This window comes from Inquilinus sp. CA228, assembly GCF_052078665.1.
GTDB lineage: Bacteria > Pseudomonadota > Alphaproteobacteria > DSM-16000 > Inquilinaceae > Inquilinus.
On the sequence record NZ_JBQJIK010000037.1, the window covers coordinates 1 to 54,772 of the forward strand.

General features: G+C 70.1%; 54 protein-coding genes and 1 tRNA gene (1 of these 55 cut by a window edge). 35 read left to right on the top strand and 20 right to left on the bottom strand.

All coding sequences use genetic code 11. The features are described 5' to 3' along the window. Together ACTOWL_RS19120 and ACTOWL_RS19125 are read right to left on the bottom strand one after the other, a co-directional pair. Positions 1–1,256: hypothetical protein (locus ACTOWL_RS19120; protein ID WP_441322856.1), on the bottom strand; the 1,256-nt coding region annotated here is incomplete at its 3' end. A gap of 480 nt (positions 1,257–1,736) precedes the next feature. Next, positions 1,737–2,369: a LysE family translocator gene (locus ACTOWL_RS19125; RefSeq protein ID WP_441322857.1), complete on the bottom strand. Its 633-nt coding sequence runs from the start codon at positions 2,367–2,369 to the stop codon at positions 1,737–1,739. A 121-nt stretch (positions 2,370–2,490) separates the two neighbouring features. On the opposite strand from ACTOWL_RS19125, the gene ACTOWL_RS19130 reads away from it, so the two are divergent. The 6 genes from ACTOWL_RS19130 (at position 2,491) to ACTOWL_RS19155 (ending at position 6,463) form a co-directional block, all read left to right on the top strand. After that, positions 2,491–2,949, top strand: a complete 459-nt coding sequence (locus ACTOWL_RS19130; protein WP_441322858.1) for an Lrp/AsnC family transcriptional regulator — start codon at positions 2,491–2,493, stop codon at positions 2,947–2,949. Between the two features lie 81 nt (positions 2,950–3,030). Next, positions 3,031–4,995 carry an acetyl-CoA carboxylase biotin carboxylase subunit gene (locus ACTOWL_RS19135; RefSeq protein ID WP_441322859.1) on the top strand — a complete coding sequence of 655 codons (1,965 nt, stop codon included), beginning with the start codon at positions 3,031–3,033 and terminating at the stop codon, positions 4,993–4,995. 16 nt (positions 4,996–5,011) lie between these two features. After that, on the top strand, positions 5,012–5,314 hold the full coding sequence (locus ACTOWL_RS19140; protein ID WP_441322860.1) for a hypothetical protein: 303 nt from the start codon (positions 5,012–5,014) through the stop codon (positions 5,312–5,314). Continuing rightward, positions 5,311–5,781: a hypothetical protein gene (locus ACTOWL_RS19145; protein ID WP_441322861.1), complete on the top strand. Its 471-nt coding sequence runs from the start codon at positions 5,311–5,313 to the stop codon at positions 5,779–5,781. Before ACTOWL_RS19140 ends, ACTOWL_RS19145 begins: the two co-directional genes overlap by 4 nt. Next, positions 5,778–6,065, top strand: a complete 288-nt coding sequence (locus tag ACTOWL_RS19150) for an acylphosphatase (protein ID WP_441322862.1) — start codon at positions 5,778–5,780, stop codon at positions 6,063–6,065. The genes ACTOWL_RS19145 and ACTOWL_RS19150 overlap by 4 nt, the downstream gene beginning before the upstream one ends. Then, positions 6,062–6,463, top strand: a complete 402-nt coding sequence (locus ACTOWL_RS19155) for an NUDIX domain-containing protein (protein ID WP_441322863.1) — start codon at positions 6,062–6,064, stop codon at positions 6,461–6,463. Before ACTOWL_RS19150 ends, ACTOWL_RS19155 begins: the two co-directional genes overlap by 4 nt. On the opposite strand, the gene ACTOWL_RS19160 is transcribed toward ACTOWL_RS19155, so the two are convergent. Further along, the gene (locus tag ACTOWL_RS19160; RefSeq protein WP_441322864.1) at positions 6,460–7,998 is read right to left on the bottom strand and encodes an ABC-F family ATP-binding cassette domain-containing protein; all 1,539 of its coding nucleotides are present in this window, start codon (positions 7,996–7,998) and stop codon (positions 6,460–6,462) included. The two genes, ACTOWL_RS19155 and ACTOWL_RS19160, sit on opposite strands and share 4 nt — an antisense overlap. Before the next feature lie 44 nt (positions 7,999–8,042). Between ACTOWL_RS19160 and ACTOWL_RS19165 the strand changes: the two genes are divergently transcribed. The 3 genes from ACTOWL_RS19165 (at position 8,043) to ACTOWL_RS19175 (ending at position 8,839) form a co-directional block, all read left to right on the top strand. Further along, the gene (locus ACTOWL_RS19165) at positions 8,043–8,210 is read left to right on the top strand and encodes a type II toxin-antitoxin system CcdA family antitoxin (protein WP_441322865.1); all 168 of its coding nucleotides are present in this window, start codon (positions 8,043–8,045) and stop codon (positions 8,208–8,210) included. 69 nt (positions 8,211–8,279) lie between these two features. Beyond that, positions 8,280–8,537: a type II toxin-antitoxin system CcdA family antitoxin gene (locus ACTOWL_RS19170; protein ID WP_441322866.1), complete on the top strand. Its 258-nt coding sequence runs from the start codon at positions 8,280–8,282 to the stop codon at positions 8,535–8,537. Continuing rightward, positions 8,537–8,839, top strand: a complete 303-nt coding sequence (locus ACTOWL_RS19175; protein ID WP_441322867.1) for a CcdB family protein — start codon at positions 8,537–8,539, stop codon at positions 8,837–8,839. The genes ACTOWL_RS19170 and ACTOWL_RS19175 overlap by 1 nt, the downstream gene beginning before the upstream one ends. Before the next feature lie 3 nt (positions 8,840–8,842). On the opposite strand, the gene lipB is transcribed toward ACTOWL_RS19175, so the two are convergent. Then, positions 8,843–9,556: a lipoyl(octanoyl) transferase LipB gene (gene lipB, locus ACTOWL_RS19180; protein WP_441322868.1), complete on the bottom strand. Its 714-nt coding sequence runs from the start codon at positions 9,554–9,556 to the stop codon at positions 8,843–8,845. 60 nt (positions 9,557–9,616) lie between these two features. Between lipB and ACTOWL_RS19185 the strand changes: the two genes are divergently transcribed. From ACTOWL_RS19185 to mgtE, 3 genes are all read left to right on the top strand, one after another. Next, positions 9,617–9,703: transfer RNA gene (locus tag ACTOWL_RS19185), tRNA-Leu, on the top strand. A 129-nt stretch (positions 9,704–9,832) separates the two neighbouring features. Then, positions 9,833–12,169: an NADP-dependent malic enzyme gene (locus ACTOWL_RS19190; RefSeq protein ID WP_441322869.1), complete on the top strand. Its 2,337-nt coding sequence runs from the start codon at positions 9,833–9,835 to the stop codon at positions 12,167–12,169. Position 12,170: 1 nt separating this feature from the next. After that, positions 12,171–13,565, top strand: coding sequence for a magnesium transporter (gene mgtE / locus ACTOWL_RS19195; protein ID WP_441322870.1), 1,395 nt, complete (start codon positions 12,171–12,173; stop codon positions 13,563–13,565). 70 nt (positions 13,566–13,635) lie between these two features. Here mgtE and ACTOWL_RS19200 read toward each other — a convergent pair whose 3' ends face one another. Then, positions 13,636–13,911, bottom strand: coding sequence for a hypothetical protein (locus tag ACTOWL_RS19200; protein ID WP_441322871.1), 276 nt, complete (start codon positions 13,909–13,911; stop codon positions 13,636–13,638). Between the two features lie 740 nt (positions 13,912–14,651). Here ACTOWL_RS19200 and ACTOWL_RS19205 point away from each other — a divergent pair. From ACTOWL_RS19205 to ACTOWL_RS19240, 8 genes are all read left to right on the top strand, one after another. Continuing rightward, positions 14,652–16,187 carry a calcium-binding protein gene (locus ACTOWL_RS19205; RefSeq protein ID WP_441322872.1) on the top strand — a complete coding sequence of 512 codons (1,536 nt, stop codon included), beginning with the start codon at positions 14,652–14,654 and terminating at the stop codon, positions 16,185–16,187. A 171-nt stretch (positions 16,188–16,358) separates the two neighbouring features. Then, positions 16,359–17,531: an isovaleryl-CoA dehydrogenase gene (locus tag ACTOWL_RS19210; RefSeq protein WP_441322873.1), complete on the top strand. Its 1,173-nt coding sequence runs from the start codon at positions 16,359–16,361 to the stop codon at positions 17,529–17,531. A 79-nt stretch (positions 17,532–17,610) separates the two neighbouring features. Beyond that, positions 17,611–18,174, top strand: a complete 564-nt coding sequence (locus ACTOWL_RS19215) for a hypothetical protein (RefSeq protein ID WP_441322874.1) — start codon at positions 17,611–17,613, stop codon at positions 18,172–18,174. A 308-nt stretch (positions 18,175–18,482) separates the two neighbouring features. Next, complete coding sequence (locus tag ACTOWL_RS19220; RefSeq protein WP_441322875.1) at positions 18,483–19,475, top strand: BMP family protein; 993 nt, start codon at positions 18,483–18,485, stop codon at positions 19,473–19,475. Next, positions 19,472–21,052: an ABC transporter ATP-binding protein gene (locus tag ACTOWL_RS19225; protein WP_441322876.1), complete on the top strand. Its 1,581-nt coding sequence runs from the start codon at positions 19,472–19,474 to the stop codon at positions 21,050–21,052. The genes ACTOWL_RS19220 and ACTOWL_RS19225 overlap by 4 nt, the downstream gene beginning before the upstream one ends. Further along, complete coding sequence (locus tag ACTOWL_RS19230; RefSeq protein ID WP_441322877.1) at positions 21,042–22,091, top strand: ABC transporter permease; 1,050 nt, start codon at positions 21,042–21,044, stop codon at positions 22,089–22,091. Before ACTOWL_RS19225 ends, ACTOWL_RS19230 begins: the two co-directional genes overlap by 11 nt. Continuing rightward, entirely contained in the window at positions 22,088–23,032 is a 945-nt protein-coding gene (locus tag ACTOWL_RS19235; protein ID WP_441322878.1) for an ABC transporter permease, read from the top strand. Before ACTOWL_RS19230 ends, ACTOWL_RS19235 begins: the two co-directional genes overlap by 4 nt. 65 nt (positions 23,033–23,097) lie before the next feature. Further along, a complete protein-coding gene (locus ACTOWL_RS19240; RefSeq protein WP_441322879.1) occupies positions 23,098–23,799 on the top strand; it encodes a hypothetical protein in 702 nt (233 codons plus the stop codon). Between the two features lie 248 nt (positions 23,800–24,047). Here ACTOWL_RS19240 and ACTOWL_RS19245 read toward each other — a convergent pair whose 3' ends face one another. Continuing rightward, complete coding sequence (locus ACTOWL_RS19245; protein WP_441322880.1) at positions 24,048–25,802, bottom strand: acyl-CoA dehydrogenase; 1,755 nt, start codon at positions 25,800–25,802, stop codon at positions 24,048–24,050. After that, positions 25,799–26,719: a dienelactone hydrolase family protein gene (locus ACTOWL_RS19250; RefSeq protein ID WP_441322927.1), complete on the bottom strand. Its 921-nt coding sequence runs from the start codon at positions 26,717–26,719 to the stop codon at positions 25,799–25,801. Before ACTOWL_RS19250 ends, ACTOWL_RS19245 begins: the two co-directional genes overlap by 4 nt. A gap of 120 nt (positions 26,720–26,839) precedes the next feature. On the opposite strand from ACTOWL_RS19250, the gene ACTOWL_RS19255 reads away from it, so the two are divergent. Together ACTOWL_RS19255 and ACTOWL_RS19260 are read left to right on the top strand one after the other, a co-directional pair. Further along, a complete protein-coding gene (locus ACTOWL_RS19255) occupies positions 26,840–28,057 on the top strand; it encodes an OpgC family protein (protein WP_441322881.1) in 1,218 nt (405 codons plus the stop codon). A gap of 302 nt (positions 28,058–28,359) precedes the next feature. Further along, the gene (locus ACTOWL_RS19260; RefSeq protein ID WP_441322882.1) at positions 28,360–28,593 is read left to right on the top strand and encodes a hypothetical protein; all 234 of its coding nucleotides are present in this window, start codon (positions 28,360–28,362) and stop codon (positions 28,591–28,593) included. 39 nt (positions 28,594–28,632) lie between these two features. Here ACTOWL_RS19260 and ACTOWL_RS19265 read toward each other — a convergent pair whose 3' ends face one another. The 3 genes from ACTOWL_RS19265 to ACTOWL_RS19275 all read right to left on the bottom strand — a co-directional run bounded on the left by ACTOWL_RS19265 (position 28,633) and on the right by ACTOWL_RS19275 (position 31,948). Continuing rightward, positions 28,633–29,337, bottom strand: coding sequence for a DUF899 family protein (locus ACTOWL_RS19265; protein ID WP_441322883.1), 705 nt, complete (start codon positions 29,335–29,337; stop codon positions 28,633–28,635). 213 nt (positions 29,338–29,550) lie between these two features. Further along, positions 29,551–30,963 (bottom strand): FAD-binding oxidoreductase, encoded by a 1,413-nt coding sequence (locus ACTOWL_RS19270; RefSeq protein ID WP_441322884.1) that lies wholly within the window; start codon positions 30,961–30,963, stop codon positions 29,551–29,553. Positions 30,964–30,973: 10 nt separating this feature from the next. Then, positions 30,974–31,948, bottom strand: coding sequence for an L-threonylcarbamoyladenylate synthase (locus tag ACTOWL_RS19275; protein WP_441322885.1), 975 nt, complete (start codon positions 31,946–31,948; stop codon positions 30,974–30,976). 141 nt (positions 31,949–32,089) lie between these two features. Between ACTOWL_RS19275 and parA the strand changes: the two genes are divergently transcribed. From parA to ACTOWL_RS19300, 5 genes are all read left to right on the top strand, one after another. Continuing rightward, positions 32,090–32,704 (top strand): ParA family partition ATPase, encoded by a 615-nt coding sequence (gene parA / locus ACTOWL_RS19280; RefSeq protein ID WP_441322886.1) that lies wholly within the window; start codon positions 32,090–32,092, stop codon positions 32,702–32,704. A 63-nt stretch (positions 32,705–32,767) separates the two neighbouring features. Further along, positions 32,768–33,535: a histidinol-phosphatase gene (gene hisN / locus ACTOWL_RS19285; RefSeq protein ID WP_441322887.1), complete on the top strand. Its 768-nt coding sequence runs from the start codon at positions 32,768–32,770 to the stop codon at positions 33,533–33,535. After that, positions 33,535–33,984: a nucleoside 2-deoxyribosyltransferase gene (locus ACTOWL_RS19290; RefSeq protein ID WP_441322888.1), complete on the top strand. Its 450-nt coding sequence runs from the start codon at positions 33,535–33,537 to the stop codon at positions 33,982–33,984. Before hisN ends, ACTOWL_RS19290 begins: the two co-directional genes overlap by 1 nt. Positions 33,985–34,272: 288 nt before the next feature. Beyond that, positions 34,273–35,478, top strand: coding sequence for an NAD-dependent formate dehydrogenase (locus ACTOWL_RS19295; RefSeq protein WP_441322889.1), 1,206 nt, complete (start codon positions 34,273–34,275; stop codon positions 35,476–35,478). A gap of 117 nt (positions 35,479–35,595) precedes the next feature. After that, positions 35,596–36,699 (top strand): cis-3-hydroxy-L-proline dehydratase, encoded by a 1,104-nt coding sequence (locus ACTOWL_RS19300; protein ID WP_441322890.1) that lies wholly within the window; start codon positions 35,596–35,598, stop codon positions 36,697–36,699. 3 nt (positions 36,700–36,702) lie between these two features. Here the strand turns inward: ACTOWL_RS19300 and ACTOWL_RS19305 are convergent, their stop codons facing one another. Beyond that, a complete protein-coding gene (locus ACTOWL_RS19305) occupies positions 36,703–36,849 on the bottom strand; it encodes a hypothetical protein (RefSeq protein WP_441322891.1) in 147 nt (48 codons plus the stop codon). 257 nt (positions 36,850–37,106) lie between these two features. Continuing rightward, a complete protein-coding gene (locus tag ACTOWL_RS19310; protein ID WP_441322892.1) occupies positions 37,107–37,622 on the bottom strand; it encodes a SixA phosphatase family protein in 516 nt (171 codons plus the stop codon). Between the two features lie 110 nt (positions 37,623–37,732). On the opposite strand from ACTOWL_RS19310, the gene ACTOWL_RS19315 reads away from it, so the two are divergent. The 7 genes from ACTOWL_RS19315 to ACTOWL_RS19345 all read left to right on the top strand — a co-directional run bounded on the left by ACTOWL_RS19315 (position 37,733) and on the right by ACTOWL_RS19345 (position 46,545). After that, positions 37,733–39,259 carry a helicase HerA-like domain-containing protein gene (locus tag ACTOWL_RS19315; RefSeq protein ID WP_441322893.1) on the top strand — a complete coding sequence of 509 codons (1,527 nt, stop codon included), beginning with the start codon at positions 37,733–37,735 and terminating at the stop codon, positions 39,257–39,259. A gap of 82 nt (positions 39,260–39,341) precedes the next feature. Next, positions 39,342–40,754, top strand: a complete 1,413-nt coding sequence (locus tag ACTOWL_RS19320; protein ID WP_441322894.1) for an adenylate/guanylate cyclase domain-containing protein — start codon at positions 39,342–39,344, stop codon at positions 40,752–40,754. Positions 40,755–40,872: 118 nt separating this feature from the next. Beyond that, positions 40,873–41,790: a polyphosphate kinase 2 gene (ppk2, locus tag ACTOWL_RS19325; RefSeq protein WP_441322895.1), complete on the top strand. Its 918-nt coding sequence runs from the start codon at positions 40,873–40,875 to the stop codon at positions 41,788–41,790. Between the two features lie 196 nt (positions 41,791–41,986). Then, on the top strand, positions 41,987–44,179 hold the full coding sequence (locus ACTOWL_RS19330; RefSeq protein ID WP_441322928.1) for an RNA degradosome polyphosphate kinase: 2,193 nt from the start codon (positions 41,987–41,989) through the stop codon (positions 44,177–44,179). A gap of 13 nt (positions 44,180–44,192) precedes the next feature. Beyond that, positions 44,193–45,701, top strand: coding sequence for a Ppx/GppA phosphatase family protein (locus ACTOWL_RS19335; protein ID WP_441322896.1), 1,509 nt, complete (start codon positions 44,193–44,195; stop codon positions 45,699–45,701). 65 nt (positions 45,702–45,766) lie between these two features. Then, the gene (locus tag ACTOWL_RS19340; protein WP_441322897.1) at positions 45,767–46,057 is read left to right on the top strand and encodes a type II toxin-antitoxin system TacA family antitoxin; all 291 of its coding nucleotides are present in this window, start codon (positions 45,767–45,769) and stop codon (positions 46,055–46,057) included. After that, positions 46,054–46,545: a GNAT family N-acetyltransferase gene (locus ACTOWL_RS19345; protein ID WP_441322898.1), complete on the top strand. Its 492-nt coding sequence runs from the start codon at positions 46,054–46,056 to the stop codon at positions 46,543–46,545. Before ACTOWL_RS19340 ends, ACTOWL_RS19345 begins: the two co-directional genes overlap by 4 nt. Here the strand turns inward: ACTOWL_RS19345 and ACTOWL_RS19350 are convergent, their stop codons facing one another. Together ACTOWL_RS19350 and ACTOWL_RS19355 are read right to left on the bottom strand one after the other, a co-directional pair. Next, complete coding sequence (locus ACTOWL_RS19350; RefSeq protein WP_441322899.1) at positions 46,546–48,078, bottom strand: ABC transporter substrate-binding protein; 1,533 nt, start codon at positions 48,076–48,078, stop codon at positions 46,546–46,548. A gap of 34 nt (positions 48,079–48,112) precedes the next feature. Further along, complete coding sequence (locus tag ACTOWL_RS19355; protein ID WP_441322900.1) at positions 48,113–49,012, bottom strand: hypothetical protein; 900 nt, start codon at positions 49,010–49,012, stop codon at positions 48,113–48,115. 128 nt (positions 49,013–49,140) lie between these two features. On the opposite strand from ACTOWL_RS19355, the gene ACTOWL_RS19360 reads away from it, so the two are divergent. Next, positions 49,141–49,764, top strand: a complete 624-nt coding sequence (locus ACTOWL_RS19360) for a GntR family transcriptional regulator (protein ID WP_441322901.1) — start codon at positions 49,141–49,143, stop codon at positions 49,762–49,764. 130 nt (positions 49,765–49,894) lie between these two features. Here ACTOWL_RS19360 and pldH read toward each other — a convergent pair whose 3' ends face one another. The 6 genes in view from pldH to ACTOWL_RS19390 are tightly spaced (at most 29 nt apart) and all read right to left on the bottom strand, a layout consistent with a single transcriptional unit that may run on beyond the window. Next, the gene (gene pldH / locus ACTOWL_RS19365; RefSeq protein ID WP_441322902.1) at positions 49,895–50,641 is read right to left on the bottom strand and encodes a pyridoxal 4-dehydrogenase, SDR-type; all 747 of its coding nucleotides are present in this window, start codon (positions 50,639–50,641) and stop codon (positions 49,895–49,897) included. 29 nt (positions 50,642–50,670) lie between these two features. Further along, positions 50,671–51,846 carry a pyridoxamine--pyruvate transaminase gene (gene ppaT, locus ACTOWL_RS19370; RefSeq protein ID WP_441322903.1) on the bottom strand — a complete coding sequence of 392 codons (1,176 nt, stop codon included), beginning with the start codon at positions 51,844–51,846 and terminating at the stop codon, positions 50,671–50,673. 11 nt (positions 51,847–51,857) lie between these two features. After that, a complete protein-coding gene (gene pldA, locus ACTOWL_RS19375; RefSeq protein ID WP_441322904.1) occupies positions 51,858–52,664 on the bottom strand; it encodes a 4-pyridoxolactonase in 807 nt (268 codons plus the stop codon). A 19-nt stretch (positions 52,665–52,683) separates the two neighbouring features. Next, positions 52,684–53,619 (bottom strand): putative B6 ABC transporter permease subunit 1, encoded by a 936-nt coding sequence (locus tag ACTOWL_RS19380; RefSeq protein ID WP_441322905.1) that lies wholly within the window; start codon positions 53,617–53,619, stop codon positions 52,684–52,686. 2 nt (positions 53,620–53,621) lie between these two features. After that, positions 53,622–54,716 (bottom strand): putative B6 ABC transporter permease subunit 2, encoded by a 1,095-nt coding sequence (locus ACTOWL_RS19385; RefSeq protein WP_441322906.1) that lies wholly within the window; start codon positions 54,714–54,716, stop codon positions 53,622–53,624. Then, positions 54,713–54,772, bottom strand: partial view of a putative B6 ABC transporter ATP-binding protein gene (locus tag ACTOWL_RS19390; RefSeq protein ID WP_441322907.1) — the 3' end only. The gene runs 1,497 nt beyond the window's last position; only the last 60 of its 1,557 coding nucleotides appear in the window; the start codon falls outside the window, past its right edge — the gene reads right to left on this strand; it ends in the stop codon at positions 54,713–54,715. The genes ACTOWL_RS19385 and ACTOWL_RS19390 overlap by 4 nt, the downstream gene beginning before the upstream one ends.

Consider the following 54,772-nt stretch of genomic DNA (forward strand, 5'->3'; position numbering starts at 1 on the left):
GGGGCATCCGGTGCCGCCGGCGCCGCGCCCTGCGGGGCGGCCTCGCCGCTCTGCTGCTTCTGCCTCTCCGCCTCGACCGCCGCCATCTGCGTCTGGATGAAGGTGGCCAGCTTGCCCGAGGCGTCGTCCGCCAGCGCCTTTTCGGTCTGCAGCGCCTGGTGGAAGAAGGCGCTGTAGTAGTTGTCGTCGAGGGTGAAGACCAGCGCGGCGGAGATCTTCTGCTGGTTCATCGTGCAGCTCAGCTCGGCCCGCTTGACGGCGTAGGGCCCCTCGACGAAGGCCGGCTGGTCGCTGCTCTGCCAGTCGGTGCCGCAGACCGACTTCATGATCTCGAGATAGCGCTTGGCGAACTGGTCGATCTCGACCGCGTCGCCGCGCGGCTCCTGGTGCAGGCCGCCGACGACCTTGCCGTCGGTGCCGACCTGCCAGGCCTGGTTGATCTGCAGCGGGTCGCGCGGCAGCTTGCGCGGGTCGGCGATGCCGACATTCTGGATCCCGGCGCTGTTCAGGATGTCCTGCAGCGCGCCGACCGGCATGCCGAAGCCCTGGGCGCCGATCAGGGTGCGCGGGTCGCCCTGCGGCTGGCCGCCGGCACCGGCGTTGCCGGCGTTGCCCTGGGCCTGGGCGATCAGCTTGCGCGCGGTCTCGATGCAGTCCCGCAGCCCGCCGAGGGCGGCCCCGGTGCCGGTGAGCGCGAAGGTGAACTCGCCCTTCGGGGTGGTGACGATCGCCTTGCTGCCCTTGGCCAGCAGCTGGAACAGCTCGCCGTCCTGCCCGACCGGCAGGACATAGGCGACCGGGGAGACCGGAACGATGTCGAACTGCTTGTCGTAGGCGGCATCGACCCGGATGCGGCCCTTGCCCTTGTCGGCTTCCTTCAGGCCCCAGTTCTGCTTCACGACGGCGACGTTGAACAGGTAGTTCGGGTTCAGCGTGAACGCCAGCGTCATCCCGCCGTCATAGGGCTTCGACACGTCGCAATGGCTGAACTGCTGGTTGGTCGGGTTGGGAACGGCGCCGCCCTTCCAGCCGCCGGCATCGATCCTGAATTCCTTCGGCGTCGGAGCCTGCCGGCCCTGCGGTGCCGCCTGGGCCGGAGCCGGCTGAGCTTGGGCCGGAGCCGGCTGGGCGGGGGCCGCGGGCGCCTCGGCCGGTGCCACGGGCTGCGCCGGGGGCGTGGCCTGCTGCGCGATCGCCGGAACGGCGAGCAGGAGCGGGAGCAGCGCCGCGCCGGCGCGGAGGGTCGAAAGGTTCATTCCAGGACGCGTCCGTATGATGTATCCGGGCGGGTCAGTCTCGAGCCTTTCCCGCAGGGCGGGCCACACTCGTCCAAGGCAGAGCGGCTTGTCAATCCGCCAGAACGCAGCGCCAGGGCGGCGAACTCATGTTACAGGCGACATATATGTGCTTCTACGTGGGAGTGGCGTGAAAGAAAATTGTCATCCTCGGGCTTGACCCGAGGATCCAGGGGCCGCCAGAGCGGCTCTCGGTGGCCCCTGGATTGCCCGGTCAAGCCGGGCAATGACAGAAAAGGGAAGGAACGTTCCGGTCTCTGAAACTTGGATTCGGAGCCCTGAACGCAGCGCAGCGGCTAGAGCCTGGTCTGAAATTCGTTCCGGTGAGTCGGCTGGTGTGGTTTTCGAGAACCGGAGCGCAGCGTACATGGAGGTCCGTGAGCACCGGAAGCGCAGAAAACCGCATCAGACGGCCGCCGGGGCGAAGTTCGGGCCTGGCTCTTACCAGCGCAGATACAGCGCCAGGAACATGTAGGCGGCGAAGGCCAGCAGCAGCACCCCGGCGACCCGGTCGATCCACAGCAGCGTCCGCGGCGTCAGCCGGCCGCCGGTGGCCGAGACGATGAAGCTCAGCGCCGTGAACCAGGAGGCGGAGCCGACCAGCACCCCGGCCACGAGGATCAGCCCGGAGGCGATGGACAGCGTCTCCGCCAGCCCGACCGCGGTGAAGGCGGTGGCGAAGGTCAGGATCGTCATCGGGTTGCTGAGGGTCAGCAGGAAGGCGGTGACGACCGCCGTGACCTCGCTGCCCTCGGTCCGCCCGGTCTCCGGGTCGCGCTCGATATGGCCGGCATGCAGCAGGGTGCGGACGGCCAGCACGGCCAGCACGGTGCCGCCGATCAGGTGCAGCGCGTCCTTCACCGTGATCAGCCAGGCGCTCAGCGCCACCATGCCGAAGGCGGCGATCAGCCCGAACAACCCGTCCGCGAAGGCCGCGCCGATGCCGGTCAGGATGCCGAAGCGGGTGCCGTGGATCAGCGTCCGGCGGATGCACAGGACGCCGATCGGGCCGACCGGCGCGGCAATGGCGATACCGAGCGCGACGCCTTTGGCGAACAGGAAGGGATCGGTCATCACGTGTGGGGTGCCGCCGGCCTCGTGTTACGTCGTGTCACAAATAGAACGATCGCGAATGGTGGTTCGCCGGCCCTTCGATTAAACCAATGCGAGAGCGAAACCAACGGGGGCGATTCGGATGGAAGCGAAACTCCGCCTCGATGCCATCGGTCGCACCCTGGTGCTGGCGTTGCAGGAGAACGCCCGCGCCAGCTATGCCGAGCTCGGCCGGCTGGTCGGCCTGTCGCCGCCGGCGGTGGCCGAGCGGGTGAAGCGGCTGGAGGATCAGGGCGTGATCAAGGGCTTCCGGGCCGAGGTCGACCGCGCCCGGCTCGGCTACGGCCTGTCCGCCTTCGTCCGGCTGCGCTGCCGGGCGGAGACGTTCCCGGCGGTCGAGAGCTTCGCCCGCACCGTGCCCGAGGTGGTGGAGTGCCACGAGGTCGCGGGCGAGGACGCCTATGTGTTCAAGGTGGTGGCCCGCTCGATCCAGCATCTCGACGAGATCCTGCTGCGCCTCGCCGCCTTCGGCGCCACCACATCCTCGCTGATCCTGTCCTCGCCGGTCGCCGGCCGGGTGCTGCCGCCGGCGGGCGAGTGACCCCTCGACCGCTTTCCTGTTGCGGCGCGGCACGCCCGCGCCGCAATCTCCCCCCAATGGCCGACCGCCTCTGAAGGGACGATGTTCGACAAGATCCTGATCGCCAATCGCGGCGAGATCGCCTGCCGCGTCATCCGCACCGCGCGGCGCATGGGCATCAAGACCGTGGCCGTCTACTCCGAGGCCGATGCCGACGCGATGCATGTCCGCATGGCCGACGAGGCGGTGCCGATCGGCCCGGCGCCCTCGGCCCAATCCTATCTGGTGATCGACCGGATCGTCGAGGCGTGTCGCGCCACCGGCGCCCAGGCGGTGCATCCCGGCTACGGCTTCCTGTCGGAGAATCCGCGCTTCTGCGCGGCGCTGGAGGCGGCGGGCATCGCCTTCATCGGCCCGGGCGTCGGCGCCATCGAGGCGATGGGCGACAAGATCGAATCGAAGAAGCTGGCCCAGGCCGCCGGCGTCTCGACCGTGCCCGGCCACCTCGCACCCATCCTCGACGAAGAGGAGGCGGTCGCCGTCTCTCGCCGCATCGGCTATCCGGTGATGATCAAGGCGTCAGCCGGCGGCGGCGGCAAGGGCATGCGCCTCGCCGGCAACGACGACGAGGCGCGTGAGGGCTTCCGCTCCGCCCGCAACGAGGCGCGCTCCGCCTTCGGCGACGACCGGGTCTTCGCCGAGAAGTTCATCGAGGAGCCGCGGCACATCGAGATCCAGGTGCTGGCCGACGCCCACGGCAACACCGTCTATCTCGGCGAGCGCGAATGCTCGATCCAGCGCCGCCACCAGAAGGTGATCGAGGAGGCGCCGTCGCCCTTCGTGAACGAGGCGATGCGCCGCGCCATGGGGGCGGAGGCCTGCGCCCTGGCCCGGGCGGTCGGCTACCGCTCCGCCGGCACGGTCGAGTTCATCGTCGGCGCCGACCGCTCCTTCTACTTCCTGGAGATGAACACCCGGCTGCAGGTCGAGCATCCGGTGACCGAGGCGGTGACCGGCCTCGACCTGGTCGAGCTGATGATCCGCATCGCCGCCGGCGAGGAGCTGCCGTTCCGGCAGGAGGATGTGCGGCTGGAGGGCTGGGCGGTCGAGGCCCGGGTCTATGCCGAGGACCCGCTGCGCGGCTTCCTGCCCTCGATCGGGCGCCTGACCCGATATCGCGCGCCGGAGGAGGGGCCGCAGGTCCGGGTCGACACCGGCGTCGACGAGGGCGGCGAGATCTCGATGCATTACGACCCGATGATCGCCAAGCTGATCGGCATCGGGGCGAACCGGAACGCGGCCATCGCCGCGATCCGCAGCGCCCTGGACGGCTTCGTGATCCGCGGCGTCAGCCACAACATCCCGTTCCTGGCGGCGCTGATGCACCATCCGCGCTTCGTCGAGGGCCGGCTGACCACCCGCTTCATCGCCGAGGAGTTCCCGGACGGCTTCCACGGCACCACCCCGGCGGGCGAGGCCGCCGACCGGGTCGCCGCGCTCGGCGCCGCCCTGCTGCACCGCCAGGCCATCCTGCGCGGCGGCGGGGCGGGGACGCGGGACTGGGTGCTGCGCGGCGCCCGGCAGAATCGGCCGGTGACGGTGCAGGAGGATGCCGATGGCTGGCGTGTGACGCTCGACGGCCGGTCCTTCGTCATCCAGGGGCATTGGCGGCCGGGCGAGACGCTGTTCGACGGCACGGTGGACGGCGCCCGCATGGTGGCGCAGGTCGACCGCCGCCCGGTCGGGCTGCGCCTGACCCATGCCGGCGGCGAGGCCGACCTGGTGCTGCTGACGCCGCGCGCCGCCGCCCTGGCCGAGCTGATGCCGGTCAAGGCGCCGCCCGACATGTCGCGCTTCCTGCTGTCGCCGATGCCCGGGCTCCTGGTCTCGGTCGCGGTCGCCGCGGGCGACCCGGTGCGCGCCGGGCAGGAGCTGGCGGTGGTCGAGGCGATGAAGATGGAGAACATCCTGCGGGCCGAGCGCGACGGCGTGGTCGAGACCCTGCACGCCAAGCCGGGCGACAGCCTGGCGGTCGACCAGAAGATCCTGGAATTCGCAGCGGCCTGAGGGCCGGGAGAGCGCCATGAACCGAACCCTCCGTATCGTCCTGCCGGTGCTGCTCCTGGCGGGCTGCGGCGACGGCCTGATCCCGCCGGACAATCCGGGGCCGCCGCCGCCGATCGCCTCGATCAAGGGCGACGACCTGCAGCCGCCGCCGGGCCCGACCGATCCCTTCATGATCCGGGTCGACGACCGGGCGATGGGCGCCTGGGCCGATTACTGCACCCGGATCAAGGACATGGCCGGCCCGAATCGCCCGCCGAGCGCGGAGAAGACCCGGATCGAGGGCGACCTGAAGAAATGCGAGGAGATCTTCGCCCAGTGAAAGCGACCGGCGACGAGGGCGAGGCCCGCACCCGCTGGTTCGCCGACGTCATGGCCGGCCGCGGCACCGGGGAGCGGCGGGATGCCGCCGTGGTGGTCGGCGACCACACCCAGGCGCTGCTGGTCGAGCTCGAGACCGTGTTCGGCGCCGGCGCCTGGGTCGCCACCGTGATCCTGGCCGTCGCCGTGATCGAGGCGCATCTGCGCGAGCAGGCGATCGCCTCCGGCCGGACGATCGACCCCTATCTCAACGCCGGCACGCTGTTCGCCGAGGCCGGGCTGGACGAACGCTTCGACGTGCTGCGCCGGGCCCGCAACCGGGCGCTGCATGTCTCCGACCCGCCGACGCTGACGGTCGACATGCACTGGTTCGAGGCCGAGCGGCTGGAGGCCGAGGCGCGCTTCGCCATCCGCCTGGTCGCCGCCGCGCTCTATGGCGGCGCGCTGCCGGACGAGGACGAGGCATGAGCGGGGAGCGCAAGGCGCTGTCGCTGCGCATCACCGGCCGGGTCCAGGGTGTCGGCTACCGCGCCTGGCTGGCCGGCCAGGCCACCGCGGCCGGCCTCGACGGCTGGGTGCGCAACCGCCGCGACGGCTCGGTCGAGGCGCTGCTGTCCGGCCCGGCCGAGGCGGTCGACCGCGTGGTGGCCGCCTGCCGGCGCGGGCCGAGCGTGGCGCTGGTCGACCGGGTGCGGATGACCGAGGCGGAACCGCCCGATCATCCCGGCTTTTCCCAAGGGCCGACGCTGTGATCGCAGCCCCGCGGCTCGGCGTCGGCGCCTTCATCCGGGACGAGTCCGGCCGGCTGCTGCTGGTGCAGCGGCGGCGGGAGCCGGAGGCCGGTCATTGGGGCCTGCCCGGCGGCAAGGTCGATTTCGGCGAGACGGTCGAGGCGGCGGTGCGGCGCGAGATCGAGGAGGAGCTCGGCGTCGTGCTGCGGCTCGACGGGCTGCTCTGCCTGGTCGACCAGATCGACCGAGACGCCGGCACCCATTGGGTGGCGCCGGTGTATCGCGCTGCCATCACCAAGGGCGATCCGGCCAACCGCGAGCCGGCGGCGCTGGCCGCGATCGGCTGGTTCGCCCTCGACGCCCTGCCGCAGCCCCTGACCCTCGCCACCCGAGCGGCGATCGAGGCGGCGCCGGCTTAGGCCGCGGCCGCCGCCCGCTCCAGGAACTCGTCCGGCCCGTCGACCTCGACCAGGCGGCGGTTGCGGATCTCCAGATAGCGCGTGCCGATGCCGCGCAGCATGCGCCGGTCATGGGTGACGAAGACGCAGGTCGTGTCGTCGCGCGACAGCAGGTCCTCCAGCCGCTCGCGCCCGGCGATGTCCAGGTGGTTGGTCGGCTCATCCAGCAGGTAGATGTTGGGCTGGCGCAGGCGCAGCAGCAGGAAGGTGACGCGCAGCTGCTCGCCATAGCTGAGATTGGCGATCGGCGTCGCCTGCTTCTCGATCGGGATGCCGATGTTGTGCAGCTCCCGCACCAGCTCGGCATCGCGCAGGGTCGAGGCCGCCTGCAGCGCGCGGTTCACCGGCATCTGCCGCGGCAGGTCGGCCAGGTGCTGGTCGAGATAGCCCGGCCGCAGCTGCGGGTTGGCGGTGATCGACTGGCCGAGCGGCGCGTCGCCGGCCGCCGCCCGGGTGATCGCCGCCATCAGGTCGCGGATCAGATGCGACTTGCCGGTGCCGTTCAGGCCCAAGAGCGCGATGCGGTCGCCGCGGCGGATGAATTCCTGCTCGATGCGCAGCAGCTCGCGCCCGGTCTCGGTGCGCACGACATGGTCCTTCAGCCGCACCAGCGTGGCGCGCTGCACCTCGCTGCTGTCGAGGTTGATGTCCCGCCGGGCCGCGCGATGCGCCACCGTGGCCTCCGCCCGGCGTTGCTCGGCGCGGGACGCCACCGCCTTGGCGCGCTGGGCCATGCCGGGGTTGTGGCCCTTCAGATTGGCCCACAGCATCAGCCGCTTGGCCGCCTGCTCCAGCCGCTCGACCTCCTTCTCGTCGCGCTCGGCCTGCTGCAGCGCCGCCAGGTCCTCGCGGATCAGCTCCTGCCGCGCCTGCGAGAACGAGGTGCCGTAGGTCCGCACCCGGTCGCCGCGCAGGATGATGGTGCGGTCGGTCACCCGGTCCAGGAACTCGCGGTCATGCGACACCAGGATGAAGGGCAGGCGCAGATGCTCGGTCAGCCAGCGCTCCAGCCGCATCACCTTGCCGACGTCGAGATGGTTGGTCGGCTCGTCCAGGATCAGCAGGTCCGGGTCCGCCAGCGTCGCCCGCGCCACCAGCAGCAGGCGCTGCCAGCCGCCGGACAGCGCGGCGACCTTCTGCGCATGCCACAGCTCGGGATCGATCCCCAACTCGTCCAGCACCATGTCGGCGCGCCAGGCCTGGTCGTCCCGCGCCGCCTCGGGCAGGGCCGTCACCAGCGCCTCGTGCAAGGTCAGGGGCAGCAGCTCGGCCGGCACCGCCTGCGGCACATGGCCGATCAGCAGCCCGCGCCGGCGCGCGATGCGGCCGCGGTCCAGCTCGATCTCGCCGAGCAGCGCCTGGATCAGCGTCGACTTGCCGCTGCCGTTGTCGCCGACCAGGCCGATCCGGTCGTCGGGATGGACGGCGAAGCTGGCATCCTGGAACAGAGCCCGGCCGCCGATCTTGAGGGTGATGGCTTCGGCCTGGAGGAGCATGATGGGACCCGGGACTGCGGCGAACGGACCGGGGAGGGTATCAGATGCCCGATCGGAAGACGAAAGATCGTGACCCGAAGGATGCGGCTGATGCCGAGAAGCGCCGGGACGAGGCGGCGGCATGGAAGGAGCGGAACGCCGAGGCGATCCGGACCCACAACGAATGGGTGGAACGGGAAGGCCTGACTCTGGAGAGGTGTCGGTTGTTTTGATCTCTTGGGGTCGCGGGCCAGCGCCGAGCGGCGCTTGTCATGCGCAGAAAAATGCGCATAGACTTATCCATGTCCAAGCTCGATAGCCGCAAGAACCTGGATCGGACGTTGCGCCGTCCGACCAATCTCAACCTCTCGGTCGAGGCGACCCGCCGGGCCAAGGAGCATGGGCTGAACGTGTCCCGGATTGCCGAGGACGCGATCGTTGAAGCGGTGCGCCGGCATGAAGGCGAGCTCTGGAAAGAGCAGAACGCCGAGGCGATCAAAAGCTACAACGAGCGAGTGGCGCGCGAGGGACTCCTCCTGGCGAAGTATCGGCGTTTCTGATGCGTTTTGATGTCCATCGGCCGCAAGGAGCCGATGACGTCCTGGCGCTGAACGTGCAGTCGGAATTTCACGACCATTTGCCGGCGCGAATCATCATCCCGATGGTTCCGGCCCACTCATATTCTGCGAAGCCTATGAAACGGCTGCAGCCGATCTTATCCGTCGATGGACAAGACTATGTCCTCGTCACGAGTGAGATGGCTGCCATTCCGGTTGGCGATTTGGGAGATCGCATCGCCTCGCTGGCCGGCCAGCACTCGGCCATCGTCGACGCCCTGGACTTCCTGCTCCAGGGCTTCTGAAGCCTACCCCTCGAACACCTCGTCCCAGGCCTCGCGCAGGGCCAGGTCGACGTCCTCCATGGTCACCGGCAGGCCGAGATCGACCAGCGAGGTGACGCCGTACTGGGCCAGGCCGCAGGGCACGATGCCGGCGAAATGCGACAGGTCGGGGTCGACGTTCAGCGCCACGCCGTGGAAGGTCACCCAGTGCCGGATCCGCACACCGATCGCGGCGATCTTCTGCTCGACGCCGTCGCGCTCGACCCAGATGCCGACCCTTCCCTCGCGCCGCTCGCCCTTCACCTGGAACCGCGACAGGGCGCGGATCAGCCACTCCTCCAGCGAGTGGACATAGACGCGCACATCCGGGTTGCGCCGCTTCAGGTCGACCATGACGTAGCCGACCCGCTGCCCCGGCCCGTGATAGGTGTACTGGCCGCCGCGGCCGGTGCGGTAGACCGGGAAGCGGTCGGGCGTCAGCAGGTCGGTGTCATGGGCACTGGTGCCGGCGGTGTAGAGCGGTGGGTGCTCCAAGAGCCACACCAGCTCCGGCGCGGTGCCGTCGCGAATCGCGGCCACCCGGGTCTCCATCGCCGCCAGCGCCTCGGGATAGGGCACGGCGCCGTCGTCGATACGCCAGTCGGGGATGCGCCAGTCGGGGCCACCCGGAACGGCGGTTTCGGAGGGGGTGGAGGACGGAATCGCGATCATCTCATCGGGCTGCTTGATCGGGCGCATGCGATCTGCTAATCCCCCCGCACCTCGGAAGGCAAGGCCCCTCGTGGGCGTGCCTGCCGTGCGGTCGTGGCGGAATTGGTAGACGCGCAGCGTTGAGGTCGCTGTGGGCTAACCCCCGTGGAAGTTCGAGTCTTCTCGACCGCACCATTCTTCGAAAGGCCCGCCCTTACCGGCGGGCCTTTCGCGTTTCGCGGCTCAGCCTTCCGACGCGGCCCTTCCGCCCGGGCGGAACGCTCCCTATAACGGGTCGACCTGTAACGCTGTCCGGATCCCCTGATGTCCAGCGATCTGCGCGAAGCTGCCCTCGACTACCATCGCCTCCCGACGCCCGGAAAGATCGCGGTCACGCCGACCAAGCCGCTGGCGACGCAGCGCGACCTGGCGCTGGCCTATTCGCCCGGCGTCGCCGCGGCGTGCGAGGCGATCGTCGCCGATCCGGCGGAAGCGTCGCAGATGACCAGCCGCGCCAACCTCGTCGCCGTCATCACCAACGGCACCGCCGTGCTCGGCCTCGGCAACATCGGCCCGCTCGCCGCCAAGCCGGTGATGGAGGGCAAGGGCGTCCTGTTCAAGAAGTTCGCCGGCATCGACGTCTTCGACATCGAGGTCAACGAGACCGACCCGGACAAGCTGGTCGACATCATCGTGGCGCTGGAGCCGACCTTCGGCGGCATCAACCTCGAGGACATCAAGGCGCCGGAGTGCTTCGAGGTCGAATCGAAGGCTCGCGCCAGGATGAAGATCCCGGTCTTCCACGACGACCAGCACGGCACCGCCATCATCGTCGCCGCCGCCATCACCAACGGGCTGCGCGTCGTCGGCAAGGACCTGAAATCGGTCAAGCTGGTCACCTCCGGCGCCGGCGCCGCGGCGCTGGCCTGCCTCGACCTGCTGGTCGACATGGGGCTGCCGATCGAGAACATCTGGGTCACCGACATCGCCGGCGTGGTCTGGGACGGCCGCAACGAGCTGATGGACCCGCGCAAGCAGCGCTACGCCCGCAAGACCGAGGCGCGGACCCTGGCCGAGGTGATCGGCGAGGCCGACATCTTCCTCGGCCTGTCGGCGCCGCGGGTGCTGACCGGCGAGATGGTGCAGCGCATGGCCGACCGGCCGATCATCATGGCGCTGGCCAACCCGACGCCGGAGATCATGCCGGAGGAGGTCAAGGCGATCCGCCCCGACGCGGTGATGGCGACCGGTCGGTCGGACTATCCGAACCAGGTCAACAATGTCCTCTGCTTCCCCTTCATCTTCCGCGGCGCGCTCGACGTCGGCGCCACCGCGATCAACGAGGCGATGAAGATCGCCGCGGTCCAGGCCATCGCCGACCTGGCGATGCAGGAGGGGTCGGACATCGTCGCCACCGCCTATGGCGATCAGCAGCTCAGCTTCGGCCCGGAATACCTGATCCCGAAGCCCTTCGACCCGCGGCTGATCATCAAGATCGCGCCGGCGGTGGCCAAGGCGGCGATGGATTCGGGCGTCGCCACCCGGCCGATCACCGATTTCGGCGCCTATGTCGGCAAGCTGGAGGAGTTCGTGTTCCGCTCCGGCCTGGTGATGCGGCCGGTGTTCACCCTGGCGAAGGCCGAGCCCAAGCGCGTCGTCTATGCCGAGGGCGAGGACGAGCGGGTGCTGCGCGCGGTCCAGATCGTGCTCGACGACCAGCTGGCCAAGCCGATCCTGATCGGCCGCCGCGGCGTGGTCGAGCGCCGGATCGAGAAGCTGGGCCTGCGGCTGAAGCTCGACCGCGACGTCGAGCTGGTCGATCCCGAGAGCGATCCCCGCTACACCGAATACTGGCGCCTGTATCACCAGCTGCTGGCCCGGCGCGGCGTCTCGCCCGACGTCGCCCGCACGGTGGTGCGCACCAACTCGACCGTGATCGCGGCGCTGATGGTGCAGAAGCAGGAAGCCGACGCCATGGTCTGCGGCAGCTACGGCCCGTACCGGCCGCATCTGCGCGACGTGCTCAGCGTCATCGGCCTGGCGCCGGGGGTCACCACCCCGGCCGCGCTCAGCGCCCTGGTGCTGCCGCGCGGCACCTTCTTCCTGGCCGACACCTACATCACCCCGGACCCGACGCCGGAGCAGATCGCCGAGACCACGCTGCTGGCGGCGGAGGAGATCCGGCGCCTCGGCATCGTGCCGAAGGTGGCGCTGCTGTCGCATTCCAACTTCGGCACCATGGACGGGCCGTCGCCGGTGAAGATGCGCCACGCCCTGTCCCTGATCCGCGAGCAGGCGCCGGCCCTCGAGGTCGAGGGCGAGATGCATGCCGACGCCGCGCTGTCGGAGGAGGTCCGCCAGCGCATCTTCCCGGACAGCAAGCTGACCGGCAGCGCCAACCTGCTGGTGCTGCCCTCGCTCGACGCCGCCAACATCGCCTTCAACATGCTGAAGGTGCTGGGCGAGGCGATCTCGATCGGCCCGATGCTGCTCGGCGTTGCCCGGCCGGCGCATATCGTCACCCCCTCGGTGACGGTGCGCGGCCTGGTCAACATCACCGCGATCGCCACGGTCGACGCGCAGCTGGCGGGGGCGGTCTGCCCGATCGACACCCATGCCCGGCAGGCGTCGCACGTGGCGCTCGAAGCCCTGTCGGTGTGAGGTGACGGCGGCGCCCGAAGGGGACAAGGCGCCGGCCGAGGCCCAGGAATACGGCCTGCCGCCCGGCTTCGTGCAGGGGATCGAGGAGGCGCTGGACGACCACCGCCTCGCCGAGGTGGAGGAGCGGCTGGCGCCGCTCCACTCCGCCGACCTGGCGGCGCTCTTGGAGGCGCTGCACCCGGACGACCGGCGCGTCGTCGTCGGCCTGATCCGGGTGCAGCTGACCACGGACGCCGAGGCGCTGGCCTGGCTGAACGAGGACGTCCGCCAGGAGGTCCTGGATCTGCTCGGGCCGCGGGATGTCGCGGCGGCGCTGCAGGAGCTCGATTCCGACGACGCGCTGGCCCTGATCGAGACCCTCGACCAGGGCGAGCGCGACGCGGTCCTGGCCAATGTCCCGGCCGAGGAGCGGCGCGTCCTGCTCGAAGGGCTGGACTTCCCGGAATACTCCGCCGGCCGCCTGATGCAGCGCGAGCTGGTGTCGGTGCCGGACTACTGGACCGTCGGCAAGACCATCGACTGGCTGCGCACCGCCGAGGACCTGCCGGACGAGTTCTACAGCCTGTTCCTGGTCGACGTGCACGGCAGCCCGAGCGGCCAACTGCCGCTGTCGCGCTTCCTGCGCGGCCGGCGGCCGGCCAAGCTGGCCGAGCTGGGGCTGGAGGACATCCACCCGATCCCGGCGGAGATGGACCAGGAGGAGGTGGCGCTGCTGTTCCGGCGCTACGGCATGGTCTCGGCGCCGGTGGTCGACCGCAACGGCAAGCTGCTCGGCGTCATCACCCTCGACGACGTGGTCGACGTCATCGACGAGGAGGCGGAGCAGGACATCTTCCGCCTCGGCGGCATCGGCGAGCAGAGCGACCTCTACCGCGACGTCGCCACCACCACCCGCTCGCGCTTCTCCTGGCTGTTCGTCAACCTGCTGACCGCGGTCCTGGCCTCGTCGGTGATCGGCCTGTTCGAGGACACCATCAGCCGGGTGGTGGCGCTGGCCGTGCTGATGCCGATCGTCGCCTCGATGGGCGGCAATGCCGGCACCCAGACCCTGACCGTCGCGGTGCGGGCGCTGGCGATGCGCGAGCTGACCGACAGCAACGCCGTCCGCATCCTGTGGAAGGAGGTGCTGGTCGGCGTGATCAACGGCGTGCTGTTCGCGGCGATCGCCGGCGGGGTGGTGTGGCTGTGGTTCGGGGATCCGCGCCTGGCGGTGGTGATCGGCGCCGCCATGATCATCAACCTGCTGGCGGCAGCGTTCTCGGGCACCGTGATCCCGCTGGCGATGCAGCGCTTCGGGATCGATCCGGCGGTGTCCAGCGCCGTGTTCCTGACCACCGTCACCGATGTGGTCGGCTTCTTCGCCTTCCTCGGCCTGGCGGCGCTGATCCTGATCTGACGCGTCCCATCCCGTCGGCCCCCATCCCGTCGGGCCGACGTCCGGCCGGCGACGGGATGGGACGGCTGTCTCAGGCGGTGCCGGAGCTCTTGGCCTCGGCGGCGGCGGTGATCACGTTGCGGGCGATGTTGACCGCCGGGATCTTCAGGTTCTGGCCGCCCGGCACGCCGCGGGTCAGCCGTTCGACGACCTCCTCGATCTTCTCGACCGGAATCGCCTCGACGCCCGGCAGCATCGCCACCACGGCCGCCAGCCCGACCACCTGGCCGAAGCGCAGGTCGCTGGCCACCGCCAGCTTCTTCAGTGCCTCGCGCAGATCGGCTTCGCTGATACCTGTGGATTCCACGCTCAATATGCCCTCCCTCACCGGATCCGGGCCTATGCGCAATTGCAGTGCATATCCCGACATGAATACTCAGGGTTGTACGAGGCGATCCCGGCTGATGTCCAGCCGTTCTCACGGAACCCGGCGATTTTACCCTGCCCGTTCCGGCAATGCGACCATCGCCTCGCGGCTCGGCTCGTCCCGGTCGGCAAGTCGCGACTCCGGCGCGTGTGACAGATCAGCGGCAGTCGTCGGGCTGCCGTCGCCAGATCCCGCTCCCTCGGCCTCGCCCCCGGGCAAGCAATGCCGATGGCGTGCGCCATGGCGGCAAGAAATGGCAAGTGCAGGCCGGTTACTGCAGGCACCGCCGGATCGGGATTTTTCGCGGCACCCCAGCCGGATTCGCATCGGGCCGGTGCCGTCGCACGGGCCGCCGGCGCGAGTCGGAACGGGCCTCATCCGTTCGATCCTGTCGGGCCAAGGGGTTCTTTTTTCGCAGGAAACTGTCTTGCCTGAATCTCGGTGGGAAATAATATTATTGTTCCAAGTAATTAAATGCCAATGTCGAGGAAACGATAGAACCTGCCTCGGAGACGGAGTTTATGCGGTCTCAAATTCATCCGTCTATTTCGTCATGGGGAAGTAAAAAACGGGAATTTCCATAGACAGCCCTATCGTTTTTTGCCTGAATGCCGGCTGGCTAGCCCAGTGGGCGGCGGCCGGGCTGTCGGCTTGGCAAGGGTTTCTTGGAGGAGGAAAACATGGGTCTTCTTGACGGCCTGCTCGGAGATGACGGGTTGCTCGGCGGTCTGCTGGGCAATGACGGTCTCCTCGGCGGCCTGCTTGGCAGCGACGGCCTTCTTGGCGGGCTGCTCGGTGATGACGGTCTGCTCGGGAATCTTCTCAGCGAGGATCTTCTCAGCGGCGTCATCGGCACGGTGAAGAGCGTCCTGGGCTCCCTGGACGGCCTGGTGTTCGGCGGCTCCGATGCCGACGGGCTTCTCGGCGGCGTCTTCGGCCTGGTCGACGGGCTGCTCAACGGCCTGCTGGGCGGCGATCTGCTCGGCGGTCTGCTCGGCACGATCACCGGCCTGCTCGACGGCCTGCTCGGCGGCGATATCCTGGGCGGTATCGGCGGCGGCGACCTCCTCGGCGGCCTCGGCGGCGTGGTCGAGGGCATCCTCGGCGGCGTGCTGGCGACGGTCGAGGGCGTGGTCGGCGGCCTGCTCGGCGGCGATGGCCTCGGCGGCATCATCGATCTCGACGGCCTGCTGGGCGGCCTGCTCGGCGGCGGCGTCGGCCTCGAGGCTGCACTCGACACCATCCTGTCGTCGCTCGGCGATGCGGTGTTCAGCATCGATGTCGGCGGCCTGACCAATGTCGGCCCGCTCAGCATCATCGGCAGCCTGCTCGGCTCGGTCCTGAACGTTGTCGCTGTGGGGTCGAACTCGCTGGCCAACATCGTCGGTGATGCGGTCGGTTCGGCCGACACCATCAACGGCACCGCCAATGCCGACATCCTGAACGGCTATCTCGGCAACGACATCATCCGTGGTGGTGCCGGTACCGACCGTATCAGTGGCGGCACGGGCAGCGACCTGCTCTGGGGCGATGCCGGCAATGACACCATCACCGGTGGCCTGGGCAACGACCAGCTCTCCGGCGGTGCAGGTGCCGACATCATGATCGGCGGCATCGGCAACGACGTCTACTATGTCGAAAACTTCGGCGATCGGGTCCAGGAGCAGGCGAATGGCGGCACCGATCAGGTGTTCTCGACCATCGACTTCGGCCTGTCCGACAATGTCGAGATGCTGACCCTTTCTGGCACGGCCAGAAACGGGTCCGGCAACGCGGCGAACAACCGCCTGATCGGCAACGATGCCGTCAACGGGCTCAGCGGCGGCGGGGGCAACGATATCCTCGAAGGCAAGGGCGGCAATGACGTCCTCGACGGCAATTGGGGGACCGACACCCTGACCGGCGGCGCGGGTGCCGACACCTTCCGGTTCCAGGGGATCACGCAGACCGTGGTCGGCGCGGGCCGGGACGTGATCACCGACTTCAGCCATGCCCAGGGCGACAAGATCGACCTGCACTTCATCGACGCCAGCACCAAGGTGGCCGGTGACCAGGCCTTCACCTTCATCGGTGGGGCCAACTTCACCGGCGTGGCCGGGCAGCTGCACTTCCAGGGCGGGATCCTGAGCGGCGACGTCAACGGCGACGGCCGTGCCGACTTCGAGATCCAGGTCAAGGGTGCGGCCTCCCTGGTGATCGGCGACTTCGTGCTCTGATCGGCTTCGGCCGATCGGGGGGATCGGCCCGGACGCCTGGCCCACGGGCGTCCGGGACCCCGATCCACCAGTGAGAGCAGACCCCGCGATGCTCCGGCATCGCGGGGCTTTTCTTTTGCGGCAACGGCTGCGCTACAGTGCCGGGAACAGCGACACCGGGAGCGACGCCCCATGATCCCCAATGAGCCGCAAGGCCTCGATTTCATGCTCGGCGACACCGCCGACATGCTGCGCGATTCGGTGCGCGGCTTCGCCGAGGCGGAGATCGCGCCGCGCGCCGCCGATATCGACCGCGACAACCAGTTCCCGATGGACCTGTGGCGCAAGATGGGCGACCTCGGCGTCCTCGGCGTCACGGTCGGGGAGGAGTATGGCGGCGCCGGCATGGGCTATCTCGAGCACATCGTGGCGATGGAGGAGATCTCCCGCGCCTCGGCCTCGGTCGGCCTGTCCTACGGCGCCCATTCCAACCTCTGCGTCAACCAGATCAAGCTGAACGGCACCGAGGAGCAGAAGCGCCGCTACCTGCCGAAGCTGGTGGCGGGCGAGCATGTCGGCGCCCTGGCGATGTCCGAGCCGGGCGCCGGCTCCGACGTCGTGGGCATGAAGCTGAAGGCCGAGAAGACGGGCCACCGCTACGTCCTCAACGGCACCAAGATGTGGATCACCAACGGGCCGGATGCCGACACGCTGGTGGTCTACGCCAAGACCGACCCGGCGGCCGGACCGCGCGGCATCACCGCCTTCCTGGTCGAGAAGGGCTTCAAGGGCTTCTCGACGGCGCAGAAGCTCGACAAGCTCGGCATGCGCGGCTCCAACACCTGCGAGCTGGTGTTCCAGGATTGCGAGGTGCCGGAGGAGAACGTGCTCGGCCGGGTCGGCGAGGGCGTGCGCGTTCTGATGAGCGGCCTCGACTACGAGCGCACCGTGCTGGCGGCCGGGCCGCTCGGCATCATGCAGGCCTGCCTCGACATCGTCCTGCCCTATGTCCGCGACCGCAGGCAGTTCGGCCGGCCGATCGGCGAGTTCCAGCTGATGCAGGGCAAGGTGGCCGACATGTATGTCGCCCTGAACGCCTCCCGCGCCTATGTCTACGCCGTCGGCCAGGCCTGCGACCGTGGCCGGGTCACCCGGCAGGATTCGGCCGGCGCCATCCTCTACGCCGCCGAGAAGGCGACCTGGATGGCGCTGCAGGCGATCCAGGCGCTCGGCGGCAACGGCTACATCAACGACTTCGCCACCGGCCGCCTGCTGCGCGACGCCAAGCTCTACGAGATCGGCGCCGGCACATCGGAGGTCCGGCGCATGCTGATCGGCCGCGAGGTGATCGGGCTGAAGGGGTAGGGCGTCGGAGAGGACGGTCGGAGGACCCGTCGCCGCAGGGTCCCGACGATCGTAGTAGTATTACCGGCCGTCTTTGTTCATGATACGTTCTGTGGACGAGGCGCAATCCGACGAGGTCCGGCCGACCGATCCCGACATGAACTGGACGGGCTGGGCGCTGCACACCCTGCGCGAGGCGGTCGAGATCGACATGCGCTGCAAGCGGCTGACCGAGCGGATCCGCACCGGCTTTCTGACGCGGCGGGACGAGCGCACGGCGTCGGGCGAGGAGCAGCGCCGGCGGCAGCGGCGGGAGCGTGCGGCCGGGATGGTGGCCGAGGCGACGGCCAATCCCGAGCACGGGCGGGACGTCGAGCACATGCGGTCGATGGCGTGGGAGAGGCTGGTCGAGGACGAGATCCTGGACGCGCAGCTCGACACGCTGTCGGCGGTGGAGTTCGTGCAGGAGGTCTGCCGCAAGATCGGCTACCCGCCCGACCCGATCCGGCTGCCCCAGAGCTGGGACGAGACCGTCGAGGCGAAGACCCCGGCGGCGGAGACCGAGGCCGCCGATGGCGAGGCTGCGGACGACTGGTCCGCCGAGCCGGACGAGTCCGATGCCGGCCGGCCCCTGCCGCAGCCATGGAAGCCGGACAGCAGCTGAGGGCTGCACCGCCCGTTAAGCCTTCCCATCACCAGCCTGCCCAGCCTTCCATTCTCCCCTTGCGGGAGGGGGTAGGGGAAGGGGTCTGTGCGCGTCCGCGCGGATTTGGCTGGAGGTCGGATCAAGCACAAGGCATCGGTCCTGGCTACGGCAACCCCCTCCCCCTGGCCCCCTCCCGCGAGGGGACGGTGAGGATAAATATTTGACCCACGAGTGAGACCGATTTCGCCCGCCATCCTGTTGCGCCCCGCGCCGGTTTCTGCACACTTGACCGGCTGGTCAGAAAAACAAAATCCAGGGGGCACACGATGCAGGGACGTTGGGGTCGCCGGGCGCTGCTCGGCGCGGCGGTGGCGATGCTTGGGGCCGCGGCGCTGCCGCAGGCCCGGGCGGCGGACAAGCTGGCTGTGGCGGCGGTCTACACCGTGCCGGTCGAGCAGCAATGGGTCAGCCGCATCCACAAGGCGCTGAAGGCGGCGCAGGACCGCGGCGAGATCGACTACGTCTATTCCGAGAACACGTCGAACACCGACTATGAGCGCGTCATGCGCGAATACGCCGAGGCCGGCAAGAAGCTGATCATCGGCGAGGCCTTCGGGGTCGAGCGCGGCGCCCGGACGGTGGCCAAGGACTATCCCGGCACCGCCTTCCTGATGGGCTCCAGCCTGCCGCCGGCCGAGCCGAACTTCGCGGTCTTCGACAACTACATCCAGGACGCCTCCTACCTGACCGGCATGGTCGCCGGGCTGAAGACCAGGTCGAACACCATCGGCATGGTCGGCGGCTACCCGATCCCCGAGGTCAACCGGCTGATGCACGCCTTCATGGCCGGGGCGCTGGAGGTGAATCCACAAGCGAGGTTCTCGATCACCTTCATCGGCTCCTGGTACGACCCGCCCAAGGCCAAGGAGGCGGCCTTTGCCATGATCGATGCCGGCGCCGACGTGCTGTATGCCGAGCGCTACGGCGTCTCCGACGCGGCCAAGGAGCGCAAGGTGCTGGCCATCGGCAACGTCATCGACACACAGTCGGAATATCCCGGCACGGTGGTGGCCAGCGCGCTGTGGCACATGGAGCCGACCATCGACCGGGCCCTCAAGGCGGTCGCCGGCGGCAGCTTCAAGGCCGAGGATTACGGCCCTTACAGTGCGATGAAGGCGGGCGGCGCCACGCTGGCCCCGCTCGACCCGAAGCTGGTCGACCAGGCGGTCATCGACAAGGTGGCGGCGCGGCAGAAGGAGATCGAGAGCGGCGCCGTCACGGTCAAGGTCGACGACAGCGAGCCGAAGCCGACGCTGTGACGCTGCCGGCTGAAACTCCGGGGGCCGACCGATCGGGCGCCTGGCCGGTCCTGCGCCTGCGCGGCATCACCAAGCGCTTCGGCGACCTGCTCGCCAATGACGGGATCGATCTCGATCTCCTCCATGGCGAGGTGCTGGCGCTGCTTGGCGAGAACGGCGCCGGCAAGACCACGCTGATGAGCATCCTGTTCGGCCATTACGTCGCCGATGCCGGGACGGTGGAGGTGGCGGGGCTGGCCGGCGCGCTGCAGCCGCTGCGCCCGGGCTCGCCCCAGGCGGCGCTCGCCGCCGGCATCGGCATGGTGCACCAGCACTTCGCCCTGGCCGACAATCTCAGCGTCTTCGACAACATCGTGCTCGGCTCGCAGCCGCTGTGGCGCCCGGCGCTGCGGCGGCGCGCGGCGCGGGCGAAGCTGGCGGCGCTGATCCAGGCCTCCGGCCTGGCCGTGCCGCTCGACGCCATGGTGTCCGGCCTCTCGGTCGGCGAGCGGCAGCGGGTCGAGATCCTGAAGGCGCTGTACCGCGATGCCCGGATCCTGATCCTGGACGAGCCGACGGCGGTGCTGACCCCGCAGGAAGCCGACGGGCTGTTTACGGTGCTGCGCCGGCTGGCGGGGCAGGGGCTCGGCATCGTCTTCATCTCGCACAAGCTGGCCGAGGTGCTGGCGATCAGCCGCCGCGTCGTGGTGCTGCGCGCTGGCCGCGTGGTAGCGGAACGGCCGACCGCCGGCGCCGACCGCGCCGCTTTGGCCGAGGCCATGATCGGCCGCGCCGTCCCGGAGACGCGCAAGCGCCCGGCCGCGCCCGGCGCACCGGTGCTGGCGCTGGACGGCGTCACCCTGCGCGGCGCCGACGGCCGGCCGCGCCTCGACGGCGTGTCGCTCGAGCTGCGCGGCGGCGAGGTGATCGGCATCGCCGGCGTCTCCGGCAATGGCCAAGCGGCGCTGGCCGGGCTGGTCTCGGGCCTGGCCCGGCCCGATTCCGGCCGGGTCGCCCTGTTCGACCACCCCGCGCCGGTCGGCTCTCCCGCCGCCATGGTCGCGGCCGGGGTCGGCCGCATCCCGGAGGACCGCCATCGCGACGGCGTCGTCGGCGACATGGCGGTGTGGGAGACCCTGGCGCTGGAGGATTACCGCGACCGCGCGGCGCAGCGCTGGGGGCTGATGCGGCGGGGCGCCCTGCGCGACCGGGCGCGGCGGCTGATCGGCGCCTATGACGTGCGCGGCCCGGGGCCGGAGGCGCGCACCCGCCTGCTCTCCGGCGGCAACATCCAGAAGCTGATCCTGGGCCGGGTGCTGGAGCGTGCGCCCGGCCTGGTCCTGGCCTGCCAGCCGACCCGTGGCCTCGATGTCGGCGCGGTGGCGGAGATCCACGGCCGGCTGCTGGCCGCGCGCGACCGCGGCGCCGGGGTGCTGCTGATCACGGAGGATCTCGACGAGATCTTCGCCCTGTCCGACCGCATCGCCGTGATCTACCGCGGTCGTCTCACCCAACCCTGGCCGGCGGAGCAGCTGACCATCCGTGCCCTCGGCCTGATGATGGCGGGGCAGGAGCCGGAGCTCGCCCATGCGTCTTGAGCCGCGCGAGCGCGCCTCGCCGCTGCTGATGCTCGGCGCCTCGGCCGGCGCCGCCGTGCTGGCGCTGCTGCTCTGCGCCATCCCGCTGCTCTGGGCCGGCGCGCCGGTGCTCGAGGCCTACCAGGTGATGGCGCAGGGCGCCTTCGGCTCGCGCTTCGCCATCGCCGAGACCCTGTCCCGCGCCACGCCGCTGGTGCTGACCGGCCTCGCCGCCACCGTCGCCTTCCGGGCCAAGCTGTGGAACATCGGGGCGGAAGGGCAGCTCTATCTCGGTGCCCTGGCGGCGACGGCGCTCGGCTCCGGCGCGCTCGATCTGCCCGGCTGGGCGCTGCTGCCGCTGATCCTCGCCGCCGGCGCGCTGGCCGGGGGGCTGTGGATGCTGGGGCCGACCCTGCTCAAGACCCGGCTCGGCGTCGACGAGGTGGTGACGACGCTGCTGCTCAACTTCGTCGTGCTGCTGTTCGTGTCGATGATGCTGGAAGGGCCGATGAAGGACCCGATGGGCATGGGCTGGCCGCAATCGGCGCCGATCCTCGACGCCGCCGCCCTGCCGAAGCTGATCCCGCGCACCCGCATCCATGCCGGGCTGGTGATCGCCGTCGTCGCCGCCATCCTGGTCTGGCTGATGACCACCCGCACGACCTGGGGCTTCGAGATGCGGGCCACCGGTGCCAACCCCTCGGCCGCCCGCTTCGCCGGCATGCCGGTCGGCCGGGTGATGCTGCGCGTCGGCCTGATCTCCGGCGCCCTGGCCGGCCTGGCCGGGGTGGGGGAGGTGGCGGGGCTGAAGGGCTACCTGACCCAGGACCTGTCGCCCGGCTATGGCTATGCCGGCATCGTCGTCGCCATGCTGGCGCAGCTGCACGCGCTCGGCGTGCTGCTGGCGGCGCTGTTCGTGGCCGCGGTCTTCGTCGGCGCCGACAGCATGAGCCGGGCGATCGGCGTCTCCAGCTACATCGCCAACCTCGTGGTCGCCACCTCGCTGCTCACGGTGCTCTTGTCCGGCATCGTGCTGCGCTACCGGGTGCGGTGGCGATGAGCGAGGTCCTCGACATCATCCTCGCCGCCAGCTTCTGGGCGGCGGCGCTGCGCATCGCCACGCCGCTCATCTTCGGCACGCTGGGCGAGCTGATCTGCGAGCGCGCCGGGGTGCTGAACCTCGGCATCGAGGGCATCTTCACCGCCGGGGCCATGGCCGGCTGGATGTGGGTGTATCAGGGCGGCGACCTGTGGACCGGCGTGGTCTTCGCCGCCGGGGTCGGCGCCGCCTTCGGCCTGCTGCACGCCCTCCTGACCGTGCCGCTCGGCCTGTCGCAGCACGTCACCGGCATTGGCGTCACGCTGCTGGCCACCAGCCTGTCCTACTTCACCTACCGCATGGTGCTGCCGAACGCCTCGACCCCGCCGCGGATCGAGCCGTTCCAGCCGGTGTCGCTGCCCTTCCTGTCCGACCTGCCCTGGATCGGGCCGGCGCTGTTCCAGCAGTCGCCGCTGACCTATCTGGCCCTCTTCGCAGTCGCCGTCACCGCCTGGATCCTGTACCGCACCCCGCTCGGCCTCGCTTTGCGTGCGGTCGGCGAGAACCCGGCGGCGGTCGAGGCGCAGGGCATCGACGTCGTCGCCATGCGCCTCGGCGCGGTGATGGCCGGGTCGGCGCTGATGGCGGTCGGCGGCGCCTTCCTGACCATGTCGGCCTTCAACGCCTTCTTCTTCGAGATGGTGGCCGGGCGCGGCTGGGTCTGCATCGCGCTGGTGGTGTTCGCCTCCTGGCGGCCGGGCAAGGCGCTGCTCGGCGCCCTCTTGTTCGGCGCCTTCGACGCCTTCCAGGTCCGGCTGCAGCAGCTCGCCGGCGGGGTGGTGCCGTACCAGATCTTCCTGATGCTGCCCTATCTGCTCAGCATCCTCGCTTTGATCGCCATGTCGCGCCGCGCCACGGTGCCGAAGGCGCTGATGGTGCCGTACCGCAAGGGGGAGCGTTAGACTGTGCCTCTGGCCCGTGCTAGGGAAGGATCGTTGCGAGCCGGTCGCAAAGCGGGAGTATGGGAATGAGCGAAAAGCTGCGCCTCTATGTCGGTTACGATTCGCGCGAGGACATCGCGTGGCAGGTCTGCCGTCATTCGGTGCTGCAGCACGCGTCCAAGCCGGTCGAGGTCACGCCGCTGAAGCTGCCGGAGCTGCGGGCGCAGGGCATCTACACCCGCCCGGTCGACACGCTGGGCTCGACCGAGTTCACCTTCAGCCGCTTCCTGGTGCCGGCCTTGGCCGGGTACCAGGGCTGGGCGGTGTTCTGCGACTGCGACTTCCTGTGGTTCGGCGACATCGCCGACCTCTTCGCCCAGGCCGAGGACCGCTACGCGGTGATGGTGGTGCAGCACGACTATCAGCCGAAGGAGGCGGTGAAGATGGACGGCAAGCCGCAGGCCGCCTATCCGCGCAAGAACTGGTCCAGCCTGATGCTGTTCAACTGCGGCCACCCGGCGAACGCCACGCTGACGCCGGAGGTGGTGAACCGCGAGACCGGCGCCTTCCTGCACCGCTTCCAGTGGCTGGCGGACGACCAGATCGGCTCGCTCGACACCGGCTGGAACTGGCTCGAGGGCTGGTACCCGAAGCCGGCCAAGGGCACGCCGCAGGCGGTGCACTACACCCGCGGCGGCCCGTGGTTCGAGAACTACCAGGATGTCGACTACGCCCAGGAATGGCGCGACGCCGCCGCCGAGGTCCAGCGGCTGGGGATCCACGCGTAAAAGCGTTGTAGGCTGGGGTCAGATTCCCTCACGAAACGAGGAGGGTCGAAGTGCCTGATGGATTTGAGATCCACGAGCTTTTGGGTGGAGAGGTCGTTGTTTGGGTGGATTCCGGAGTGATTTGCTTAAAGCTGAACAACAAGTACGGAGATCCTGTCGAACTCTCCGATGACGGCGCGATAGAGTTGGCTGAGTTGCTTCTCAGGTTAGCCAAAGATAGGTGAGCCCTCAGGCCTCAAATCGCCTCTCTACGCCTCCACCACGCTCCGCCAGCCCTCGGTGATCGGCAGCAGCAGCGCCGCCGCCTGGGGCAGGAACTGCTCGGCGAAGAAGCGGGCATGGGCCAGCTTGGTCGCGCGCAGCTCCAGGTCGTCCTCGGCGAGTGTGGCCAGCGCCGCCCGGGCCATCAGCCAGCCGCCGGCCACCAGGCCGAACATGCGGAGGTAATGAACCGCGCTGGCGGCGACGGCCGCCGGGCTCTCGGCCGCGGTCTCGACCACCCAGTCGGTCGCCGCCATCAGCGCCGCCAGGCTCTCCACCAGCCGGTCGCGGATCGGCGCCATGGCCGGATGGGCGGCCAGCTCGGCCTGGGTCCGCGCCATCTCCTGGAACAGCGCCTGCGCCGCCGCGCCGCCGTCGCGCGCGACCTTGCGGAACGCCAGGTCGTTGGCCTGGATGCCGTTGGTGCCCTCATAGATCGGCGTGATCCGGGCGTCGCGCAGGAACTGGGCGGCGCCGGTCTCCTCGATATAACCCATGCCGCCATGCACCTGGATGCCGGTCGAGGCGACCTCGCAGCCGACATCCGTGCTCCAGCCCTTCACCACCGGGGTCAGCAGGTCGACCCGGGCCTGCGCCTTCGCCCGCTCGACCGGGTCGGGATGGCCGCGGGCGAGGTCCAGCGCCGCGCCGGCGCTGTAGGTCAGGGCCCGCGCCGCGTCGGTCAGGCAGCGCATCGACAGCAGCATGCGGCGGACATCGGGATGGGCCGCGATCGGCGTGCCGTTCTCCGCCCCGATCGGCTTGCCCTGGACCCGGGTGGCGGCATAGGCCTCGGCCGCCTGGGTGGCACGCTCGGCGATCGCCACGCCCTGCAGGCCGACCGTCAGCCGGGCGTTGTTCATCATCGTGAACATGTACTCGATGCCGCGATTCTCCTGGCCGATCAGGAAGCCGGTGGCGCCGCCGGCGTCGCCATAGGCCATGACGCAGGTCGGGCTGGCATGGATGCCCAGCTTGTGCTCCAGGCTGACGCAGCGCAGGTCGTTGCGCTCGCCCGGGTTGCCGTCGGCGTCTGGCAGCAGCTTTGGCACCAGGAACAGGCTGATGCCCTTGATCCCGGCCGGCGCGTCCGGCGTGCGGGCCAGCACGAGATGGACGATGTTCTCGGCCATGTCGTGGTCGCCATAGGTGATGAAGATCTTCTGGCCGGTGATCCGGTAGCTGCCGTCCGCCTGCCGCTCCGCCCTGGTCCGCACCGCGCCGACGTCGGAGCCCGCCTGCGGCTCGGTCAGGTTCATGGTGCCGGTCCAGACGCCGGAGACCAGCTTCGGCAGGTAGGTCCGCTTCTGCTCGTCCGAGCCATGGGCCTGCAGCGCCTCGACCGCGCCCTGGTTCAGCACCGGGCACAAGCCGAAGGCCAGGCTGGCCGACTGCCACATCTCCGACACCGCCATCGCCACCGCCCAGGGCAGGTCCTGGCCGCCCCATTCCGCCTCGAAGGGCAGGGCGTTCCAGCCGCCGTCGCGGTATTGGGCATAGGCCTCGCGGAAGCCCGGGGCGGTGCGGACCACGCCGTTCTCCAGCCGGGCGCCCTCGCGGTCGCCGACGGCGTTCAGGGGCGCGATCACCTCGGCCGCCAGCCTGCCGGCCTCCTCTAGCACCGCCTCGACCAGCTCCGGCGTCGTCTCGCCTTTGCCAGGCAGGGCGGCGATGCGGTCGAGCCCGACCAGATGCCGCAGCACGAAGCGCATGTCGGAGATCGGCGCGGCATAGGCGGTCATCGGACGACTCCCTGGTTCCCCGAAGGCAGTGCGGGGTTTCCCTTTACGTAAAGGGGAGATTTGACCGAACCGGCGCCCAAATCAAGCCCCAGCCGCTTGTCGAGGAAGCCGAGGGCGCGCACCTCGGCGTCGTCGACCGGGGTCCAGCTCGGGCTCAGCGCCGGCGGGTCGGCGATCGGCTGGGCCCGGTCCAGCATCGCCGTAGTCGGGGCGGTGTAGTCGAAATTGTGCTGCATGCCGGGATAGACGATCAGGCTGACCGCGGCGCCCTTGGACAGCCAGGCGCCGAACAGCGTGTCGCAGGCCGCGGCCGGGGTCACGCTGTCGGCCGCCCCCATCAGCACCAGCAGCGGCGTGTCGCCGACCGGCTGGGTGTCGGTCATGTACTGGTCGCAGCGGGGGTAGAGCGCGATCGCCGCGGCGAAATGCGGCGCCGTCTTGGCGATCAGCGCCTGCCGCATCGTCGCCGTGGTGGCGACCGCGGTGGTGGCGCCCTGGGACCAGCCGAGCACGGCGATCTGCTTGGGATTGATTTCCTTGCGGGTTTGCAGATACTCCAAGGCACCGACCGCATCCTTGACGCGCAGCTCGACCGGGATCGTCGACAGGCCGACCGAGACGATCTCGCGATAGCCGCGCGGGGTGTAGCTGTCGACCAGGAACATGGCGTAGCCGCTGGCGGTCAGCCGGGTGGCCCAGCGGTCATGCGCCGGGGCGTAGCCGCCGGAGCCGTGCAGCCCGACCACGGCCGGGAACGGGCCCGCCCCCGGCGGCAGGAACAGGCGTCCGGTGATCACCTCGCCGGACAGGCTTTTGAACATCACGGTCTCGGCCGGCGCCATGCCCTGGGCCCGGGCAGGCCGGTCCAGCACCGGCGCCATGGCCAGCAGCAGGATCGCGATGCACAGGCGAAACATGCTCAATCCGCTTCTCCGCCCGGCAGTGTTCCACGACTCGGTTTTCGATGGAACCTCGCTCACGATGGAGCGTTCCCCAAATGCATCGCCTCGTCGGGCTGATGCAGCCGGAGAGATGAAATGACCGCACAGAAGCCGGCGCGGGACGTTCGGATCGATTTCTTCCGTGGTCTGGCGCTGATCATCATTTTCATCAACCATACGCCCGGGAACATTGCAGGAATGTTCACGCCGCGGATGTATGGGTTGAGCGACGCGGCGGAGATCTTCATCTTCCTGGCCGGGCTGTCCTCGGCGATGGCGTTCGGCCGCAGCTTCGGCCGCGCCGGATTCCTGGCAGGATTTGGCCGCGTGGTCCAGCGCGTCTGGCAGCTCTACCGCGCCCATATCGGCCTGTTCATCGTCATCTGCGGCATCATCGTCGCGGCGAACCGGGTCTTCGCCGAGCCGAACTACATCTCCCGCCTCGGCATCGATCGCTTTTTCCAGGATCCCGGCGGGTCGCTGTTCGAGCTGCTGTCGCTGCAGTATGTGCCGCATTATTTCGACATCCTGCCGCTCTACATGCTGCTGCTGGCGGCGATCCCGGCGATGGTGCTGCTGGCGCGGATCTCGCCGGCGCTGGTGGTGGCGGTCTCGGCCGTGCTCTACACCGGCGCGGTGGCCGATGGCTGGAACCTGACGGCCGACAGCACCGAAGGCCGCGGCTGGTTCTTCAACCCCTTCGCCTGGCAGGTGCTGTTCGTCGCCGGCTACGGCTACGGCGCCGGCTGGTTCGAGGTGCCGCGGGCGACGCGCGGCCGCATCACCGTGGCGGTGGTCTACCTGGTGTTCTGCGCCGCCTTGGCGCTGTCGCTGGTGCGGCTGGACGGCGGCCTGTTCGCCGGCATGCGCGACATCCTGGAGCCGCTGGCGCGCAAGACCGATGTCGGCCCGCTGCGCCTGCTGCACTTCTTCGCCCTGGCCTATGTCGTGGTCGCGCTGCTGCGCGCCGCGCCGGGCCTGATCACCCCGAAGGGGGCGGAGCCGGTGGCGATCATGGGCCGGCACTCGCTGTCGGTGTTCCTGCTCAGCATGGCGCTGTCCTTCGTCGGCGGCATCGTCTTCGACCAGGCGGGGCAGGGGCTGCTGCCGCATCTCGCGGTCAATCTCGGCGGCATCGGGCTGCTCTGGGGCTGGGCCCGCGGCGCCGCCTGGTTCAACGGCCAGCCCTGGAAGCGCGGCCGCGACCTGCCGGCCAAGCCGGCCCCGGCCTTCCGGATCCGCCCGGCCCGGACAGCGCCGATGCCGGCCCCGGCCATGGCCCGCCTGCGCCTGGCCCCGCGCCGGGCGCTGTAGCCGGATCGGCACGCCCTCCCCGTTCCGCGCAATCAAACGACGGAGTGATCTGCATCATCCGTGTATTGAGGCGGAAGGGGCGTTGGGTCTGGCAAGTCATCCCGCCGCCCTGTGGGTAATTCCAGGGTTCGCCGTGAAGTTGCCATGGAATTGCCTCAATTGGAAAACGGCGTGCCGACTGGCTGAACCCCGGTCGGGTGGAGATGAATATGGTTGCCAGGTCGTTGGGGTCTCGACTCTCACGGGTTGGTATGGTCGGAGTTTTGGCCGCCCTGGCGGCCTGCGGGCCGACCCCAAGCGAGATGCAGCTGAACTATGCCTCGCAGCAATGCTCCTATGGCGATCCCTATGCCTGCGACTCCGTCGGCCCGCTCTCCTACCAGGCCCAGGCGGAGCGGCAGCAGCAGGACACCAACACCGCGGTGGCCGCCGGCCTGCTGGCGGTCGGCGGCATCGCCCTCGGCGCGGCCCTCGCCGATGACGATGGCGGCCGTTACCACCGCCGTGGCGGCTGGGGGCGTCGCGGCCACTGGTGAGCCGGGCGCGGCCGGGGCGACCGCACCCGGCCGCTCCTCTCAGGTGTAGCTCAGCTTCGGATACCAGTCCGTCCCCCGGCCCTCCGGGGTGCAGTCCAGCACCATCCACAGCGGCGAAGGGTCGGGGGCGCCGCGCGGGTCCTGGCCGGGATCGGAGGTCTCGCCGGTCAGCTCCTCGGCCCAGAAGTGCCGGATGGTGCCGTCGCGTCGGGTGAACACATGCAGCGCCGGAAGGTCCGACCCGTCGGGCCCGACGGCGAAATAGTCGCGCGAATAGGCGCCGTCGACATCGCTGAACAGCCGCAGGTCGCGCCAGCCGCGCTCGCGCTTCCACGCGGCCAGGCGGGCGAAGGGCGATCGGGCGACCACGGCCAGGGCGGCGCGCTGGCCGATATCGGCCGCGTTGCTGTCCCAGGCGTCGAGCAGGTTGGTGCACATCGGGCAGGGGCGCTCGCGCTGCGGCCCGAACATGTAGCTGTAGACCACCAGCGTCGGCTTGTCGCCGAACAGCCCGGCCAGGTCGGTCGGGCCGTCCGGCCCCTCGAAACGGTGGTCGCCGGTCACCGGGCCGCCGGGCGGCAAAGCGCGGCGCTGGGCGGCGACCCGCTCGATCCGGCGCCGCAGCTCGATCTCCTCGGCCAGCAGCGCGGTGCGGGCGGCGCGGTACTCGGCGCTCTCATTGGGGATGCGGACGGGGTTGGCCTGGGCCAGCTCGGCCGCGGGGGTCAGGGTCTTCGCGTCCATCGGGAGGTCCTCCACGGGTTGACGCATCTGGTCGTCGGCGCAGGGCCGGATTCGACAGCAAGGCGGGTTTTTTGCCACCTGGGCTCGATCTCTTTTTCTGTCATGCCCGGGCTTGACCCGGGCATCCAGAGGCTGTCGACGCCCCCTGGATTGCCGGGTCAAGCCCGGCAATGACAGGATAAGAAAGCTAGAGCCTGTGGCCGCTAATCCAGTCTAAGCCTGGATCACCTTGCCCGGATTCATGATCCCGGCCGGGTCGATCGCCCGCTTGATCCGGCGCATCAGGTCGATCTCGACCGGCGATTTGCGCTCGGCGATCTCGTCGCGCTTCAACAGGCCGACGCCGTGCTCGGCGCTGATCGACCCGTCCAGGGCGGCGACGATGTCGTGCACCCGGTGGTTGATCTCCTCCCAGCGCGCGGTGAAGGCGGCGCGGTCGGCGCCCTCCGGCTGGTTCAGGTTGAAATGGATGTTGCCGTCGCCGAGATGGCCGAACGGCACCACCCGCACCCCGGGGATCGCGGCCTCGACCATTGCCGTCGCCTGCTCCAGGAACGCCGGCACCCGGGCCAGGGGCAGGGCGACGTCGTGCTTGATCGCCCCGCCCTCGAAGCGCTGGCCTTCGACGATCGCCTCGCGCAGATGCCAGAAGGCCTTGCGCTGCGCCTCGCTCGACGCGATCGCGGCATCCGTCACCAGCCCGGCCTCGAAGCCGCCGGCCAGGATCGCCTCCAGCTGCTCCGCCAGCTTCGCGTCGGCGGCGGGGGAGGACAGCTCCAGCAGCACGTACCAGAGGTGGCGCTCGGCCAGCGGGTCGATGGCGCCGGCGACATGGCGCAGGGCGAAGTCGACGGCGATGCGCGGCAGCAGCTCGACCCCGGTGACCGACCCGCCGGCCTCGGCCCGGGCGCGGCCGAACAGGGCGACGGCGGCGGCCGGGTCCGGCACCGCGACCAGCGCCGCCGCGACGCTGCGCGGCCGCGGGAACAGCTTCAGCACCGCCGCGGTGATTACCCCCAGCGTGCCTTCGGCGCCGATGAAGATCTGCTTCAAATCGTAGCCGGTGTTGTCCTTGCGCAGGGCTCTGAGACCGTCCCAGACCCGGCCGTCGGGCAGCACCACCTCCAGCCCCAGCACCAGGTCGCGGGTGTTGCCGTAGCGCAGCACCGCGGTGCCGCCGGCATTGGTCGACAGGTTGCCGCCGATGCGGCAACTGCCCTCGGCCCCCAGGCTCAGCGGGAACAGCCGGTCGGCCGCCTCCGCCGCCGCCTGCACCTGGGCCAGGATCACCCCGGCCTCGACCGTGATGTGGTCGCCCTCGGCGTCGACCTCGCGGATCCGGGTCAACCGGTCGGTGGCGAGGATGACCTGGCCGGCCGCGGCCACGGCGCCGCCCACCAGCCCGGTGTTGCCGCCCTGCGGCACGATGCCGATGCCGCGTTCGGCGCAGAGCGTGACCACCGCCGCCACCTCGGCGGTCGATGCCGGCCGCACCACGATCCCTGCCGTGCCTTGGTACTTGCCGCGCCATTCCTTCAGATAGGGCGCCAGATCCGCCGCCTCGTGCAGCACGCCCTGCGGGCCGGTGACGGTGATCAGGGCATCCAGCAGTGCGGCGTCGGTCATGGGTCGCTCCCTAGGGTCGTGGGGCCGCGGCGCGGCGCAGCCGGTCGTTGATGGCGGCACCCAGGCCGGATTCGGGGATCGGTGCCACCGCGATGGTGCCGGCGCCGGTCTTGTCCAGCGCCCGCAGCATGGCGAACAGGTTGGCGGCGGCCTCGGCCAGGTTGGCCTTGTCGCTGAGGTTCATCACCTTCGGCCCGCTGCGCAGGTCGGGGCCGAAGGTCAGCAGCACCTCGTCCGGCCCGATCGCGCCGGCGTTCAGCCGCACCTGCGCCCGCGGCGCGTAGTGGCTGGCCAGCTGGCCGGGCGAAGCCGGCCGCTCCGGATCCTTCTCCGGCAGGGCGATGGGGCCGAGCAGCGCGGTCAGCTCCTCGACCGTCACCCCGCCGGGGCGCAGCAGCACCGGCCGCTCGCCGGTCAGGTCCAGCACGGTCGATTCCAGGCCGACGGCGCAACGCCCGCCGGCCACCACCAGCGACACCCGGCCGGACAGCCCGTCCAGCACATGCTGCGGCGTGGTCGGGCTGACCGCGCCGGAGACATTGGCGCTGGGCGCCGCCACCGGCCGGCCGACCGCGGCCAGCAGGCGCCGCGCCGCGGGATGCGCCGGCACCCGGATCGCCAGGCTGTCCAGCCCGGCCGAGGCCAGCAGCGACGCGCGCGCGCCCTCGCGCCGCGGCAGCACCAGCGTCAGCGGGCCCGGCCACAGCGTCTCGGCGATCCTTCGGGCGCGGTCGTCGAACAGCACCAGATCCTCGGCCTGCTCAGCATCGGCCAAGTGGCAGATCAGCGGGTTGAAGCTCGGGCGCCGCTTGGTCTCGAAGATCGCGGCCACGGCGCGGTCGTTGGTGGCGTCGCCGCCCAGGCCATACACCGTCTCGGTCGGGAAGGCGACCAGGCGGCCCTCGCGCAGCAGCGCCGCGGCGCGGGCGATGCCGGCGGGGCCGTCGTCGACGATCTCGGTCCGGATCGGATCGTGGGTGCTCATGATCCGTTCTATAGCCCGATCCGCGGCCGGGGCGATATGCGCTGAGCGGCCATCTGCTGCCGCCGCGAGGCCGTTCTGCGGAGATCTCATGTTGCGCTGCAGCAAAAGCCGCGCGACACTTCCGCGAAACGGAGGGTGCGAATGGCCGGTCGGACGATCACCGTGGCGCAGCAGAAGGGCGGGGCGGGGAAGACCACGCTGGTCGCGCATCTCGCTGCCGCCTTCGCCCGCGCCGGCCTCAAGGTCGCGACCGTCGACATCGACCCGCAGGGCAGCCTCAGCCGCTGGGTCGAGGCACGCGGCGCCGACCCCGGCTTCACCCATCTCCGGATCACCGGCTGGCGGGTGCCGGCGGCGGTCGACCGGGCCCGGGCGACGCATGATCTGGTGCTGATCGACAGCCCGCCGCATGCCGCCTCCGACGCCCGCATAGCGGTGCGGGCGGCGCAGCTGGTCCTGGTGCCGATCCAGCCCAGCCCGATGGACCTGTGGGCGACGCAGCCGACCCTGGACCTGGCGGCGGAGGAGAAGGTGCCGGCCTGGATCGTGCTGAACCGGGTGCCGCCGCGCTCCAAGGTCGCCGACGCGCTGGAGGTCGAGATCGGCCGGCTCGGCATTCCGGTGCTGGCGGCCCGGATCGGCAACCGCACCGGCTTCGCCGCGGCGATGCTGTCCGGCCGCACCCTGGTCGAGACCGCGCCGAGCACGAAGGGGGCGGAGGAGATCGCGGCCCTGGCCGCGGCGCTGCGGGCGTAGGCTTGCCTGCCGGCCCGTTTCCGGCGAGGCTGCGGCCCTTCGTCCGAACGCCGAGACCGCGCCATGACCGCCGATCCCTTCGTCGCCTTCGCCGAAAGCCTCGCCGATGCCGCCCGCCCGGCGGCGATGCGCTGGTTCCGCACCGGCCTCGCGGTCGAGGACAAGGCCGACGATTCGCCGGTGACCATGGCCGACCGTTCGGTCGAGCAGCTGATGCGGCAGATGATCAATGCCAGCTACCCCGACCATGGCATCCTCGGCGAGGAGCATGGCCGCGAGGGCATCGACCGCGACCTGGTCTGGGTGCTGGACCCGATCGACGGCACCCGCGCCTTCATCGCCGGCGTCCCGATGTTCGGGTCGCTGATCGCCCTGGTCGAGAAGGGGCGGCCGCTGGTCGGGGTAATCGAGATGCCGGCGCTGGGCGAGCGCTTCGTCGGCCATGCCGGCCACCCGTCGCTGGCCGACGGCAAGCCCTGCCGCACCCGCGATTGCGGCGGCCTCGGCAACGCCATCCTCACCACCACCTCGCCGGAGGTGTTCTCGGGCGACACCCTCAAGACCTTCGAGCGGCTGGCCGGGGCGGTGAAGCACCGCCGCTACGGCCTCGACTGCTACGGCTACGCCCTGGTCGCGCTGGGCTGCATCGACCTGGTGATGGAGCGCGGCCTGCAGCCCTATGACTACATGTCGCTGGTGCCGGTGATCGAGGGCGCCGGCGGCGTCATCACCGACTGGCAGGGCCAGCCGCTCGGCCTCGACTCCTCGGGCGAGGTCCTGGCCGCCGCCACCCCGGCCCTGCACCGGGCGGCGCTGGACCTGATCAGCTGATGCCGCGCCTGTACTTCGCCGCGCCGCTGTTCTCGGCTGCCGAGCTGGTCTTCAACGCGGTGCTGGCGGAGCGGATCGAGGCGCTGGGCTTCACCCTCTTCCTGCCGCAGCGCGACGGGGTCGAGAGCCACCGCGAGCCCTGGGCGTCGATGGCGCCGGAGCAGCGGCGCCGCGTCCTCTTCGAGATGGATCGCGACCAGGTCTTCGCCTGCGACGTGCTGCTGGTCGTGCTCGACGGGCGGGTGCCGGACGAGGGCGCGGCGCTGGAGCTCGGCATGGCCTATGCCCATCGCCAGCTGGCCAAGCCCGGGCGCCGGCTGGTCGGGCTGCACACCGATGCCCGTGCCGCCTTCCTCGGCGCCAAGCTGAACCCGATGCTGGCGATGCCGCTCGACGCCGTGTTCGACGACGCGGATGCGCTGCTGGGCTATCTCGCCGGCATACGCTGACCGGCGCGGCCGCCGGGCGGCTTCGCCCGCGACTCACCTTGGCGACCCTGAGTCCGTCGAATGATCACGATTGATAGACAACGTTGATCATTCGATCGGAAGTATCGATTTGAACATAGCGCCTCGCCGGTCGCATCGTGGTCGCTGTGTCACGGTCCGATCCGGGCCTGGCCCCTAGATCTGTGCGAGACCAGACGGGCTCAGCCCTTCGCCATCCCGCAACACCGCCCCGGCGATCCCGCCGCGGCGGCGGATCGGACCGACTCTTCTCCAAGGGAGGAGACTGGAATGGCCAAGATCATTTGCGTTCTCTACGACGACCCGGTGACGGGCACCCCGACCTCCTATGCCCGCGACGGCCTGCCCAAGCTTGAGCGCTATCCCGGCGGCCAGACCCTGCCGACGCCGAAGGCGATCGACTTCGTCCCCGGCACGCTGCTGGGCAGCGTCTCCGGCGAGCTCGGCCTGCGGCGCTGGCTCGAATCCCTCGGCCACACCCTGGTCGTCACCTCCGACAAGGACGGCGCCGAGTCCCGGCTGGACCGCGAGCTGCCGGACGCGGATGTGGTGATCTCCCAGCCCTTCTGGCCGGCCTATCTGACGGCGGAGCGCATCGCCAGGGCGCCCAAGCTGAAGCTGGCCCTGACCGCGGGCATTGGCTCCGACCATGTCGACCTGCAGGCGGCGATCGACCGCGGCCTCACCGTGGCCGAGGTCACCTACTGCAACTCGATCAGCGTGGCCGAGCACGTGGTCATGATGATCCTCGGCCTGGTGCGCAACTACATCCCCTCCTACCAGTGGGTGGTGAAGGGCGGCTGGAATATCGCCGACTGTGTCGCCCGGTCCTACGACGTCGAGGGCATGCATGTCGGCACCGTGGCCGCCGGCCGCATCGGCCTCGCCGTGCTGCGCCGGCTGGCGCCCTTCGACGTGCATCTGCACTACACCGACCGGCACCGCCTGTCGGAGGCGGTGGAGACCGAGCTGAACCTGACCTGGCACCCGACGGCGGAGGACATGGTCAAGGTCTGCGACGTGGTCACCATCAACGCGCCGCTGCATCCGGAGACCGAGAACCTGTTCAACGCCGCGCTGATCGCCAAGATGAAGCGCGGTGCCTATCTCGTGAACACCGCGCGCGGCAAGATCTGCAACCGCGACGCCGTCGTCGCGGCGCTGGAGAGCGGCCAGCTGGCTGGCTATGCCGGCGACGTCTGGTTCCCGCAGCCGGCCCCGGCCGACCATCCCTGGCGGACCATGCCGCATCACGGCATGACGCCGCATATCTCCGGCACCTCGCTGTCGGCCCAGGCGCGCTACGCCGCCGGCGTGCGCGAGATCCTGGAATGCTGGTTCGAGGGCAGGCCGATCCGCGACGAGTACCTGATTGTGGATGGCGGCAAGCTGGCGGGCGCCGGCGCCCATTCCTACAGCGCCGGCAACGCCACCGGCGGCTCCGGCGACGCCGCCCGGTTCAAGAAGACAACCTGAGCCCCTGAGGCCGGCCGGTGCGGTCCGCATCGGCCGGTCCCTAGCGGTTTGACAGCCCGGGCCGGGGCGCGCGAAGGTGCCGCGCCATTGCCGCCCCCATTGCCTCAGGGTTCCCCGATGCGCATCACCCGGATCGCCGTCCACCAGGTCGACCTGCCGCTGCACGAGGGCAGCTACAGATGGTCGGGCGGCAACGCCGTCACCGTGTTCGACAGCACCCTGGTGCGGGTCGACACCGATGCCGGCCTGACCGGCTGGGGCGAGGTCTGCCCGCTCGGCCCCGCCTATCTGCCGGCCTATGCCGCCGGCGCCCGGACCGGCCTGCGAGAGCTGGCGCCGGGGCTGATCGGGCTCGACCCGCGGCAGCTCGGCGTGCTCGACCGCCATCTCGACCGCTCGATGCGCGGCCATCCCTATGTCAAATCGGCGGTCGACATCGCCTGCTGGGACATCCTGGGCAAGGCCGCCGGCCTGCCGGTCTGCGACCTGCTGGGCGGCCGCTACGGCGACGACTTCGCCCTGTACCGCGCCATCAGCCAGGAGAGCCCGGAGGCGATGGCCGCGCGGGTGGCGGAGTACCGCGCCCAGGGCTACACCAAGTTCCAGCTCAAGGTCGGCGGCGACGCCGACACCGACATCGCCCGCATCCACGCCGTCGCCGCCAAGCTGCAGCCGGGCGACGTGCTGATCGCCGACGCCAACACCGGCTGGCTGATGCACCAGGCGGCGCGGGTGGTCGACGCCGTGCGCGACGTCGACGTCACTATCGAGCAGCCCTGCCGCAGCTATGAGGAGTGCCTGACGATCCGCCGCCGCACCGCCCGGCCCTTCGTGCTGGACGAGGTGATCGACGGCCTGCCGGCGGTGCTCCGCGGCGCCGCCGACGGCGCCATGGACGTGATCAACCTGAAGATCTCCAAGGTCGGTGGGCTGACCAAGGCGCGGCAGATCCGCGACCTCTGCGCCGCCCTCGGCATCGCCATGACCATCGAGGACACCTGGGGCGGCGACGTCGCCACCGCGGCGATCGCCCATCTCGCCCATTCGACGCCGCCGGAGCTGCTGTTCTCGGCGACCGACTTCAACTCCTACGTCACCGTCTCGACCGCGCCGGACGCGCCGCGCCGCAAGCATGGCCGGATGGCCGCCGGCACCGCCCCGGGTCTGGGCGTGACTCCGGACCCGGCGGTGATCGGCGATCCGGTCTTCGTGGTCGGGTAGGCGTCAGCGGTAATAGCCGTAATACGGGCGGTAGTACGGGTGGTAATAGACCGGGCGCGGAAAGGCGGGATAAACGACGCAGCCGGCCAGCGTGGAGACTGCGATCAGGGCCGCTCCGGTCTTGAGCAGGCGGGTCGAGAGACGCGACATGGCGAACATCCTCTGCTGACGTCCGCGCCCGATCGGGACGCGACACCGTTTCCACGCCCCAGGGATATTGATCCGTCGCTGGTCTCTGTCAGCTTACGATAAGTTCATCAAAAGAGCTCTCTCCAAGATGTGACCGATCGGCCATCATCGACTCTGCGCATGATGAATAATAGGCAAGACGGGAACCGTTCCGGTCTTCGGTTGTTGTGGCGGTCCTGCCGGATCGTCTGTGGCTGATCTGGCCAGAATTGAGGCGATCAGCCTCCAGCCTTCTTCGGCGTCTCGAACGCCACCAACCGACCGCCCTGGCCGGCTTCGGCCCAGTGCTCCATCGGCAGCTCGATCACCGCGAGGCCGGCGGTCGGATATTTCTCCGCCAGCCGGGCCAGCGCTGCCGCGTCCCCCGCCGTCGCCAGCCGGCGCGCCAACTGCTCCAGGTCGGGGTTGTGGCCGACCAGCAGCACCGTCGCGGCCTCGTCCGGCGCCTGGCGCAGCCGGGCCAGCACCCCGGTGCCGCCGGCCAGATAGAGGCCGCGGTCGAAGCGGGTCTCGGGGGCGGCGCCCAGCGCCTCGAGCGCCAACGCCAGGGTCTGTCGAGCGCGGGTGGCGGTGGAGCACAGCACCAGATCCGGCATCGGGCCATGCGCCTTCAGCCAGGCGCCCATCTTCGGCGCGGTGTCGCGGCCGCGCTCCGCCAGCGGCCGGTCGTGATCGGCCAGTTCCGGGTCGGCCCAGTCGGACTTCGCGTGCCGCAGCAGGATCAGGGTCTTCATTGTGCCTCCCAGCGGGCCTACGTTGCGCAACATCTGGCGCCGCGTCCAGCCACGAGGCACCATGCGGGTGATGCGCCCGTTATGCCGGGCCGCGGGCCGAGGAGACGGACATGACCGACGGACTCTATTTCGCCAAGGGCCAGCGCGAGCACCGGCTGCTGCTCGGCCTCGGCAACCGCCACGGGCTGATCGCCGGCGCCACCGGCACCGGCAAGACCGTGTCGCTGAAAGTCCTGGCCGAAGGCTTCAGCCAGGCCGGCGTGCCGGTCTTCGTCGCCGATGTGAAGGGCGACATCGCCGGCATCAGCCAGCCCGGCGCGGCCAACCCGAAGATCGAGGAGCGCGCCAAGGCGCTCGGCCTCGGCGCGCTGGCGTATCAGGGCTACCCGACCGTGTTCTGGGACCTGTACGGCAAGCAGGGCACGCCGGTCCGCGCCACGGTGGCGGAGATGGGGCCGCTGCTGCTGTCCCGCTTGCTGCAGCTCAACGACACGCAGGAGGGCGTGCTCAACATCGCCTTCAAGGCGGCGGACGAGGAAGGGCTGCTGCTGCTCGACCTCAAGGACCTGCAGGCGCTGCTGGCGCACATGGCCGAGAACGCGTCGAAGTTCACCGGCGTCTACGGCAACGTCTCCAAGGCCTCGGTCGGCAGCATCCAGCGCCAGCTGCTGGTGCTGGAGCAGCAGGGGGCGGAGGCCTTCTTCGGCGAGCCGGCGCTCGACCTCACCGATCTGATCCGCACCAATTCGGACGGGCGCGGCGTGATCAACGTGCTGGCGGCCGAGACGCTGATCCAGGCGCCGCGGCTCTACGCCACCTTCCTGCTCTGGCTGCTGTCCGAGCTGTTCGAGCGCCTGCCCGAGCTCGGCGACCCGGACAAGCCGAAGCTGGTGTTCTTCTTCGACGAGGCGCATCTGCTGTTCGACGACGCGCCCAGGGCGCTGGTCGAGAAGGTCGAGCAGGTGGTGCGGCTGATCCGCTCCAAGGGCGTCGGCGTCTATTTCGTCTCGCAGAACCCGATCGACATCCCGGACAAGGTGCTGGCCCAGCTCGGCAACCGGGCGCAGCACGCGCTGCGCGCCTTCACCCCGCGCGACCAGAAGGCGCTGAAGGCCAGCGCCGACACCTTCCGCACCGAGGCCGGGCTCGACGTCGCCCGCGCGCTGCAGGAACTGGCGGTGGGCGAGGCGCTGGTCTCCTTCCTCGACCCCAAGGGCATCCCCGAGGTGGTGGAGCGGGCGCTGGTCTGTCCGCCGGTCTCGCGCCTCGGCCCGATCACCGATGCCGAGCGCCAGGCTGCGATCGCAGCCGGCGGCATGGCCGCGAAATACGCCACCGCCATCGACCGCGACTCCGCCTATGAGAAGCTGAGCGTCAAGGCGGCCGAGGCGCAGCAGCAGGCGACGGCCGCCACCGAGGCCAAGGCCCAGGCGAAGGCCGAGGCCAAGGAAGGCCCCAGCATGGCGGAGTCGATCTTCCGCGACGTCATCCGCAACACCGGCAGCTCGGTCGGCACCCAACTCGGCCGCAGCCTCGGGCGCAGCGTCGGCGGTTCGGGCGCCAGCACGATCGGCGGCACCATCGGCCGCGCCGTGGTCCGCGGCATCCTCGGCTCGCTCTTCGGCGGCCGGCGCTGAGGGACCGCGCAGCCGGAGGCGTCGTGCCCTAGGGGCGCGGCGCCCCTGTCCGCCACCGGGGCGGCTGGGGTATGCTCCGCCCATGCAGGACAACGACGCCCTCTTCGACGCCTTGCGCCGCTCGGCCGACCCCGGCGTGGTCGATGCCGTCGACGATCTCGTCCGCAACGGCCGCGACGACGAGCTCGCGCGCATCAACGCCGTGGGCTTCGCGGCCGGCCGCGGCCTGGACGAGGAGACGGTGATCGCGGCCCTGTTGCACGCCTCGCGGCTGGGCCTGTTCGAGATGTCCTGGAACATCCTGTGCCCGAGCTGCGGCGGCGTCCTCGGCGCCAACGCCACGCTGAAGAGCGTGCGGCAGCAGGATTACCACTGCGCATTCTGCGCGGTGACCAGCGAGCCGACGCTCGACGACACGGTGGAGGTCAGCTTCACGGTCAGTCCCCGGATCCGCCGCATCGCCGCCCACGACCCCGACAGCCTCGGCTTCTGGGACTATCACCGGCAGGTCTTCTTCGGATCGGGCGTCGCGTTCCCCGAGCCGGGCGCGTTCGACGAGCTCAGCCGCAAGGCCATGCTGGAGACCGTCGAGCTGCAGGCCGGCGAACGGATGATCCTGGCCCTGCAGCTTCCCGCGCTGCCCGTCATCATCTTCGACCCGGTGACCCACACGGCCCATCTGGTCGAGACCGCGGGCGAGCCGACGACGGAGCGCCGCGAGCTTTCGATGATCTTCACCAGCGCCGCTGCCGGCGTCGGCCGCATGACCCTGTCTTCGGGTCCGCTCCGCCTCCTGCTGGACAACCGCACGGAGCGCCGGGTCCTGGTCGGCGTCTATGTGGCGAACGCGGAACTGGACCGGCTGATCGGCGGCCGCCGCCCGTTCCTGACCGCCAAGCGGCTGCTGACCAACCAGACCTTCCGCGACCTCTACCGGACGGAGACGCTCGACGTCGAGCAGCGGCTCAAGATCATGAGCCTGACCTTCCTGTTCACGGATCTGAAGGGGTCGACCGATCTGTATGAGCGGGTCGGCGACCTCGTCGCCTACGACCTGGTGCGCTCCCACTTCCAGATCCTGAACGAGATCGTGGCGTCCGAAGCCGGCGCCGTGGTCAAGACCATCGGCGATGCCGTGATGGCGACGTTCCCGGCGCCGCACCGGGCCGTGTCGGCCGCGCTGCGCATGCGCGACTCCATGCGGCAACTGAATGCGCGGCAGGGGGCGGAGGAGCTGATCCTGAAGATCGGGATCCACGAGGGGCCGTGCCTCGCGGTGAACCTCAACGACCGCCAGGACTATTTCGGCCAGACCGTCAACATCGCGTCGCGGGTGCAGGCGCTGGCCACCGGGGACAGCATCTTCGCCACCCAGGCGGTCGTCCGGGACGCGGAGTCGGTCCGGCTGCTCTCGTCGCGCGGGGTCGAGGCCCGGCCTCAGGCGCTGACCCTCCGGGGCGTCGCCGACCGCATGCCCGTCTTCGCGATGAGCTGACGCGGGGGAAGGGCGGCGACACCAGGCAAAAGTGGCCGGACCTGCCCGGCCGGCGACCGACTGTCACCAAACTGCATAAGCTTCCGGGTACATGGGGTGAGCAGCAGGAGGCAGGCACATGACTGAGCTGAAAGACACCGAGACCCGCAGCTGGCTCGAGATCGAGCTCGAGGACGACATGGACGAGGAGCTCGAGCAGGCGGTCGACGACGCCCGCGTCCCGCCCGAGCTGCGCGCCCTGCTCGAGACGCGCCGGAAGAACTCCATCGACCGCCACATCTATTTCAACGAGCTGCTGCGGCTTCAGAGCGAGCTCGTGAAGCTGCAGGACTGGGTCCACTACAAGGGCCTCAAGATGGTGGTCCTGTTCGAGGGCCGCGACAGCGCCGGCAAGGGCGGCGCCATCAAGCGCATCACCCAGCGCGTGAATCCGCGCACCTGCCGGGTGGTGGCGCTGCCCGCACCCTCCGACCGCGAGAAGACCCAGTGGTACTTCCAGCGCTACGTGCCGCATCTGCCGGCAGCCGGCGAGATCGTGCTGTTCGACCGCAGCTGGTACAACCGCGCCGGCGTCGAGCGCGTCATGGGCTTCGCCGGCGAAGGCCAGGTGGAGGACTTCTTCCGCGACGTGCCGGAGTTCGAGCGCATGCTGCTGCGCTCCGGCATCATCCTCGTCAAGTACTGGTTCTCCATCACCGACGAGGAGCAGCAGCTGCGCTTCCTCATGCGCATCCACGACCCTATCAAGCAGTGGAAGCTCTCGCCCATGGACCTGCAGTCCCGCGTGCGCTGGGAGCAGTACACCAAGGCCAAGGAGGCCATGTTCGAGCGCACCAGCATTCCCGAGGCGCCCTGGCACATCGTGGAAGGCAATGACAAGAAGCGGGCGCGCCTGAACTGCATCTCGCACCTGCTCTCGGCGGTCCCCTACGAGGAGGTGCCGCATGAGGAGATCAATCTGCCGGAACGGGTGTTCGACCCGAACTACGAGCGCCGCACGCTGCCGGCCGAGCTCTACGTGCCCCAGCGCTACTGAGGGAAGGAGCCGGGCGCGGCGACCCCGCGCCTGGGGACCCTTCCGCGCACGCGTCCGGCGCAGGGCGGCGATTTCATCGCCTCGACATGGCGCTTCCCATTCGGGCTTGTGTATAGTGCGGTGAAATCGAGCCCGACAAGGGCTTGATATTACAGTTTTGTTGCGATCGATGAAGGTTCGGAGACGACCCGTGAGCATGTTGCAGAGCACCGCCGAGGCCGTCCTCACCGAGGCGCCGGAGGCTGTCCGCGCACCCGTCCTGCCGTCGATCCCGGCAGATTCGCCCGACCGTTTCATCAATCGCGAGCTGTCCTGGCTGGCCTTCAACCAGCGCGTCCTGGAGGAGGCCTACAACACCCGCTCCCCGCTGCTGGAGCGGCTGCGCTTCCTGTCGATCTCGGCCTCCAACCTGGACGAGTTCTACATGGTCCGCGTCGCCGGGCTGAAGGCGCAGGTTGCGCTCGGCGTCGCCTCGCCGAGCCAGGACGGGCTCAGCCCGGCGCAGCAACTGGGCGAGATCGCCACCCGGGTGCAGGAGCTGATGCGCGACCAGCAGCATTGCTGGCGCGTCCTGAGCGAGGAGCTGCGGGCCGCCGGCATCGCCGTGGCCGGTCCGAACGAGCTGACCAAGCCGGAGAAGGCCTGGCTCGAGGAGCGGTTCCTCAACGAGATGTTCCCGGTGCTGACGCCGCTCGCCATCGACCCGGCCCATCCCTTCCCCTTCATCCCCAATCTCGGCCTCTGCCTGGCCCTGACCCTGGTCAATGCCGGGGAGGAGACGCAGGACGAGATGGACGCGATCGTGCCGCTGCCGCCGCAGCTCGACCGCTTCACCCGCCTGCCCGGGGCGCCGATCCGCTTCGTGCTGCTCGAGGACGTGGTCAAGCTGTTCCTCGATCGCCTCTTCCCCGGCTACACGCTGCACGCCAGCGGCGTGTTCCGGGTGATCCGCGACAGCGAGATGGAGATCGACGAGGAAGCCGAGGATCTGGTCAAGACCTTCGAGAGCGCGCTAAAGCGCCGGCGCAAGGGCATCGTCATCCGCCTCTCGGTCTCCGCCGACGTGCCGGACTCGCTGCGCCGCTTCGTCTGCGAGAAGCTGAAGGTGAAGGATGAGGATGTCTACGCCCAGGATCGGCTGCTCGGCCTCAGCGACACTAGGAAGCTGATCGTCGACGAACGGCCGGAGCTGCTGTTCTCGCCCTACAACGCCCGGTTCCCGGAGCGGGTGCGCGATTTCGGTGGCGACAGCTTCGCCGCGATCCGGGCCAAGGACATCGTCGTCCACCACCCCTATGAGAGCTTCGACATCGTCGTCCAGTTCCTGCGCCAGGCGGCGCGCGACCCCGACGTCGTGGCGATCAAGCAGACCCTGTACCGCACCTCGAAGGACTCGCCGATCGTCCAGGCCCTGGTCGAGGCGGCGGAGGCCGGCAAGTCGGTCACCGCGATGGTCGAGCTGAAGGCCCGCTTCGACGAGGAGGCCAACATCCGCTGGGCCCGCGACCTGGAGCGGGCCGGCGCCCAGGTGGTCTACGGGATCATCCATCTGAAGACCCACGCCAAGATCTCGATGGTGGTGCGGCGGGAGCAGGGCGGCCTGCGCACCTACACCCATTTCGGAACCGGCAACTACCACCCGATCACCGCCAAGATCTACACCGATCTCAGCTTCTTCACCTGCGATCCGGGCCTCGGCCACGACGCGGCGGCGGTGTTCAACTACATGACCGGCTACGCCAAGCCGGCGCAACTGGAGAAGCTGTCGATCGCGCCCCTGTTCCTGCGCAGCCGGATCATGGAGTCGATCGAGGCCGAGATCGACAACGCCAAGGCCGGCAAGCCGGCCCAGATCTGGGTCAAGCTGAACGCGCTGGTCGACGCCACCATCATCGACAAGCTCTACGAGGCCTCGCAGGCCGGGGTGGAGATCGACCTGGTGATCCGCGGCATCTGCTGCCTGCGCCCCGGCGTGCCCGGCCTGTCCGAGAACATCCGGGTGCATTCGATCGTCGGCCGCTTCCTGGAGCACGCCCGCATCCTGTGCTTCGGCAACGGCCAGAAGCTGCCGTCGCGCCAGGCCAAGGTGTACCTGTCCTCGGCCGACTGGATGCCGCGCAACCTCGACGGCCGGATCGAGAGCCTGGTGCCGCTCGAGAACGCCACCGTCCGCCAGCAGGTGATGGAGCAGATCATGCTGGCGAATCTGAAGGACGAGTCGAACACTTGGATGCTCGCCCCCGATGGCCGCTATCATCGCCATGACGCGCCGGAGGATGCCTTCAGCGCGCATATGTACTTCATGACCAACCCCAGCCTGTCCGGCCGGGGCAGCGCGTGGAAGGATGCCAAGCGGGCGCCGCGCCGCCTGGTCAAGCCCGCGGAATAAGGATCGAGGCTCGGTGTTCCGTATCGGACCGATCGTGCCGTCCCGGCCGGGGCGGGTGGGCGTCATCGACATCGGCTCGAACTCGATCCGTCTCGTCGTCTATGACCGGGTGACCCGGTCGCCCGTCCCGGTGTTCAACGAGAAGGTGATGTGCGGCCTCGGCCGCGGCCTGGGCCAGGCCGGCCGCCTGTCGCCCGAGGGCGTGGTCCAGGCGCTCGACAACCTCTCGCGCTTCACCCGGCTCCTGGAAGGCATGGGGGTCGACCGGGTCGACGTGCTGGCCACCGCGGCGGTGCGCGAGGCCGAGGACGGCGCCGATTTCGTCGCCGAGGTCGAGCGCCGCTGCGGCCTGCCGGTCACCGTGATCAGCGGGGTGGAGGAGGCGCGGCTGTCCGCCCTCGGCGTGATCTCCGGCATCCGCGACGTCGACGGCGTGATGGGCGATCTCGGCGGCGGCTCGCTCGAGCTGGTCGGGCTCGACCGCGGCGAGATCGACGAGCAGGTGACCCTGCCGCTCGGCCCGTTCCGGCTGATGGACGAGACCGGCGCGCGCAAGGAGGCGCGCAGCGTCGTGCTCGACACGCTGGGCCAGCAGGACTGGCTGCCGGCCTATGCCGGCCGCAGCTTCTACCCGGTCGGCGGCGCCTGGCGCGCCATCGCCAAGCTGTTCATGGAGCGGGTGAACCACCCGCTGCACATCATCCACCAGTACACGGTGCCGACCGGCGCGCTGGCCGATTTCGTCGGCCTGGTGGCGAAGCAGAGCAAGGGAGCCCTATCCGGCGCCTCGATCTCCCGCCGCCGGGTCGAGATGCTGCCGATGGCCGCCCTGGTGCTGGAAGGCGTGCTGAAGACGCTGAAGCCGGCCCGGGTGGTGTTCTCCGCCCTCGGCCTGCGCGAGGGCCATCTCTACGACCTGCTGCCGCCGGAGGACCAGGCCCGCGACCCGCTGATCTACGCCGCCGCCGAACTGGCGCACCGGCTCGACCGCTTCGGCCATGCCGAGGTGGTGGCGGAATGGACCCGCTCGGTGTTCCCGGAGGAGACGGCGGACGATGCGCGGCTGCGCCAGGCCGCCAGCCTGCTGTCCGACATCGGCTGGTTCGAGCATCCCGACTACCGGGCCGAGCATGCCTGGCTGCGGGTGCTGCGCATGCCGGTCGCCGGGCTCGACCATGCCGAGCGCGTGTTCCTGGCGGCGGCCGTGTATGTCCGCTACGGCGGCACCCTTGGCGACGCGCTGACCGGGCCGGTGCTGGAACTGCTGACCGAGGCGATGCGCAACCGGGTGCTGGTGCTCGGCCAGGCGCTGCGCCTGGCCCACACCCTGACCGGCGGCGCCACCTCGCTGCTCGAGCGCACCAGCCTCACGGTCTCGGGCGAGGCGGTGGTGCTGAGCCTGCCGGCCGACGAGGAGGCGCTGACCGGCCTCGCCGTCGACCGGCGCCTCGACGCCGTCGCCAAGGCCCTGGGCAAGCCCGGCCGCGTCGTGGTCGAGGAATCGCGGCGGGCGGTAGGGTAGTCACGCAATGTAATGACGATGACACTACGTCTATGCTAGGATGACCGGACGTAGGAGGTCGAGCCATGCCCACGCCGCGCGCCGCGTCCAGCAAGCGTGAAACGCTGAACATCCGCATCAAGCCCGAGGAGCGCAGCCTGATCGACCGCGCGGCGAAGGCGCGAGGAAAGAACCGCACGGACTTCGTGCTGGACGCCGCGCGAGCGGCCGCCGAAGAGGCCCTGCTCGACCAGACCATCATCGTGGCCAGCCCCGAAGCCTATGCCGCGTTCCTGGCCCGGCTGGACATGCCGCCCCAACCCAATGAGCGGCTGCGCCGGACGATGCAGACCAAGGCTCCCTGGGACAAGGCATGACGGTTTCGGCGCCCGAGCCGCTGGCACCACATCATGGCATTGAGGCGTTCGGGTCGGGCGTCGAAAGCCTGGACAACTGGCTGAAGCGCCGGGCTCTGAAAAATCAGGCGACAGGGGCGTCTCGCACCTTCGTCGCCTGTGACGGTCGCCGTGTGCTGGCGTATTGCGCCCTGGCGTCGAGCGCGATCACCATCGACGCCGCGCCCGGCGGCTTCCGCCGCAACATGCCGGATCCGATCCCAGTGGTGGTCCTCGGCCGGCTGGCCGTGGACCTGTCGCAGCAGGGCATGGGGCTTGGCCGCGCTCTGATGAGGGATGCGGGCCTGCGTGTCATCCAGGCGGCTGACATCATCGGGATCCGCGGGATGATCCTGCACGCGCTGTCGATCGAGGCCCGGGCGTTCTACGAGCGGCTCGGCTTTGAGCCGTCGCCGCTCGATCCGATGACTCTCATGGTCACGCTGGCGGATCTTCGAGCGAGCCTGTAGTCACTTCGCCACCGAGACGTCCCAGTAGCGCGGCGCGTCGGCCGGCCACACCTTGAAGCCTTCGATTCGCTTGGCCACGGCATAGTCCGAGGCGTGCAGGTACAGGCTGGCGGCCGGCGCCTCCTCGGTGAACAGCCGGCCGATCTGGTCCAGCACGGCCTGCATCTGCGCCCGGTCGGTGGTGGCGTTGGCCTGGGCCAGCAGGTCGATGGCGCGCGGGTCCTTCCAGATCTTGCGCGGCTGCGGCCCGATGATCCGCTCCCATTGGCCCAGCGGGTCGAGCCGCGGCGAATAGGAGAAGGACTGGGTCTGGAACTTGCCGGTCTGGTAGGCGTCCAGCTGCGCCGTCCATTCCAGCACCTCGAGCTCGACGTTCAGCCCGACGCTGCGCAGCATGTCCTGCATCAGCACGCCGCAATCATACATCTCGGCGTAGCGCTTGTTGGCGGTCATGACGATGCGCTGGCCCTTGTAGCCGGCCTCGGCCAGCAGGGCCTTGGCCCGCTCCGGGTCGTAGGGCAGGGCGTCGGTCTGGGCCTGGGAATGGTAGGGGCTGAACTCCGGCACCGGCGTCGCCGAGAATCTGGAGCCGCCGAAGGTGACGGCCTCGGCGATGGCGGCGCGGTCCAGCGCCATCACGATCGCCTGCCGCACCCGCTTGTCCTGCAGGATCGGGTCTTCGGAATGCAGGATCAGCGCCTCCCAGCCCGGGGTGATGCTGGACTGGACCTCGAAAGCGGTGTTGCCCTGCAACTGGATCCGGTCCTGCGATTCCAGCGGCGCGGTGTCCAGTGCGCCGGCCTGCAGCGCCGTCAGCTTCGCCGCCGAATCCGGCATGATGTTGAAGCGGACCTTGTCGACGAACACCTCCTTGCGGCCGACATAGCCGCTCATGGCGTCGTCGCGCGGGGTGTAGCCGTCGAACCGGGTCAGCTCGATGTACTGGCCCGGCCGCCAGTCCGACAGGATGAAGGGGCCGGTGCCGACCGGCTTGTCCCAACCGCCGTTCGGCTTCACCGAGGACGGGTGCAGCACCGGCGTGCCGCCGCAATCCATTCGCGCCAAATTGTACAGGAACCCAGCGCTCGGCCGGTCCAGCACATAGACCACGGTGTCCGGGTCCGGCGCCGTCACGCTCTCGACCTTCAGCCCGTTGTCGCCGGTGTAGACGTCGCGGCAGCGCCATTTCGTGGCCGGGTCCATCAGCTGGTCCCAGGACCATTTCACCTCGGCCGAGGTCATGGTCGCGCCGTTCTGGAACTTCACGCCGCGGCGCAGATGGAAGGTGTAGGTCTTGCCGTCGGGAGACAGGTCCCAGCGCTCGGCCAGCATCGGCCCGACCTCCAGATCCTCGCGGAACCCGACCAGCCCTTCGACGATGTGCTGATGCACGATGTCGGTGGCGCCGTCGCGGTCGACGCCCGGGTTGGTGCTGCGGATGTCGGCCGACAGCACGGTGCTGATGGTGCCGCCGCGCGGCGTCTCGGCCGCGGCAGGGACCGCCGCCAGCGCCGCCGCCGCGGCCAGTAGCATGAGCCGGTTCAGTCTGCCCCCTGTCTGTTCGTGGTTATGCGCCGAAGGCGGAGGCCCGGCCGGGGCCGAGCACATCGTGGAAGAAGTCGCGCGCCCGCTCCGCCACCGCTGCGAAGTCGTGCGCGGCGCCGGGGATGATGTCGTGCCGCACCGCCAGGCCGTGCGCCTGCAGGTTGCGGCGCAGGCTGGTCAGCCGGGCGATCCGGTTGGCCCCGGCGCGGTTGGCGTCCGTCCTCCAGTGCCGGCTGCCCGGCCGGTGGGTGATCGACGCCGTCTCCAGGTCGCTGTCGCCGACCGCCAGATGCACCGGCACGCGGCGCATCGCCTCCAGGTCCGGGGCGCGGCCGAACAGCCGCTCCATGTCCCGCGTGCCGACCCACCAGTCGCGCTTCGGGTCGATCAGCGTCACCGACCCCGGGGCGCCGATCGACACCGCGCGCAGCCGCTCCGGATGCAGGTAGAGGAAGCGATGGGCGAAATGGGCGCCGCCGGAGAAGCCGAACAGGCAGAAGCGGTCGAAGCCCAGGCCGGCGCGTGCCTCGGCCTCCGCCACCATGGCCAGCAGCAGCCGGTCGTACCGGATGTCGCCCTCGGCCATGTATTTGTAGCCGTCCTCGTTGCCGTCGCCGAGCGGGTCGGCCGGGAACAGCGGCGCCAGCACCACGGCGCCGTGCCAGCGGGCGAAGTCGGCGAAGGCGTCGCGGCTCGATTCCACGCCGCGCAGGCTGCCATGCACCGATACCAGCAGCGGCACCCGCTCGATCCCGCGCAGCCGGGGCGGGACGAACAGGCTGTAGCCGAAGCGCGGATCGGCCCGGCAGGACAGCAGTGGAATGGTGCCCGTGCGCCGTGGGCCTGCCGGCCGCGCCGTGGTTCCGGCCCCCGCCGCGCGCCCGGTTTCGAGATCCGCCTTCAGCAAGCCGCCATCGGCCATCTGGCATTCTCCAAAATTGGCGCCAATTTTTCCGTGACGATAGACGTCAAAATCGCAGACGGCAACCCGGCATGCTACAAGGGCCTCAAGCGCACCGGGCGCGGGCGGGAACGAGACACCGAAGAACGATGAAGCGGCAGGGCATGGATCGGGGGCGGGTCGAGACGCTGGTCGAGGCGATCCGGGACGACATCCTCTACGGCGTCTACCGGGCCGGAGAGTGGCTGAAGCAGATCGACCTGCAGGAGCGCTACGAGGCCAACCGCTTCGAGGTGCGACAGGCGCTGGTCGAGCTGAAGAACCGCCGGCTGGTCGAGCACAAGGTCAACAGCGGCTTCCGGGTGGCGGCGCCCGATCTCGAGGAGCTGCTGCATCTGAAGGCGGTGCGGACGATCCTCGAGACCGGCGCGGCGGAGCCGGTGGTGGCGCGGGCGACGGCGGCCGACCTGGGCGAGCTCGACGACATCGCCGCGCGCTTCGAGCAGGCGATCGAGACCGCCGACCCGCCGACCCGGACCGAGCTGAACTACGCCTTCCACCGCCGGCTCTACGACATCGCCGGCAACCCGGTGCTGGCGGCGCTGATCCACGATATGCGCGAGCGCGGCCAGTCCGGCACCACCGGCCGCTGGTTCACTTTGGCCGGGCTGCGCCTCAGCGCGCAGGAGCACCACGCCATGGTCGCCGCCATCCGCGCCCGCGACCCGGCGGCGCTGCGGCGCCTGATCGACCACCACATCAACCGGCGGTGATCGGTTCGGTAGATCGGGAAACGAGCCGCCGCAGCCGAGGTCTCCGCTCATCGGATTGGGGCAAGACGCCCTGAATGGGCCGGACCGCGCCGCTCTCGCCGCGGACCCGGGCGGCTTCAGCGCCCGGCTCTCACCAGCGCACCATGCCGCCGTCGACATTCAGGGTCTGCCCGGTGATCCAGCGCGCCTCGTCGGAGGCGAGGAAGGCGATCGCCGGGGCGATGTCGCGCGGCTGGCCCTGGCCGGGGATCGCCTGCAGCATCTCGACGAAGCCGAAGGCCTGGGCGTGCGGGCTGCTCATGACCCCGTCCGACGCCGTCAGCCCCGGCGTCACCGCGTTCACGGTGATGCCGTGCTTGCCCAGCTCGGTCGCCAGCGCCCGGGTGAAGCCGAACACGCCGCCCTTGGCCGCGACATAGGCCGCCATGTTCGGCGTGCCGGCGAAGAGGGTATTGGAGCAGATGTTGACGATGCGGCCCTGGCGGCCGCCGCGCCGCATCAGGTCCGAGGAGGCGCGGGACATCAGGAACACGCCGGTCAGGTTGACCGCGACGATCTTCTGCCAATGCGCCAGGTCGACCTCGTCCCAGGCGATGAAGGGCACGATCGCGGCGTTGTTGACCAGGATGTCGACCCCGCCGGCCCGGGCCGCAACGGTCTCGTGCAGCGCCGTCACCGCGGCCGGGTCGGAGACGTCGCAGGTGACGGCGAAGCTGTCGTTCCCCAGCCCGGCGGCCACCGCTGCGGCGCCGTCGGCATTGATGTCGGCGACGACGATCCGCGCGCCGTCGGCCGCCAGCCGCTCAGCGATCGCCCGGCCGATGCCCTGCGCCGCCCCGGTCACGATCGCGACCTTGCCCGATAGATCCGAAGCCATGTCCCTGTTCCCTTTTGTTGGTTGGTGATTCAGCCGGCGTCGATGGCTGCCATGGCCGCCGCCACGCCGCGGCCGATATCGACCGCGTGGCCCAGCGCGCCGAGCGCCCCGCCGAGGGCGCTGATCGCCACCACGGCGTAGAGCGGCTGGGCGGTCGGCCCCATATGGCCGATGCGCACCAGCTTCCCCAGCGTCTCGCCGCGGCCGGAGGAGAAGGCGACGCCGTAGCGCTCGCGCGCTGCCCCGCGCAGCGCCTCGTCGGCGACGCCGTCCGGCACCCGCACCGCGGTGGTGGTGGGGGAGGCGATGGCCTCGCGGGCCGGCCACAGCGCCAGCCCCATCGCCTGCAGCCCGGCCCGGCAGGCCCGCGCGGTCAGAGCGTGCCGGGCCCACACCGTCTCCGGCCCCTCCGCCAGATACTGGTCCAGCGCCGCGTCCAGGCCGTTGACCTCGGCGACCGAGGGGGTGAAGGGGAAGGGCTTGTCCCGTTTCCAGGCGTGCTCCCAGTCCAGGATGCTCAGCATCGAGGCGCGGGGCGCGTCGGGGTTGGCCTTCATTTTGGCCCAGGCGCGGTCGCTGACGCCGAGCAGGGTCAGGCCCGGCGCGCCGCCCAGGCACTTGTTCGGGCCGGTGACGAAGATGTCGGCGCGGCAGGCCTCCGGATGCACGTCCATGCCGCCGAAGGACGACACCGCGTCGACGATGAGGTAAGCGCCGTGCTCCGCCACGATCCGGCCGATCGCCTCGACCGGGTTGATCGTGCCGGACGGTGTGTCGTGGTGGCAGACCGAGACGATGCGGATGTCGGGCCGCGCCTGCAGCATGCGGGCGACGGCGTCCGGATCGATCACGTCGTTGTAGGGCACCTCGATCTCGACCAACTCGGCGCAGTACCGCTTGGCCCAATAGCCGAAGCCCTTGCCGTAGACGCCGGAGGCGAGGTTCAGCACCACGTCGTCGCGGGCGATCAGCGAGGCCGCTGCGGCCTCCAGCCCCAGCACCGGCTCGCCGTGCAGGATCACCGGCGGGGTCGACAGGCGCATCGCCGCCCGCGCCTTCTCGGTCACCTGCTCGTAGAAGGCCTGGAACACCGGGTCGTAGTCGTAATGGATGGTGCGCGACAGCCCGCGCAGCACCGCCGGATAGGCGTCGACCGGACCGGAGGTGAGGGTGAAGACGGGCTCGCGGATCGTCGGGTCGGGCATGGCGGTGGACCTCAGCCGTAGAATTTCGGGCCGGTCTGGTAATGGGCGAAGTTGTGCGGGTCGTGCGAGAACATCAGCTCCGCCTCCCGCTCCTCCGCCAGCTTGGCCAGGCGGCGCATCGAGGCGACGCCCGCGACCGGGTCGATGTGGAACGAGGCCTGGCACAGCGTCTCCAGGCTCTTCTGGGTGTAGGCGGCGTCGATCGTGAACAGGATCGGCCGCCGGGTCTGGAACTCGACCAACAGGCTGTAGTGGCCGATGGCGTGGCCGGGGGTGAACAGCAGATGCACGCCCTTGGCCAGCTCGATGTCGCCCTCGACCGTCTCGAAGCGCGAATTGGCGTCGGTGGTGCCGGCCAGCAGCTGGTCGCCCTTGCCGCGCGCGGCGGCGGCCTCGGCCGAGAAGCTCAGGTCGGAATAGCCCAGCACCTCGAAGGGCTCGGGCGTCGCCGCCTGGGCGATCTCGTCGCGATGGCACAGCTTCTTCGCATGCGGGAAGTACTTGTTGCCGCCGACATGGTCGAAGTGGAAGTGCGAGTTGACGACGGTGCCGACATCCTTCGGCTCCAGCCCCAGCAGGCCGAGCGCGCCGGGGATGGTCTGTTCCCTGGTCTGCTGCGGCTTCTCGAAGGGCAGCACCTTCATGACGTGGTCGTGGTCGAAGCCGCTGTCGATCAGGAAGCGGCCCTCGGCATGCTCGACCAGGATCGAATAGACCGGGAAGCGGATCTCGCCGCCAGGCCCGCGGTTCCAGAAGACGTGGTAGCCGTCGAGGACGAGCGAGCCGCCGTCGAGCAGGTAGACCTTGGTGTCTGTCATGGGTTCCTCCGGAAGGGTCTCAGCGGGCGCCTCGGACATAGGGCAGGCCCAGCGCCGCAGGCAGGCTGGCGTGCCGCCCGAACAGCACCAGCACCGCCATCACCGCGGCGAAGGGCAGCATCTGGATCACATCGGTCGGCACGTCGACGCCGGCGACCTGCAGCGCCGTGGTCAGCGACAGGCAGGCGCCGAACAGCAGGGCGCCGAGCAGCACCCAGGCCGGCCGGCCGCGCGCCAGCATCGCCAGCACGATGCCGATGAAGCCGGCGCCGTTGGTCATGAACGGGATGAACAGCCCGGCGCCGATATTGGCCAGGAAGGCGCCGCCGATGCCGGCCAGCGCGCCGGTGGCCAGCACCGCGGCGGTGCGGATGCCGATCACGTCGACCCCGGCGGCATCCAGCGCCGCCGGCTTGTCGCCCGCCGCCTGCAGATCGAGGCCGAGCGCGGTGCGCCGGAATGTCCAGGCCAGGACGAAGACCAGGGCGACGGCGAGATAGACCACCGGGTGCCGGTCGAACAGCGCCGGACCGATCACCGGAATCGCCGACAGCCCCGGGATCGGCAGGGTCGCCGCGCCCTCCAGCCGCGGATAGCTCTGGGCGAACTGAAAGAAGTGGAGCAGGGCGGTCAGGCCCTCGGCCCCCAGGGTCAGGGCGATGCCGATGACGATCTGGTTGAGGCCGAGCCGGACGCACAGAAGCGCCATCAGCAGGGCCACCAGCAGCCCGCCGCCGGCACCGCCGAGGAAGCCCAGCCAGATCGACCCGCTGGAATAGGCGACCAGGAAGCCGAGATAGGCGCCGGCCAGCATCATGCCCTCGATGCCGACATTCAGCACCCCGGCCTTCTCGGAGATCTGCTCGCCCAGCCCGGCCAGCAGCAGCGGCACGCCGGCGGTGATGGCGCCGAGCACCAGCGAGGTCAGGAAGGCCTGGGTCAGCAGCCCGTCCATGCTCAGGCCCTCATCCGCTCGCGGCGCCGGTGGTCGACAACTTCGACCAGCGCCAGCACGATCAGCAGGATCGCCATCACCACCAGGGTGAAATAGTGCGGCACCCCCAGCCGCCGCGCCGCGCTCTCGCCGCCGATCGACAGCACCGAGAACAGGAAGACGAAGGCGATGCTGGCAAAGCCGTTGAACCGGGCCAGGAACACCAGCGGGATCACCGCCAGGCCGTAGGCCGGGTTCCAGTCGGCCCGGACATTGCCCTGCACGCCGATGATGTCGACCGCCCCGGCCATGGCGGCGAGCCCGGCGGAGATGGCGAAGACGGCGACGGTCAGCCGCGGCACCGGCAGCCCGGCATGCACCGCGGCGCGGGCATTGGCGCCGACCACCCGCAGCTTCAGGCCGAAGGCGGTGCGGGTCATCATCAGATGGACCAGCACGACGGCGACGAGGCCGAGCACCAGGCCGCCGCTGATGGTGCTGCCGAACAACCGCGGCAGCCGGTCGTCCACCGCCAGGGTCCGGGTCTGCGGCACGGTGGTGGCGGGGTCGCGGAAGGCCAGCTTCACCAGCACATTGGCGAAGGAGGTGCCGAGGAAGGTCATCATCAGCGTGGTGATGATCTCGTTCACCCCCTGATAGGCGCGCAGCAGCGCCGGCAGCAGCGACCAGGCGGCGCCGACCACGGCGGCCAGGAGGAGGCAGAGCGACAGGGCGATCCAGCCGGGCAGCGCCGCCGCCAGGGGCGGACCGGCCGCGGCGACGATCACCGCGGCCAGCAGGAACTGGCCGTCGGTGCCGAGATTCCAGATCCCGGCCCGGAAGGCGACGATCAGCCCGGCGGCGAGGAACAGCAGCGGCGCCATCCGCGACAGCGACGCCTGCAGCCCGAGCCAGGACAGCAGGCCGCGCTGCAGCACCAGCCCGTAATAGGCCAGCGGGTCCGTCCCCAGCGCCAGCAGCACGCCGCCGGACAGCAGCAGCGCCGCCAGGATCGGCACCAGCGTGACCAGCGCCCAATGCAGCGCGGCTGCGGCCACGCCGGGGGTTGCGGGCGGCTTCTGCGCGGGGGCCGTGCCGTTCACCGCGTCCGCCGTCATGACGCCGCCCCGATCATCAGCTCTCCCACGCGGCGGCGGGCCTCGTCGTCATTGGC

Excerpts from the sequence above, each read along its gene's own strand:
- ACTOWL_RS19345 (WP_441322898.1), top strand. The coding sequence starts at position 46,054 with ATGACGGTTTCGGCGCCCGAGCCGCTGGCACCACATCATGGCATTGAG.
- ACTOWL_RS19135 (WP_441322859.1), top strand. The coding sequence starts at position 3,031 with ATGTTCGACAAGATCCTGATCGCCAATCGCGGCGAGATCGCCTGCCGC.
- ACTOWL_RS19130 (WP_441322858.1), top strand. The coding sequence starts at position 2,491 with ATGGAAGCGAAACTCCGCCTCGATGCCATCGGTCGCACCCTGGTGCTG.
- ACTOWL_RS19140 (WP_441322860.1), top strand. The coding sequence starts at position 5,012 with ATGAACCGAACCCTCCGTATCGTCCTGCCGGTGCTGCTCCTGGCGGGC.
- pldH (WP_441322902.1), bottom strand. The coding sequence starts at position 50,641 with ATGGCTTCGGATCTATCGGGCAAGGTCGCGATCGTGACCGGGGCGGCG.
- ACTOWL_RS19360 (WP_441322901.1), top strand. The coding sequence starts at position 49,141 with ATGAAGCGGCAGGGCATGGATCGGGGGCGGGTCGAGACGCTGGTCGAG.
- ACTOWL_RS19260 (WP_441322882.1), top strand. The coding sequence starts at position 28,360 with ATGCAGCTGAACTATGCCTCGCAGCAATGCTCCTATGGCGATCCCTAT.
- parA (WP_441322886.1), top strand. The coding sequence starts at position 32,090 with ATGGCCGGTCGGACGATCACCGTGGCGCAGCAGAAGGGCGGGGCGGGG.
- ACTOWL_RS19380 (WP_441322905.1), bottom strand. The coding sequence starts at position 53,619 with ATGGACGGGCTGCTGACCCAGGCCTTCCTGACCTCGCTGGTGCTCGGC.
- ACTOWL_RS19165 (WP_441322865.1), top strand. The coding sequence starts at position 8,043 with ATGCCCGATCGGAAGACGAAAGATCGTGACCCGAAGGATGCGGCTGAT.
- ACTOWL_RS19340 (WP_441322897.1), top strand. The coding sequence starts at position 45,767 with ATGCCCACGCCGCGCGCCGCGTCCAGCAAGCGTGAAACGCTGAACATC.
- ACTOWL_RS19160 (WP_441322864.1), bottom strand. The coding sequence starts at position 7,998 with ATGCTCCTCCAGGCCGAAGCCATCACCCTCAAGATCGGCGGCCGGGCT.
- ACTOWL_RS19250 (WP_441322927.1), bottom strand. The coding sequence starts at position 26,719 with ATGTTTCGCCTGTGCATCGCGATCCTGCTGCTGGCCATGGCGCCGGTG.
- ACTOWL_RS19270 (WP_441322884.1), bottom strand. The coding sequence starts at position 30,963 with ATGACCGACGCCGCACTGCTGGATGCCCTGATCACCGTCACCGGCCCG.
- ACTOWL_RS19255 (WP_441322881.1), top strand. The coding sequence starts at position 26,840 with ATGACCGCACAGAAGCCGGCGCGGGACGTTCGGATCGATTTCTTCCGT.
- ACTOWL_RS19240 (WP_441322879.1), top strand. The coding sequence starts at position 23,098 with ATGAGCGAAAAGCTGCGCCTCTATGTCGGTTACGATTCGCGCGAGGAC.
- ACTOWL_RS19315 (WP_441322893.1), top strand. The coding sequence starts at position 37,733 with ATGACCGACGGACTCTATTTCGCCAAGGGCCAGCGCGAGCACCGGCTG.
- ACTOWL_RS19305 (WP_441322891.1), bottom strand. The coding sequence starts at position 36,849 with ATGTCGCGTCTCTCGACCCGCCTGCTCAAGACCGGAGCGGCCCTGATC.
- ACTOWL_RS19125 (WP_441322857.1), bottom strand. The coding sequence starts at position 2,369 with ATGACCGATCCCTTCCTGTTCGCCAAAGGCGTCGCGCTCGGTATCGCC.
- ACTOWL_RS19320 (WP_441322894.1), top strand. The coding sequence starts at position 39,342 with ATGCAGGACAACGACGCCCTCTTCGACGCCTTGCGCCGCTCGGCCGAC.
- ACTOWL_RS19275 (WP_441322885.1), bottom strand. The coding sequence starts at position 31,948 with ATGAGCACCCACGATCCGATCCGGACCGAGATCGTCGACGACGGCCCC.
- ACTOWL_RS19385 (WP_441322906.1), bottom strand. The coding sequence starts at position 54,716 with ATGACGGCGGACGCGGTGAACGGCACGGCCCCCGCGCAGAAGCCGCCC.
- ACTOWL_RS19150 (WP_441322862.1), top strand. The coding sequence starts at position 5,778 with ATGAGCGGGGAGCGCAAGGCGCTGTCGCTGCGCATCACCGGCCGGGTC.
- ACTOWL_RS19330 (WP_441322928.1), top strand. The coding sequence starts at position 41,987 with ATGTTGCAGAGCACCGCCGAGGCCGTCCTCACCGAGGCGCCGGAGGCT.
- ACTOWL_RS19290 (WP_441322888.1), top strand. The coding sequence starts at position 33,535 with ATGCCGCGCCTGTACTTCGCCGCGCCGCTGTTCTCGGCTGCCGAGCTG.
- ppaT (WP_441322903.1), bottom strand. The coding sequence starts at position 51,846 with ATGCCCGACCCGACGATCCGCGAGCCCGTCTTCACCCTCACCTCCGGT.
- hisN (WP_441322887.1), top strand. The coding sequence starts at position 32,768 with ATGACCGCCGATCCCTTCGTCGCCTTCGCCGAAAGCCTCGCCGATGCC.
- pldA (WP_441322904.1), bottom strand. The coding sequence starts at position 52,664 with ATGACAGACACCAAGGTCTACCTGCTCGACGGCGGCTCGCTCGTCCTC.
- ACTOWL_RS19215 (WP_441322874.1), top strand. The coding sequence starts at position 17,611 with ATGATACGTTCTGTGGACGAGGCGCAATCCGACGAGGTCCGGCCGACC.
- ACTOWL_RS19175 (WP_441322867.1), top strand. The coding sequence starts at position 8,537 with ATGCGTTTTGATGTCCATCGGCCGCAAGGAGCCGATGACGTCCTGGCG.
- ACTOWL_RS19230 (WP_441322877.1), top strand. The coding sequence starts at position 21,042 with ATGCGTCTTGAGCCGCGCGAGCGCGCCTCGCCGCTGCTGATGCTCGGC.
- ACTOWL_RS19295 (WP_441322889.1), top strand. The coding sequence starts at position 34,273 with ATGGCCAAGATCATTTGCGTTCTCTACGACGACCCGGTGACGGGCACC.
- ACTOWL_RS19265 (WP_441322883.1), bottom strand. The coding sequence starts at position 29,337 with ATGGACGCGAAGACCCTGACCCCCGCGGCCGAGCTGGCCCAGGCCAAC.
- ACTOWL_RS19355 (WP_441322900.1), bottom strand. The coding sequence starts at position 49,012 with ATGGCCGATGGCGGCTTGCTGAAGGCGGATCTCGAAACCGGGCGCGCG.
- lipB (WP_441322868.1), bottom strand. The coding sequence starts at position 9,556 with ATGCGCCCGATCAAGCAGCCCGATGAGATGATCGCGATTCCGTCCTCC.
- ACTOWL_RS19220 (WP_441322875.1), top strand. The coding sequence starts at position 18,483 with ATGCAGGGACGTTGGGGTCGCCGGGCGCTGCTCGGCGCGGCGGTGGCG.
- ACTOWL_RS19210 (WP_441322873.1), top strand. The coding sequence starts at position 16,359 with ATGATCCCCAATGAGCCGCAAGGCCTCGATTTCATGCTCGGCGACACC.
- ACTOWL_RS19350 (WP_441322899.1), bottom strand. The coding sequence starts at position 48,078 with ATGCTACTGGCCGCGGCGGCGGCGCTGGCGGCGGTCCCTGCCGCGGCC.
- ACTOWL_RS19190 (WP_441322869.1), top strand. The coding sequence starts at position 9,833 with ATGTCCAGCGATCTGCGCGAAGCTGCCCTCGACTACCATCGCCTCCCG.
- ACTOWL_RS19310 (WP_441322892.1), bottom strand. The coding sequence starts at position 37,622 with ATGAAGACCCTGATCCTGCTGCGGCACGCGAAGTCCGACTGGGCCGAC.
- ACTOWL_RS19245 (WP_441322880.1), bottom strand. The coding sequence starts at position 25,802 with ATGACCGCCTATGCCGCGCCGATCTCCGACATGCGCTTCGTGCTGCGG.
- ACTOWL_RS19235 (WP_441322878.1), top strand. The coding sequence starts at position 22,088 with ATGAGCGAGGTCCTCGACATCATCCTCGCCGCCAGCTTCTGGGCGGCG.
- ppk2 (WP_441322895.1), top strand. The coding sequence starts at position 40,873 with ATGACTGAGCTGAAAGACACCGAGACCCGCAGCTGGCTCGAGATCGAG.
- ACTOWL_RS19205 (WP_441322872.1), top strand. The coding sequence starts at position 14,652 with ATGGGTCTTCTTGACGGCCTGCTCGGAGATGACGGGTTGCTCGGCGGT.
- ACTOWL_RS19300 (WP_441322890.1), top strand. The coding sequence starts at position 35,596 with ATGCGCATCACCCGGATCGCCGTCCACCAGGTCGACCTGCCGCTGCAC.
- ACTOWL_RS19170 (WP_441322866.1), top strand. The coding sequence starts at position 8,280 with ATGTCCAAGCTCGATAGCCGCAAGAACCTGGATCGGACGTTGCGCCGT.